Origin of the sequence: Actinosynnema sp. NPDC053489 (assembly GCF_044544865.1) — a bacterium.
GTDB lineage: Bacteria > Actinomycetota > Actinomycetes > Mycobacteriales > Pseudonocardiaceae > Actinosynnema.
In genome coordinates, this window is the sequence record NZ_JBITXT010000001.1 from 519,043 (window position 1) to 576,713 (window position 57,671).

A 57,671-nucleotide genomic window follows, 5' to 3' on the forward strand; every position below is an offset into this window, starting at 1 on the left:
GACCGGGCCCTGGTCGCCTACGCCGCCGGCGACCACCTGGACCCCGACGTACTGGCCACGTGGTGCCGCGACCGCCTGCCCGCCTACCTGGTGCCCTCGGCGTTCGTGGTGCTCGACGCCCTGCCGCTGACCGTGCAGGGCAAGGTCGACACCGCCGCGCTGCCCGACCCCGAGGTGCCCGCGACGGCGGAGTTCGTGCCGCCCACCTCGCCCACGGAGGTCGTGCTCGCCCAGATCTGGGCCGAGGTGCTGGGCGTGGAGCGGGTCGGCCTGCACGACGACTTCTTCGCCCTGGGCGGCCACTCCATGCGGGCCGTGGCCGCCGCCTCCCGGGTGCGCACCGCCTTCGACTGCCCGGTCGCGGTGCGCGAGCTGTTCGAGAACCCCACCGTCGCGCTGCTCGCGGTCGAGGTGGAACGCCTGCTGGTCGAGCAGATCTCCGCGATGAGCGAGGACGAGATCGACCTGTCCCTGTCGGTTGACGCCGCCCTCTGACGAAGACGAACTGGACGGAGCCCATCGTGACCACCTCGGAGATCCAACCCACCCGGTCCGGTCTGTCGCCCGCCGCCCGCGCGCTGCTGGAGCGCCGCCTGCGCGGCCGCGCCGCCGCCCCGACCGGCATCCCCCGCCAGGAGCCGCGACCGCCGCGAGCACCCCTGTCCGCGGCCCAGCAGCGGCTGTACTTCCTCGACCAGCTCGCGCCCGGCGGCACCGAGTACCTGATGCCCGCCGCGTGGCGGCTGACCGGCCCGCTCGACGCCGCCGCGCTGGCCGGCGCGGTGGACGACCTCGTGGCCCGCCACGAGCAGCTGCGCGTGGTCTTCCCCGCCGAGGACGGCGTGCCGTTCCAGCGGGTGCTGCCGCACGGCACGCCCCTGGCGGTGGTCGACGCCGACGCCGACGCCCTGGCCGACACCGTGCGGGCCGCCGCGGTGCGCCCGTTCGACCTGGCCGCCGAACCCGCCTTCCAGGCCACCCTGGTGCGCGTCACCGCCACCGACCACGTGCTCGTGCTGGCGATGCACCACATCGTCACCGACGGCTGGTCGCTCGACGTGCTGGTGCGCGACCTGCGCGAGCTGTACCGGGCCCGCCTCGCCGGCGAGGCGCCGCGCCTGGCGCCCAACCCCATCGAGTACACCGACTACGCCGTGTGGCAGCGCGCCGCCGACGAGACCGCCGACCTGGAGCACTGGCGCGCCGCGCTGGCCGGGCTGACCCCGCTGGAGCTGCCCACCGACCACCCGCGTCCGAAGGAGCGCTCGCACGAGGGCGCGGTGCACACCGTGGAGCTGCCCGCCGACCTCGCGGCGGCCGTCACCGCCGCCGACGCCACCCCGTTCACCACGATCATGGCCGCGTTCCAGGCCGCGCTGGGCTTCCACAGCGGGCAGGACGACGTGGCGATCGGCACCATCACCGCCAACCGCGACCGCGCCGAGACCGAGGGGCTCGTCGGGTTCTTCGTCAACACCCTGGTCATGCGCGCCGACCTGTCCGGCGACCCCACCTGCGCGCAGGTGCTCGACCGGGCCCGGGAACGGGTGCTGGGCGCGCTCAGCCACCAGTCGCTGCCCTTCGAACGCGTCGTGGACGAGCTGAGCCCCGAGCGCGACCTGTCGCGCAACCCGCTGTTCCAGGTGCTGTTCGCCTACTCCGAGGCGGGCGGCGGCGCGTTCCCGCTGGGCGGCGCGGTGGCCCGAGCGTTCCCGATCGCGCTGACCACGGCCAAGTTCGACCTGTCGCTGGAGGCCGTCGGCGGCGGTGACGGCTACCGGCTGGCGTTCGTCTACCGGCCCGACCTGTTCGAGCGCGACTCCGTGGCGCGGCTGGCCGACCACACCGTGGCCGTGCTGCGGGCGTTCTTCGAGCGCCCCGACGAGCCGCTGGGCTCGGTGCAGTTGCTGGGGGAGGCCGAGCGGGCGTTCCTGCTCGGTCCGGACGGCCCGGCGGCCTCGGGCGCGGCGGTCGGCCTGCCCCGGCTGGTGCTCGACCGGGTGGCCGACCACGTCGCGGCCACGCCCGACGCGGTGGCGGTCACCGGCGGCGGCCGGTCGCTGACCTACGCCGAGCTGGACGCCCGCGCCACCGCGCTCGCCTCCCGGCTGCGCGCCCTCGGCGCGGGGCGGGAGAGCCTGGTCGGGGTGTGCCTGGCGCGCACCGCCGACCTCGCGGTGGCCCTGCTGGGCGTGTGGCGCGCGGGCGCGGCCTACCTGCCGCTGGACCCGCGCCACCCGAGGCAGCGCGTGGAGTTCACGGTCGCCGACGCCGGGGTGTCGCTGGTGGTGGCCGACGACACCGGCCGCGCCGCGCTGGCCGGGCTGCCCGTGGAGCTGGTCGACCCCGACGGGCCCGCCGCGGCGGTCGACCCGGTGCCGGTGCGCGCCGACGACCTGGCCTACGTCATCTACACCTCCGGGTCCACGGGCAAGCCCAAGGGCGTGGAGGTCACCCACGCCAACGCCGCGTGGCTGTTCGACGCCGCCGACCGGATGTTCGACTTCGGGCCCGACGACGTGTGGTCCCTGATGCACTCCACCGCCTTCGACTTCTCCGTGTGGGAGCTGTGGGGGCCGCTGAGCACCGGTGGCCGCGTCGTGGTCCTCACCGGCGAGGAGACCCGCGACCCCGAGGCGGTGCACCGGGTGCTCCGCGACGAGCGCGTCACCGTGCTCAGCCAGACGCCGGCCGCGTTCAAGGGCCTGCGCGCGCACCTGGCGCAGCAGGGCCACTCCTTCGACGACCTGGCGCTGCGCACCGTGGTGTTCGGCGGCGACGCCTTCGACACCCGCGACTACCGCGACTGGTTCACCGCGCCGGGTCGCAAGCCCGCGCTGGTGAACATGTACGGCATCACCGAGACCACGGTGCACGTCACCTACCGGCTCATCACCGAGGCCGACGTCACCGCGCCCGACACCACCGCGCCCGACGAGCGCTCGCCCATCGGCCGCCCGCTGCCCGGCCAGCACGGCTACGTCCTGGACCGCCACGGCCGCCTGGTGCCGGTGGGCACGGTCGGCGAGCTGCACATCGCCGGCGGCGGCGTGGCCCGCGGCTACCGCAACCGGCCCGAGCTGACCGCGCAGCGCTTCCCGCGCGGACCCCTGGGCGGGCGCGTCTACCGCACCGGCGACCTGGTGCGGGTGCTGCCCGACGGGCAACTGGCCTACGTCGGGCGCGCCGACGACCAGGTCAAGATCCGCGGCTTCCGCATCGAGCCGGGCGAGGTGGAGAGCGCCCTGCGCAGCTGCCCGGAGATCGCCGACGCCGCCGTGGTGGCCCGTCCCGGCCCGCAGGGCGCACGCCTCGTCGGCCACGTCGTGCTCGCCGAGGGCGCGCGGCTGGACCCGTCCGCGCTGCGCGACCGGCTGCGCGCGAGCCTGCCCGACTACATGGTCCCCGCGCTGTTCGTCCGCCACGACCGGCTCCCGCTGACCTCCAACGGCAAGGTCGACCGCAAGGCACTGGCCGCGGTGGAGGACGGCGGCGTGCGCACCCAGCCCGAGCACGTGCCGCCGCGCACCCCGACCGAGCAGGCGCTCGCCGCGGTGTGGGCGCAGGTCGTCGGCGCCGAGCGGGTCGGCCTGGGCGACAACTTCTTCGACCTGGGCGGCGACTCGATCCTGGCGCTGCGGGTCGTCGGCCTGGCCCGCGCGGCGGGACTGGGCCTGGGCGTGGCCGACCTGTTCCGCGCCCGCACCCTGGGCGAGCTGGCCGCGCTGGCGGGCGCCGCGCAGGACGAGCCCGAGCCCGTCGAGCCGTTCTCGCTGCTCGACCCGGCCGACCGCGCCCGCCTGCCGGAGGGGCTGGCCGACGCCTACCCGCTGACCATGCTCCAGGCCGGGATGCTGCACGAGATGCTGGCCGACCCGCACCGCGCGGCCTACCACAACGTCACCGACCTGAAGATCACCGTCCCGGACTTCGACCTGGCCGCGTTCCAGGCCGCCGCCGACGAGGTGGTCCGCCGCCACGACATCCTGCGCAGCTCCATCGACCTGGTGGGCTTCCGCGAGCCGCTGCAACTGGTGCACCCCACCGCGCAGCTCCCGGTCGGCTACAGCGACCTGCGCGGCCTGCCCCGCGCCGAGCAGCGCGCCGCGCTGCGCCGGTTCGTCGACGCCGAGTTCGCCCGGCGCTTCGACCTCGCCGCACCGCCGCTGGTGCGCCTGCACCTGCACCGGCTCACCGACGACGAGCTGCGGATCACCATCACCGACTGCCACGTCGTCCTCGACGGCTGGAGCCTGACCTCCCTCATCGCCGACCTGCTCGACCTGCACCGCCAGGCCGTCGCCGGGCGGGAGCCGCGGCTGCCGGAGTCGCCGCGCTTCGCCGAGTACGTGGCGCTGGAGCTGGCCGCGCGCGAGTCGGCGGAGGGCCTGGAGTTCTGGCGGGAGCAGCTGGCCGAGTTCCGCCCGGTGCGCTTCGGCCACCGCGAGCCGCGCTCGGGCGAGGTGATCCACGAGGTGCGCCGCTCCTTCAGCGGCCTCACCGAGGCCATCGGGCGGCTCGCGCGGCGCGCGGGCGTGCCCCGCCGCACGGTCCTGCTGGCGGCGTTCCACCACACGATGAGCCTGTTCGCCGAGCCGGGTGACCCGGTGGGCGGCCACTCCCTCGGCCTGGCCACCAACGGCCGGCCCGAGCGCGAGGGCGCGGACCTGATGCGCGGGCTGTTCCTCAACACCGTGCCCTTCGGCGTGCGCCGCACCGGCACGACGTGGCTGGACCTGGTGCGCGACACCTTCACCGCCGAGCAGGACCTGCTGCCGCACCGCCGCGTGCCGCTCGCGCGCCTGGCGCGCCTGCGCCCCGGTGAGCCGAACCTGGTCGAGGTGATCTTCAACTACGTCAACTTCCACCGCCTCACCAGCGACACCTGGGACGAGTCGCTGGAGATCGCCCGCACCATGTTCCCGCTGCTGGTCAACACCAGCGTCGACGGCTTCACCCTGGACGCCGACCCCACCCGCGTCGACCCGGCCACCGCCGAGCAGCTCGCCGACGTCTTCCGCGACCTGCTGGAGGCGATGGTGACCGACCCGGAGGGCCCGATCACCCGGCCCACCACCACCGGCGCCGCGCGGGAGCAGGACCTGGAGTGGTCGCGCGGCCCCGTCGTGCCGCCCTCGGGCACCCCGTTCCACCACGCGGTCGCGGCCCAGGACCGCACCGCGGTCGCGATCACCCACCTGTCGCAGGCCGGACCGGTCGACCTGACCTACGGTGAGCTGAACGACCAGGCGCTCCTGCTGGCGGGTCACCTGCGCTCGCTGGGCGTCGGCCGCGAGTCGATCGTCGGCATCTGCGTCGACCGCGGCCCGGACCTGGTGCGCGCCGTCCTCGGCGTGCTGCACGCCGGCGGCGCCTACGTCCCGCTGGACCCGCAACTGCCCGCCGACCGGCTGGCGTTCATGGTGCGCGACAGCGGGATGCGCGTGCTGCTCACCCAGACCCCGCTGGCCGGCGTCGTCCCGTTCGACGGCCACACCACCCTGCTCGACCGACCGCTGCCCGACGACACCGCGCCACTGCCCACCCCGGACGAGGTGTTCGCCGAGTCCGCCGCCTACGTCATCTACACCTCCGGCTCGACCGGCACGCCCAAGGGCGTCGTCATCCCGCACCGCGGCCTGGCCAACATGGTCGAGGGCCAGCGCGACCTGGTGCGGCCGAGCCGCGCCGACCGGGTGCTCCAGTTCGCCTCCGCGAGCTTCGACGCCTCCATCCTGGAGATGACCTGGTCGCTGGCCAACGGGGGACGGCTGTGCACCGCGCCCCGCGAGGCGCTGCGCCCCGGCCCCGACCTGGCCCGCACCCTGCGGGAGCTGCGCGTCACCGCGGGGATGCTGCCGCCCAGCGCCCTGGCGGTCATGGCCGGCGAGGAGTTCCCGGACCTGGCCACCCTCCAGGTCGCGGGGGAGGCCTGCCCGGCGGAGATCGCCGACACCTGGTCGCGCGGACGCCGCTTCCACAACGTCTACGGCCTCACCGAGACCTCGGTGTGGTCCACCGCGCAGGTCTGCGAACCCGGCGGCGGGCGCCCGTCGATCGGCCGGCCCATGCGCAACACCACGATGTACGTGCTGGACCCGGACATGCAGCCGGTGCCCGTCGGCGTCCCGGGTGAGATCTACCTGGGCGGCCTGGCCACCGGCCGCGGCTACCTCGACCGGCCCGCCCTCACCGCCGCCACCTACGTGCCCGACCCGTTCGGCCCGCCCGGCTCGCGGCTGTGCCGCACCGGGGACCTCGGCAGGCGGCGCGCGGACGGCGCGGTGGAGTGGATCGGCCGGCGCGACTCGCAGGTCAAGCTGCGCGGCTTCCGCATCGAGCTGGGCGAGGTCGAGCACGCGCTGGGCGAGCTGCCCGGGGTGGCGCAGGCCGTCGTGCTGCTGCGCGAGCTGCCCGGCGGCCCGGCGCTGGTGGCCTACGTCGTCGGCGAGGTGCCCGACGTCGACGCGCTGCGGCAGGGGCTGCGCGCGAAGATGCCCGCCTACATGGTGCCCGCGCGGTTCGTCGTGCTCGACGCCATGCCCGTCAACCGCAGCGGCAAGGTCGACCGCGGCGCGCTGCCGCTGCCCTCCGCCGACCGCGACGACGCCGGCACCGCCTACGTCGCCCCGTCCACCCCGGCCGAGGTGGTGCTCGCCGAGGTGTGGCGGGAGGTGCTGGGCCTGGCCGAGATCGGCGTCCACGACGACTTCTTCCGCATCGGCGGCAGCTCCCTGTCCACGGTGAAGGCCGCCGCCGTGGCGCGGTCCCGGGGCGTGCCGATCTCGGTGCGCGACCTCGTGGAGCGCCCGACCATCGCCCAGCTCGCCGCCGGCGTGGACCGGGGGAGCGCGCCCGCCGAGGTGCGCTCGGAGGTCCGGTTGCGCGACGGGGACGGCAGCCCGCTGTACTGCGTGCACCCCACGGGCGGCAGCGCCGCGTGGTTCGTGCCGCTGGCCAGGGCGCTGCCGCGGGGGCCGGTGCTGGCGTTCCAGGCGCGCGGCCTGCTCGGTGGCGTGGACCCGACCACCGTGGCCGGCATCGCGGCGAACTACGTCGCGGAGATGGCCGGCGACGGTCCGCACGCCGTGCTGGGCTGGTCCATGGGCGCGAACCTCGCCCTGGAGATGGCCACCCAGCTCCACGAGCAGGGCCGTGCCGCCGAACCGCTGGTGCTGGTCGAGCCCTACCTGCCCAACGACACCGCCCGCACCCGCCTGCTCGACGTGGCGCGCGAGCTGTCCGGCGCGCTGGAGCTGCGCGACCGGGTGCGCGCGCTGCCGCCGTCCGACGAGCGCGACCGCACCATCGCCGAACTGAGGGAAACCCTGCTGGGCGCGGGCATGTCGCCGAGCGAGGCCGACATGGTGCAGGACGCGCCCATCGAGGTCTGGCACTCCCTGCTGGCCGCGCTGGCCGACTACGAACCCCGGCCCTACCCGGGCCACGTCCACCTCGTCGTCGGCTCCGAGGCCGCCGCCATCCCCGAGGGCGAGCCCATGCCCGGCCTGGACGTCGGGTTCGCGGAGTACGTCGAGCGCTGGCGCTCCCTCGCCCGGGGCGGCCTGACCGTGCACGTCTCACCGGGCGACCACATGACCATCCTCGCCGAGCCCAACGCCCGCGCCTTCGCGGACCTGCTCGGCACGATCAGGGCGGAGGCACGCCGATGACCGCGACCCTCGACCCCGTCCGGCCCGCGCCGGCGTTCACCGAGCGCTACCTGCTCGACCCGGCGGTGAACGCCGACCCCTACCCCTACCTCAACGCCCTGCGCGAGCACCGGCCCGTGCACTACAGCCCGCTGCACCGGGCGTGGCTGGTCACCGGGCACGCCCAGCTCACCCGCGCGCTGCGCGAACCGGCGGCCTCCGCCGACCGCGTCGGCCCGATGATGGACGCCGTACCCGAGGGTGCCCGCGGCGACGCCGAGCGCGCGTTCGACATCCTGTCGCGCTGGATGGTGTTCAACGACCCGCCCGCCCACCGGCGGCTGCGGCAGGCGTTCCAGGAGCAGTTCGCCGCCCGCGCCATCAACCGCTACCAGGCGCTCATCGAGCGGGTCACCCGCGCCCTGCTGGCCCGCCGCGCCGTCGCCGGCAGGGTGGGCGACCTGGTCGCCGACGTGGCCAAACCCCTGCCCGCGCTGGTGTTCGCCCGCTGGCTGGGCGTCCCGCAGCAGCACAGCGCCTCGTTCTGGTACTGGAACGCCCGCGTCGGCGACCTGGTGCTGGGCGCGGCCCAGGAGGAGCGCGAGTACCGCACCTCCCTGCAGTCGCTGGTGAACCTGGAGGACTACCTGGCCGACCTGGTCCGCCAACGGCGTGCCGAACCGCAGGACGACCTGATCAGCGCCGTGCTCGCGAGCGGCCGGATCGGCGACACCGTGAGCGAGGCCGAGTTCGTCGGGATGCTCACCCAGATGGCGTTCGCCGGCGGCGAGACCACCAGCAACCTCATCGCCAACGCCGTGCGCGCCCTGCTGCTGCACCCCGACCAGCTCGCGGCGGTGCGCGAGCGTCCGGAGCTGGCGGGGGCGGTGGTGGAGGAGGCCATGCGGTTCGACGGGCCGTCCAAGATGTCCATCCGCGTCGCCTCCCGGGACTTCGAGCTGGACGGCGCGATCGTGCGCGGCGGCGACCGGGTCTTCCTGGTCACCGCCGCCGCCAACCGCGACCCGGACCGCCACCCCGACCCGGACCGGTTCCTCGTCACCCGCGCGGACACCTCCCACCTGGGCTTCGGGCTGGGCGTGCACTTCTGCATCGGCGCGGCGCTGGCCCGCATGGTCGCCCGCGCGGCGCTGGAGGTCCTGATCGCCGAGCACCCGGGGCTGAGCCTGGCCGGCGACCGGCACACCTGGCAGCCGTCCCTGCTCAACCGCAGCCTCACCGCCCTGCCCGTCCGCTACTGACCGCCCACCGACCACCTCCGCCCGGACAAGGAAGAAGGTCTCCGCCATGACCACCACGCTGGCAGGTGCGGGCTCGCGGCTGTGGGCCCCGGCCCGGCTCCCGTCGTTCCGCCTGCTGTGGGCGGGGCAGGCCCTGTCGCTGCTCGGCGACGGGTTCAGCTACATCGCGTTCGCCTGGATCACCCTGGAGCTGACCGGCTCCACCCTCATGCTCGGCTACGTCCTGGCGTTCCAGGCCGTCCCGCGGGCCCTGCTGACCCTGGTGGGCGGCTCGCTGAGCGACCGGTGGTCGACCCGGCGGCTGATGGTGCTGTCGAGCTGGGCGCGGGCCGCCGTGATGCTCGCGGTGGGCGTGGCCGGGCTGTCCGGGGCGTTGGAGTTCTGGGCGCTGTGCGCGGCGGCGGCGGCGTTCGGCGCGGTGGACGCGTTCTTCCAACCCGCCCGCATGTCCATCCTGCCGTCGGTCGTGGCCAAGGACCTGCTGCCCGCCGCCAACGCCCTGCTCGGGGCGGGTGCCAAGGTCGCCGCGGTGCTCGGGCCCGCGGTCGGCGGCGCGGTGGTCGCGGTCTCCGACGCCAACTACGCCTTCCTGGTCGACGGGCTGTGCTTCGCGCTGTGCGCGCTGTGCGTGTCGGCGGTGCGCACCCTGCCCCGCGAGCCGGAGGAGGCGACCGCCGCCGCGGCCGCTTCCGGCGACTCGCTGTGGGCCCGGATCAAGGAGGGCCTGCGGTACGCGTGGGACGACCCGCGCATCCGGACCGTCCTCGTCGTCGACATGGCCGTGACGTTCTGCTACGCCGGGCCGTTCACCGTCGGGTTCGCCGACCTGGCCCGCAACGAGGTGCAGGGCGGCTCGACCACGATGGGTCTGCTCAACGGCGCGCTGGCGGCCGGCGCGATGCTCGGCACGCTGGTGGGCGGCGCGATCGGGGCGCGGCCCCGGGTCGGGCTGCTGGTCGCGGCGCTGGCCGGGTGGCTCGCGGTGGGCATGGCCGCGCTCGGCGTGGTCGACCAGGCCGTGGTGGCGGTGGGCACGGTGCTGGCGATGGGCTTCGGCATCGGCTTCCAGGGCGTGTTCGGGTTGAGCTGGATCCAGCGCAACATCAAGGGGTCGGTGCTCAGCCGGGTCATCTCGGTGGACATGGTCCTGGGCTACGCGGTGGCACCGCTGTCGCTGGTGCTGTGCGGCGCGCTGGCCGAGCGCAACACCGCCGTGATGTTCGGCGGCACGGCGGTGATCCTGGCCCTGACCGCCCTGGGGGTGCTCGCCTCCAAGCCGGTGCGCGAGATGCGCTGAACCACCCGCGGGCACGACCCGCCGCCACCGCGCCGGACCACCCGTCCCGGCGAACGCCGAGCACGTGGCGCTATCCCCGGCCCATCCCGCCGCTGTCCGCGCGACAACGGCAGGTGGATAGGTCGGGGATTCCGCCGTGATAGCACCGCTGCCGATCCTTGCGTCGACCCAGTCTCAACGCGATGTCATCCGTCGGATCGCTTGGGGGCGAACATGGAGCAGACGTGTGCAGTCGACAGCGCGGTGGTGCCCGTGGCCGTGGTGGCCGGGGACCCCGTGCTGGAGGCGGGGGCGGCCAGCGCGTTGCGCGGTCACCCCGACCTGGTGGTGGTGCCCGCGGCCGACGCCGAGTCCGCGCGCGTCGTGGTGGTGATGGCGGACGAGGTCGGCCGCGAGGTGCTCGACCTGGCCCGGTCCTGCCGCGGCGCGGTGGTGCTGGTGGTGGCCGACCTGACGCCGGCGCAGGCGCTGCACGCCGTGCTGGCCGGGGTGCGCGGCCTGCTGCGCCGCCGCGACGCGGGCCCGGAGCGGCTGGCCCGCGCCGTGCTGGCCGCCGCGGTCGGGGACTGCACGGTGCCGCCCGACCTGCTCGACCGGCTCCAGGGCGGCGGTGACGGCGCGTCGGCCGTGCCGGCGCTGGCCGGGGCGGGGCTCAGCGACCGGGAGCGCGCGGTGCTCACCCTCGTCGCCGAGGGCCACGAGACCGGGGAGATCGCCAGGAAGCTGTGCTACTCGCCGCGGACCGTCACCACGGTGGTGCACGACATCACCCACCGGTTCCGGTTGCGCAACCGCGCGCACGCGGTGGCCTACGCGTTGCGGGCGGGCCTGCTGTGAGCGGGGTGAAGGTGCACGTCACCGCGGTGGGCCCGGTGGCGCGCGACGTGGCCGACCGCCTGCGCGGCGCGGGGATGGTGCTGGTCGACGCACCCGGCCCGGACGTGGTCGTGGTGCTGGCGGCGAAGACGGTGGACCAGGCGCTGGACGCCTGCCCGCCCGCGTTCCGGCCCGGTCAGGACCGGCTGCTGGTGCTGGCCGACTCGTTCGACCCCGCCGGGGTGCTGCGGGCGGTGCGGATGGGCGCCAGCGCGGTGCTGTGCCCGGTGGCCTCGCCGCTGTCGCGCCTGGTCGCGGGCGTGCACTCGGCGCTGCACGGCGACGGCGTCGTGCCCTACCAGGCCCTCGTGCGGCTGCTGGGCTCCTCCGGCGGCGCGATGGTGGAGGTCGAGGCGCTCACCGCCAAGCAGACGGCCGTGCTGCAGTTGATGGCCGACGGCCTGGGCAATTCGGCGATAGCGCGGGCGCTGGCGTGCTCGGAGCACACGGTCAAGAACGTGATCTACGAGCTGACCGCCCGGCTGCGGGTGCGCAACCGGGCGCACGCGGTGGCCCACGCGGTCCGGCTGGGGCTGATCTGACCAGGTCGTCCCCGGTCGGCCGCGGGCGGCGGCGCCCGTGATAGGCGGGGGATAAATGGCGTGATAAGGCGGGGATTAAATGCCCTCATACATTTTTCTCAACGCCGGACAACAAGCCCGAACGGAGAGAGAAATGAACTTCACCGCCATTGCCAAGGGTGCCGTCCTCGCCGCCGCCGTCCTGGTCGCGACCCTCTTCGGGGCCCAGAGCGCCCTGGCCGAGGGCACCAACCCCTGGGACGGCGCGCCGACCGGCACCACCGCCGGCACGAACCCCTGGGACGGCGCGCCGGTCACGACCGACGGCACCAACCCCTGGGACTAGGAACCGCCACCGCTCCACCGGACGCAGCCCCGCGCGTGACGCGACCCGCCGGGCCCGCGAACCCCGCCGGACTACGCGGGGGCCGTTCCCTCCAACAGGGCCAGGTCCCGCCGCACCACCGCCGCCCCGCCGTGATCCATGATCCGCTCCCGCACCGCTATCGACCGGGCGAAGTAGTCCTTGGCCACCTCGTGCCGCCCCGCCGCCGCGTTGACCTCGCCCAGGTTGTGCAGCAGGTGCGCCTCGCCGATCACGTCCCGGTTGGCGCGCACCATCTCCAGCACCTCCGACAGGATCCGCTCCGCCTCCGCGTGCTCGCCCCGGTGCAGGCGCACCTGCCCGATGCGGCGCAACGTCGTGGCGACCCCGCCGGTGTAGCCGACCGCGCGGCAGGTGTCCATCGCCTCGGCCAGCTGCTCCAACGCCTCGTCACCGCGGCCGGTGCGCATCAGGACGTGGGCGCGCTGGGTCAGCACGATCGCCCGCCCCACCACGTCTCCCACCTGCCCGAAGCCGCGCAGCGCGCTGTCGTAGAGCGCCAGCGCGCCCTCGTCGTCACCGGCCTGCCGGGTCAGCAGCCCCAGGTCGCGCCGGCACAGCGCCTGCCCCAGCGGGTCGTCCAGCTCCACGAACAGCGCCAGCGCCTCGGTCAGCGCGGCCCGCGACCGCTCGGCGCGCCCCAGGTTGATGTGCAGGGTGCCCAGCGACGCCAGCAGCGCCGCGGTGCCGCGCGCGTTGCCCGCCGCCCTGGTGGCGCGCAGCGCCTCGTCGTGGGTGTGCCCCCAGTCGTCCAGGTGACCGCGCGCCTCGAACAGCGTCGTCGCGGTGACCGCGAGGTCCCAGCACAGCTCGTCCAGCCCGGCCGCGGCCGCCTGCGCCACCGCGGCGCGCAGGTTCGGCAGCTCGCCCTCCAGCCACTCCATCGGGCGCTCCAGCAACCGCGCCGCGTGCTCGGCGGGCGGGTGCCAGCGCGGCGCGGTGCCGTGCAGCGCGGTGAAGTCGCCGCCGAACACGCCGCGGTGCGCCTGCTCGGCCAGCGACAACCAGCCACCCAGCACGCGCTGCCGCACCGAAGCCTGCTCGGCGGCGTCCACGGTGGACAACTGCTCGCGGGCGAACAGGCGGATGATGTCCTGGAACCGGTAGCGGAAGCCGCCCGTGCCGTCGACCGACACCACGTCGAGCATCTGCACGTCCACCAGCGGCTCGACCAGGTCCGACGGGTAGGGGCGGTGGTCGTCCAGCACCGCGCCCGCCACCCAGCCCGGCAGCGACGGCCCCTCGGCCAGGCTCAGCAGCCCGAACAGCCGCCGGGTCGGCGCGTCGAGCCCGTCGTGGGTCAGCGACAGGCTCGCCCGGATCGTCATCTCGCCGTGCGCCAGCTCGTCCAGCCGGTGCCGCTCGCTGGCCAGCCGGTGCACCATCGACGCGAGCGACCAGTGCGGCCGGGCCGCCAACCGCGCCGCGACGATGCGCAGCGCCAGCGGCAGCCCGCCCACGGTGCGCACCAGCGCCTCGGCGGCCTCCCGCTCGCCCGCCACCCGGGCCTCGCCGACGACCTTGCCCAACAGCTCCAACGACTGGTCGCGGTCCAGCAGGTCCACCTCGAGCTGCCGGGCACCCGGCAACCCGGTCAGCCGCGTCCGGCTGGTGACCACGACCGCGCACCGGCCGCTGCCCGGCAGCAGCGGCAGCACCTGCCGCTCGCTGACAGCGTTGTCGAGCACCACGAGCACCCGCCGGTCCGCCAGCAGCGTCCGGTACATCTCGGTGCGCGCGGCCGGCTCCGCGGGGATCATCGCGCCCGGTATGCCCAGCGCCTGGAGGAACCGGCCGAGCACGTCGGCGGACTCGCCCGCGTCGCCGTAGGTGCCGCGCAGGTCGCAGTACAGCTGGCCGTCCGGGAAGTGCTCCTCGGCCAGCCGGTGCCCGATGTGCGCGGCCACCGTGGACTTGCCGACGCCCGGCCGGCCGATCACCACCACCACGCCGATCGCGCGCCGCCCGCGCCCGTCGGTCAGCACCTCCTCCGCGGTGCGGATCAGGTCCTCCCCGCCGACGAAGTCCGCCGTGTCCGCGGGCAGTTGCCGGGGTACCGCCTGCGGCGGCGGCACGTCGGCGGGCGGTGCGGGCGGCTGCTCCCGCTCGGCGGGCGGGTTGCGCAGCAGCGAGGTGTCACCGGCGTGGATCGCCCGCTCCAACCCCCGCAGCTCCTCGCCCGGCTCCAGGCCCAGCTCCTCCACGAGCAGGTCGCGCCCGGCGCGGTAGACCTCCAGCGCCTCGGCCTTGCGCCCCGACCGGTACAGCGCCAGCATCAGCAGCGCCCGCAGCCGTTCCCGCAGCGGGTGCTCGTGCACCAGCCTGCCGATCTCGCCGACCAGCTCGTGGTGCAGCCCCAGCTCCAGGTCCAGGCCGAGGTAGGTCTCCACGGCGTTGAGCCGCTCCTCCTCCAGCCGCAGCGCCCTGGTCCGCAGCGGTCGACCGGGCAGCCCGGCCAGGCACGGCCCGTGCCACAACCCCACCGCGGCCCGCAGCAGCTCCGACGCCTCGGCCGGGGCGCCGCGCTTGACCGCCGCCCGCGCCTCGGCGACCGCGCGCTCGAACACGTGGACGTCGATCGAGGTCGCCGGCACGCGCAGCTGGTAGCCGGGTGAGCGGGTCACGATGGACACCTCGACCCCGGCGTCGGAGAGCTGCTTGCGCAGCCGCGACACGCAGATCTGCACCTGGGTGCGCGCGGTGTCGGGCGGGTTGGTCTCCCACAGGGCGTCCACGAGGTGGTCGGTGCCGACCACCTTGTTCGCCTCCAGCAGCAGGGAGGCCAGGATGACCTGCTGCCGCCCGGGCGGGATGCGCACCGGACCGCGCGCCCCGATCACCTCGACCGGACCGAGGACCCGGAACACCAGGTGGTCGCCGTCGGGCGACACCCGCCTCACGACCTCGTCCACGCGACCTCCGCTCACCCACCCGGCGTGGAACCCGGCACCGGGCAACAGGCCAGAAGATACCCGGGCGAATCATCGGTGTATGTCCACCCGATGTCCCAAACCGGCCCGTGGCGGGTGATCGGGAAAGGCTATGAACGCCGAGATGCCGAGGGGATAGCGGCGTGATAAGGGGCGGTTGCCGGGGGCGGGGAAAGTGGGTCGCACGAGCCCCTCCCGCACCTCGGCGGGAGGCGGCCGAAAGGAGGGGGACATGGTTCTCGGCGAACGGCGGCTCCCGCCGCCCAGCGACGCGGTCACGGCGGTCGGCGTGGACCACGTCCGGCTTTCCTACCTCTACGCCGACGAGGGCGATTTGGAGGGCCTGGAGTCGCTGCTGCACGAGCAACCGCAGTTCAGGGCAGTGGGCCCGCTGTCGCCGCCGCCCCGCTCCGAGGTCCTGGAAGTCCTCGCGCCGACCCGCGGCCCGCGCGGCACGCACCGCCTGCTCCGCGTCATCGCCGACGGCGACTGCATCGCCGCGGTCGGCCGCTTCACCGCCGCCCCGGCGACCGAGGTGGAATTCGCCGACATCTTCACCATCGCCGACGACGGCCTCCTGCTGGGGTGCCGTCGTTTCTATTCCACGAACTCCCGGTGAAGCGCCGGGAACGCGTTCGGGGCAATCACCGCGGGACGGTGCTTCGGCGTCCCGAACGGCCATTCCACGCGGGCGGCGTCACGGGCGCCCGCGGCAGCGCCGGTGCGATCCGGTGGTGGGCCCCGCGCGCCCCGCCCGGGGGGCCCCCCCCCCCGGGGGGGGGGGGGGGGGGGGCCCGCGGCCCGGGGGGGGGGGGGCGGGGGGGGGGGGGGGGGCGGGGGGGGGCGGGGGCCCCCCCCCCCCCCCCCGCGCCGGGGGGGGGGGCCCCCCGGCCGCCGGGCGCGGGGGGGGGGGGGGGGGGGCCCCCCCCCGCGCCCCCCGGGCGCCCCCCCCCCCGCGGCAGGGAGGGGCTTGTCGGAGCGCCCACTGCCGGGTTCGGGCGGGCCGGGGTCAGGCGGCGGGCAGGGTGGGGCGGCCGGCGCGGGCGGCGTCGAAGCGGCGGGTGACGTCGGTCCAGTTCACCAGTGACCACAGCTTCTGCACGTAGTCCGGGCGCACGTTGCGGTACTGCAGGTAGTAGGCGTGCTCCCAGGCGTCGAAGACCAGCAGCGGGCTGGTGTTCATGCCGACGTTGCCGTGGTGGTCGTAGACCTGCTCCACGACCAGGCGGTGCGACAGCGGCTCCCACGCCAGCACGCCCCAGCCCGAGCCCTGCACGGTGGAGGTGGCGGCGGAGAGCTGCTTGGCGAAGGCGTCGAAGGAGCCGAAGTGCTCGTCGATCGCGGCGGACAGCTCGCCCTCGGGGCGGTCGCCGCCGTCGGGGGAGAGGTTCTCCCAGAAGATCGTGTGCAGCACGTGGCCGGACAGGTTGAACGCGAACGTCTTCTCCAGCCCGACGATGCCGGAGAAGTCGTCCTTCTCGCGGACCTCGGCGATGCGCTCCAGGGTGTCGTTCGCGCCCTTGACGTAGGCGGCGTGGTGCTTGGAGTGGTGCAGCTCCAGGATCTCGCCCGTGATCGCCGGTTCGAGCGCGGCGTAGTCGTAAGGCAGGTCGGGCAGCCGGTACTGGCCCACGGGGTCCCCCTCGGTCGGTGGTCTGTTGCCAGTAGATCGCAACTGCCAGTTATTTGCAACAAGCGACGCCGCGGAGCCGGCCGCGGTTCGCGGGGCTGGGGGCGACGTCGAGGGGGCGACAACGGGTGGTCCACACGAGACGGTCGGTGAGCCGGGGCCGCTTCCTCGGCGTCCACGGCCAAACGTCGGGTAATCCAGATCACCGGAGGTGTGAAACCCGTGTGGGTTGGGCATCCCGGGCTCAGCAACGACCACGTCGCGTCGCAGGAGTCGGCGTGGCACGAGGACAAGGAACCACCGTGGGCATCCTGGGTTGGATCGTTCTGGGTCTCATCGCCGGCGCCATCGCCAAGGCCATCATGCCCGGCAAGGACCCGGGCGGCATCGTCATCACCATGCTGCTCGGCATCGTCGGCGCCATCCTCGGCGGGTTCATCGGCCGCGCCATCTTCGGCACCGACATCGGCAGCTTCTTCGACCTGAGCACCTGGCTGCTGGCCATCCTCGGCTCGGTCGTCGTGCTGGCCATCTACCACCTGGTCACCGGCCGTCGCCACCGCGCCCACGGCTGACACCCCCACCACCACCGACTCGGGCCCGCCGGACACCACCGGCGGGCCCGAGTCGCGTGCGCGGGAGGGGGCGCCGAACGCCGCGACCGCGCTGCCCGGTACGGCGCACGCCGCTCGTGCGTTCGGCCCACCGGGGTAACGGTCCGCAGTCGGGTTTTCGCGTACCGGTCGGTAGCGGGTATACCGGCGAGGACACCGCAGGAACGGCCGCCGGCGGCCGTCCGGCACGAGGAGGCACGGTGGTGGAGCGGTTCCCGCGTCCCCGACCAGCGGCACCCGACCCCGAGGTGTTCGGGGAAGCGGAGGTGCGGGAGTTCCTCGACCCGTGGCACCCGCGGGCCAGCGTGGAGACCGGCGGCTCCGGGCAGGTGATCGTCAACCCCGAACGCGTGCTGGACAACATCACCCTCGCCCTGCACCGGTTGGACGTCGACATCGACGCGCCGCCCGCGTTCGAGCCGGACACGGTGACGGTGAACGAGCTGGCCGTCATGATCGACGACCTCGACCGGGCGGCGACGCTCGTGACGCGCCTGGTCAACATCGCCGTGCAGCTGATGGCGACCCGCTACCCCGAAGCCCTGGTCCGGTTCCCGCTGCCCGAGACCTACGACCTGCGCGACGTCGACCGGCTGGCCATCGGCGACCGGGAGCACGCCCTGGCCCGGCAGATCCTCAACCACCGCCTGGCGAGCGACGTCGACCTGGAACCGGACGACGTCGTGGAACTGCTGCGCCCGCTGGGTCCCGGCGAGCAGGTCCACCTGCTGGTCGCCCTGTGCCGCATGTACCGCCACAAGCTGCTGGCCCTCAAGCACCACACCGGCACCTCCTGACCGCCGAACCGCACCACCGGTGCGGACCTCGGGCGAACCCCGGTAGCGTTGGGTGGCGGGCCATCACCCCGCGTGTTCAGTGGCGAATCGTCTGCCGCGCTGCTCTCAGCCCCGGTGCGCCGCAGTGGTCGTCCGTCCCAGCCACACCACGTGCACCTGTCGCACTCCTGCCGACCGCGAGCTGATCTCGAACAGGGTTCGGGCGCTCTCCGCGCTCTCGGAGTGCAGTGAGAAGTCGCCTTCCACGGAGTTGACGTCAGCCCGGTCGGCGTAGGCAAGGCCGTAGCCCGCCACGCGGGTGCCTTCGACCTCGCCGTACTCCTCCACGAGCGCGAACAGCCGTGGTGCCTCGGCCTCCGCCAGTTCACGCATGAGCCCGGTGCACCGCTCCGCGCTCCACGGCAGTCCCGCGGTGGTCGATGCCTTCCGTTCGACCGGCTCGTTCACGCGCTCTTCCTTTCCTCGAAGCCCTGGATCAGGCGGGCCAGGGCGTCACCGTGCATCAGGACGTTGCCCGCCTGCTCGGGCGTGTCGACCCGCAGGCGGACGGGGTGCGGCATGATCACTGCTTCCTCGTAGTGCGGCCGGGCTTGCCTGGTGCCGGCCGTGATCAAGGGTGGGACCCCGGAGCAGCGGTGCCCAGCGCCGCCCTGTGGCCCGGATATCGCCCGAACGGGGCCGGTCAGCTGCACCGCTAGGCTTGACCAGGCACAACCCGCACCGCGCGATGCGGCAGCCCGCGCCAGGAGGTCACTCGATGGCAGTACGGCGGACCGGCTTCGTCCGTGCCAGGAAGGCCGCCGGCTTCACCCAGGAGGCGTTCGCGGAGGTCATGCGCGTCGACCGCTCCACGGTGGCCCGCTGGGAGCGGGGAACGCGTGAGCCGCTGCCGTACCAGCGGTCGAAGCTTGCTCGGCTGCTGAAGGTCACGATGAACGAGCTGGACGAACTGCTGCACCCCGAGGGGGAAAGCGTTGCGGCTGAGCAACATGGCGCACCTCTTGGGGATGTGGTCCTCGACCACGACGGCTCCGTGGTGGCCGAGACTCCGCGCACGCCTGCTCAGCCGGTGGCCCTGCGCGAGGTGATCGGCTTCCGCGCCGTGTCCGAGGCGTTTCAAGCCGCCGACCGGAAGATCGGTGGCGGCGTTCTCTACGGGCAGGTCATGCGTTTCCTGCGAGACGAGGTCGCGCCGAAGCTCCTCGCGCCGCCGTCCGGGATGACGCATCACGAGGTGTTCTCCGCGGCGGCGTCCTTCTCCGAGTTCGCGGGGTGGATGGCCCATGACAGTGGCCACGATCGGCAAGCCAAAGTGCATCTGACGCAGGCTTACCACCTGGCTGCGACCGCCCAGAACCTCCCGCTCAGCTCCAACGTCCTCGCGTCGCTGTCACACCTTGCCGTGCAGCTGGGGGATGCCCGGACTGCCGAGCGGTTGGCCGGCAAGGGAATTTCCCGGATTAAGGGTGGCCGGGCTCGTGTTCCCCACCTGGTTGCACGGCTCCACGCCCTGCGTGCTCGGGCGCTCGCCCTACAAGGAAAAGAGTTGGACGCTCGTCTGGCGCTCGACGCCGGAGAGAGCGCCCTGGACGTCGTGACGCGAGATGCTCGGGAAAATTGGCTTTCCGGTTTCGATCAGGCATCCTTCGCTGCTGAAGCAGCGCTGTGCATGTATGACTTGCGGAGGTATCAAGATGCGGTGCGCAACGCAACGGAGGTCATTGGCCTGCGAGGTGGGAGCGACCGCCTCCGAAGTCGGACACTCGCCGGTCTGACGTTGGCGAGCGCACTGGCGGCACTGGAAGATCACGCGGGTGCGGCGCGAGTCGGTCTGGAGATCGTCGAGGCTGCTCCGGGACTCGGATCCGCGCGTGTGCACTCCGGCGTCGCGCAGTTGCGGCAGCGGCTCTCGGGTCAGGCGCACCTGCCGGAGGTCAGGGAGATGAACGACCGCTTGGCGGCGTCCGCGAGTGCACAGATGTCGGCAGCACAAGCGGAGTGGCCGGTATGAGCGCGCAAGAAGACGACGACCCGGAGCGCTTCAGGTGGCTGGCTGAGGGCAACGCACGGCAAGCACGCAAGCGCGTTTCCGCGAAGGTCGTCATCTGCGATGAGGATGGTCGGGTTCTGCTGGTCAACCCAACGTACAAGCAGTACTGGGACCTGCCGGGCGGCATGGCCGAGGCGAACGAGTCGCCGATCGCCGCGGCGCTCCGCGAGGTCGCGGAGGAGTTGGGCTTCACCGCGCGGATCGGCGGTCTGCTGCTTGTGGACTGGGTAGCCGCGCACGGTCCGTGGGATGACCTTCTCGTGTTCGTCTTCGATGGCGGGACGGTTGGCGGGGACGATTTGCTCCGCATGTCGGTCACGGACGAGGAGTTGTCTGATTTCGCATTCTTCTCACTGGAAGCAGCGAAAGCGCGGTTGAGGCCGGACATGTGGTCCAAGCTGCGCCGTGCTGTAGCGGCGAAGCGAGTAGGCGCTGTGTTGTACGAGGAGTTCCATCACAGTCGGCCGGGGTGATCGGCAGCTCTGGTACCACCCGGCGCCCACCGGATGTGGCCGCACGTGCTGACGACGGAGGTCGCGCGCAGCGAGGAGCATCCCGGCGGGCGCACGACACAGCGACGCGGTGGAACTCATGGTCGGCGTGCTGTACGACAGCGGTGTCGTGCCGACCGGCGGTGGGACGTGCGTGGGGATGGTACGGCCGACCGCTTCAGCGGCCCGTGGCCGACGGTTCCCGCCGTGCAGGGCGCGCGGCTGGAGCAGCGGCCCCACGACGGCGGGTCCCGTCGGGCGTCCACGATCACGTGGCGCAGGGGGTCAGCCGACGGTGATCGTGCCGTCGGCCGACCGGACGCAGCTCACCGCGCGGGCCGTCGTGGCGGCGGCGCCCGCGAGGCACCGGCCCAGCACGCCGTGGCCGGTGGCGTTCGGGTGCCACGACTCCTGGCAGGTCTGGAAGTAGGTCACGCAGGTGTTGGCGATGCGCTGCACGTCGAGCTTGTCCTTGCCCGCCAGGCTGGTCACGAACGTGCCGGACGGGCCGTCCTGGAGCCGGATCGGCGTGGCCAGGGCGTTGTCCGGGCTGCCGTCCCGCTCGCACAGCCGCGCGCCGTCGAACGCCCGCTGCACGTTGAGGTACACCAGGTCGGCGCCGGGGAACTCGGCGGACAGCGCGGCGTGCGCCCCCTGCACCACGCTGCCCAGCCGGGACGAGAACACGTGCCCCGGGGCCAGGCTGGCGCGATGCACCGGGCAGCCGGCGGCGTAGCGCTCCGCGCCGAGGTCGCGGAACTTGTCGCGGGTGTCGGTGCGCCCGTCCTCCTCGTGGTACCGGGTGGCGAGGTCGAGCGGCAGCGGGTTGGTGTAGTCCTGGAAGACGACCCGGTGCCTGCCGTCCGCGTCGACCTGCGCCAGGGTGGTGAGCAGCGACCGCAGGGCCGCGGTGGTCTCGGCGGTCGCCGCCGCGACCTCGGCCTCCGTGGCCAGGTCGGACACCGCGCACGGCTCCTGCGGCACCGGGCCGCCCAGGTAGGCCCAGAACTCCCACCACCCGGTCCAGGCGTCGGCGATGAAGCGGTTGGCGCACAGCGTGGCCACGTCGCCGAAGGTGAACGAGCTGTTGTTCGAGCCGAGGCCGACCAGGACCAGGTCGATGTCGTGCGTGGCGGCGACGGCGCGGAGCTGGTCGAGCTGCGCGGCGACGGCGCGCCCCTTGGCCCGGCCGCCCGAGGGGTTGAGCACGTCGTGCGGCTGGCCGCCCGAGCAGGCGAGGTTGAACCGGGCCTGGATGCCCGGCAGGTCGGCCCGGTGCAGGGAGGCGTTGGCCGACCGGTGGCAGAAGAACGCGTTGTCGTTCGGCGCGGACCAGCCCGGGAACCCCTGGGTCACGCCGTTGACGTCGGTCACCGGCTGGTAGGAGCCGGCGCCCTCGCCGCTGACGAAGCTGTCGCCGATCGCGACGGCGGCGGTGGGCAGCGCCGCGGCGGCCGGGGCGGCGGTCGCCGGGGTGGGCGCGGCGGTGGCAGGGGTACCGGACCAGGCGAGGGCGACGGCGAGTGCCGCCGCCACCGCCGGGCGTCGAAGCAGGGACATGGCGACCTCCTCGGTGACGGCCGAACTGACGCGAAATTGGTTCACGTAGCCCGGCGGCGGTCAACACCGAAGGCGTCTCCCGGGAGGCCGTTGACGCCACGACGTGCGCGCCCACCGGAACCGGGACTTTGCCTGTTCACGCTCACATCCGAAGCCTGGATCGAAGGTTTTCCCAACGCCAGCGGGTGATCTGCTCAAGTGAGCGCTCACAACTTTAGCTTTGACCGGTCACCGTGCGCGGTAGTTACATGGCCGCTGGGGCGATTCCGCCACCCGGGACGACCCGACCGCCGCAGGGGCCGCGCCCACCCGACCTAGGGAGAACCACCCATGCCTCAACACAGCCGCACACCGCGTCGGCTGCGCGGACTGGCGGCCGTCCTGGCCCTGGCCGCGAGCGGTGTCGTGGGAGTGGCCGCCGCGCCCGCGCAGGCGGCCACCGCGATCACCATCAACGGAACGTCCGCCGGCCGCACGTTCGACGGCGTGGGCGCGGTCAGCGGCGGTGGCGGCAACAGCCGCCTGCTGATCGACTACCCCGAGCCGCAGCGCGGGCAGATCCTCGACTACCTGTTCAAGCCCGGGTACGGGGCCGCGCTGCAGATCCTCAAGGTGGAGATCGGCGGTGACACCAACTCCACCAGCGGCGCGGAGCCGAGCCACTCCCACTTCCGCGGCGACCTGAACTGCGACCGCGGCTACGAGTGGTGGATCGCCGAGCAGGCCAAGGCGCGCAACCCGAACCTCAAGCTGGTGGCGCTGCCGTGGGGGGCGCCGGGCTACCTCGGCAACGGCACGTTCCTGTCCCGCGACACGATCGACTACCTGCTGAGCTGGCTGGGCTGCGCCAAGCAGCACAACCTGACCATCGACTACCTCACGGCCGCGCAGAACGAGAAGGCGTGGAGCCCGAGCTGGACCGTCGACCTCCGCAACGCCCTCAACGCCAACGGGTACAGCTCGATGAAGCTCATCGTGGGCGACTCGTGGCCCGGCGACTGGGGCCCGGCCGGCCCGATCGCCACCGACACGGCCTACCGCAACGCCACCGACATCCTCAGCGCGCACTACACGTGCGGCTACCTCAGCGCGCAGACCTCGTGCACCGTCCCGGCGAACGTGGCCAACTCCGGCAAGGTGCTGTGGTCCAGCGAGAACGGCTCGCAGGACTACAACGACGGCGCGAAGCCGCTGGCCCGCGGCATCAACCGGGTCTACCTCGACGGGAAGATGACCGCCTACCTCAACTGGGACCTGATCGCCGCGACGACGCCGAACGTGCCGTGGCCGACGGTGGGCCTGGTGCTGGCCAACCAGCCGTGGTCGGGCTACTACTCGGTCGGCAAGGACACGTGGGCGCTCGCGCACACCGCCCAGTTCACCGCGCCGGGCTGGAAGTACCTCGACTCCTCCAGCGGCTACCTCGGCGGCAACCGGAACAACGGCAGCTACGTCTCGCTGAAGTCGCCGAACAACTCCGACTACAGCACGATCATCGAGACCATGGACGCCACGGCGGCCCAGACGCTGGACTTCACCGTCACCGGCGGCCTGTCCACCGCGCCGGTCCACGTGTGGTCGACCAACCTGAACTCGAACAACACCGCCGACCACTTCCGCCGGGCCGCCGACATCACGCCCTCCGGCGGCAGGTTCTCGCTGACCGTCCAGCCGGGTCACCTCTACAGCTTCACCACGACGTCCGGCCAGGGCAGGGGCACCGCCACCAGCCCGCCGCAGGGCGCGTTGAACCTGCCCTACAGCGACGACTTCGACTCCTACCCGGTCGGCAAGGAGGCGAAGTACCTGATGGACATGGAGGGCGCCTTCGAGACGGCCGCGTGCGGCGGCGGGCGCGCGGGCACGTGCGTGCGCCAGGCGTCCCCGCAGAAGGCGATCCCGTGGAAGACCGAGACCGCGCCGTACGCGTTGCTGGGCAACGTGAACTGGAGCAACTACACCGTGTCGGCCGACGTGCTGCTGGAGAAGTCCGGCCAGGTCGAGCTGCTCGGTCGGGTGGGGTCGCAGAAGGTGACCGACCAGGGCGCGGTGAACGCCTACTACTTCCGGGTCGGTGACAACGGAGCCTGGTCGGTCCTGCGCAACAACACCAACCGGCAGGTCACCACGTTGCGCAGCGGCACGACGGCGGCGCTGGGCACCGGTCGCTGGCACACCATGACCCTCGGCTTCTCCGGCAGCACCATCACCGTCGGCGTCGACGGCACCGTGCTCGCGACGCTGACCGACTCGACCTTCGGCACGGGCCAGCCGGGCATCGGCACGAGCCAGGGCGAGACCGCCCAGTTCGACAACCTCGCCATCACCGGCTCGGGTGGCGGCGGCACGACGTCGGCCCTGCGCAACACCGCCGCCGGCCGCTGCCTCGACGTGCCGAACCAGTCGCAGACCAACGGCACGCAGACCACGCTGTGGGACTGCAACGCCGGCCCGAACCAGCAGTGGACCCTCACCGGGGGCAAGCAGCTCCAGGTCTACGGGACCAAGTGCCTCGACGCCGAGGGCGCGGGCACCGGCTCCGGCACCAGGGCGATCATCTGGGACTGCAACGGCGGTGCGAACCAGCAGTGGAACCTCAACCAGGACGGCACGATCACCGGCGTGCAGTCCGGGCTGTGCCTGAGCCCGAACGCCGGCGGCACCGCGAACGGCACGCAGGTGGTCCTGTCCACCTGCACCGGCGCGGCCGGCCAGAAGTGGGCCGGCAGCTGATCGACGGGTGAGCCCGCGCGGACGCCGGCCGTGCCCCTCGGGGTGCGGCCGGCGTTCCGCGTGGTCGGGCGGTGCGCCGCCGGCGAGTGCTCTCCGTCACCAGGACGGCCGACGGCCCTGCGCCGCCGCGTCGCCGGGGCGATCATCACCTGGGGTCACGACCGGGTGCGCCCCACACGGTGAGGAGTCCGTCCTGAACGCGTCGACCGCGGAGGCGCTGGCCGCCGTCCTGCTGGTGCTCGTGCTGGCGGCCGCGGTCGTGCGGCCGTGGGGGTGGCCCGAGGCGGTCGTGGCGGTGCCCGCCGCCGCGCTGGTGCTCCTGACGGGGGTGATCACCCCGGAGCACGCCGCGGCGGAGGTGGCGCGGCTCGGGCCGGTCGTCGTGTTCCTGGCCGCGATCCTGGTGCTGGCCCAGCTGTGCGACGACGAAGGCCTGTTCCACGCCTGCGGCACCTGGCTGGCCCGGGCGGCGGCGGGCCGGCCGCGTCGACTGCTGGGCGGGGTGTTCGTGATCGCCTCGCTGGTCACGGCGGTGCTGAGCCTGGACGCGACGGTGGTGCTGCTGACCCCGGTGGTGTTCGCGACGGCCTCGCGGCTGGGCGCACGGCCGAAACCGCACGTCTACGCCTGCGCGCACCTGTCGAACAGCGCGTCGCTGCTGCTGCCGGTGTCGAACCTGACCAACCTGCTGGCGCTGGCCGCGAGCGGGCTGAGCTTCACCCGGTTCGCCGCGCTGATGGCCGCGCCCTGGCTGGTGGCCGTCGCCGCCGAGTACCTGGTGTTCCGGCGGTTCTTCGCCGCCGACCTGAACGCCGCGGCGGAGGTCCCGGCCACCCCCGAGCCGCGCGAGGTGCCGGTGTTCGCCCTGGTCACGCTCGCGGCCACGTTGGCCGGGTTCGTGCTCACCGCCGCGGTGGGCCTCAGCCCCGCCTGGGCGGCCGCGGCCGGCGTGCTGGTGCTGGTCGTGCGCCGGGTGGGTCGCACGGGTGTCGGCGGCGCGGTGTCGCGGGTCGTGCGCGCGGCGGACCTGCCGTTCCTCGCGTTCGTCCTGGCGCTGGGCGTGGTCGTGCGCGCGGTGGTCGACAACGGGCTGGCGGACGCGTTGTCGCACGTGGTCCCCGAGGGCACCGGCCTGGTCGCGCTGCTCGGCCTGGCCGCGCTGGCCGCGGTGCTGGCGAACGTGATCAACAACCTGCCCGCGGTGCTCGTGCTGCTGCCGCTCGCCGCACCGGCCGGCGCGGGGGCGGTGCTCGCGGTGCTGCTCGGGGTGAACCTCGGCCCCAACCTCACCTACGCCGGGTCGTTGGCCACGCTGCTGTGGCGGCGGGTCGTCCGCGCCCACGACCCGACCGCGGTGCGCCTGGGGGAGTTCACCCGGCTCGGCCTGCTCGCCGTGCCCACCAGCCTGCTGCTCGCGGTGGTGGCGCTGTGGGCGTCGTTGAGCGTGATCGGGGTGTGACGGGCGGGTCCGGTCCGGGTCAGCGCGCCAGCGGGAGGGTGGCGGTGAAGCGGGCTCCGCCGGTCGGGTGGTCGGTGGCGTGCAGGGTGCCGTGGTGCGTGGTGGCGATGCGGCGGGCGATCGGCAGGCCCAGGCCGGTGCCGCCCGTGTCGCGGGTGCGGGCGTCGTCCAGGCGGGTGAAGCGGTCGAAGGCGCGTTCCCGGTCCTGCGGCGGGATGCCCGGTCCGTCGTCCAGGACGTCGAGGACCGCGTGCGCGCGCTTGACGGTCAGCCGCACGGTGACGGCCGAGGTCGCGTGGCGCTCGGCGTTGTCCAGCAGGTTGCCCAGCAGGCGGTGCAGCAGCGCCCGGCTGCCGCGCACCGGCGCGGGGTGGCCGGTCAGGTCGACGGTGACGGCGTGCCGGGTGCGGCGGTGCACGACCTCGTCCTGGACCAGGGCGGTGAGGTCGACGACGTCGCGGTCCGCCGCGCTGTGGTCGAGCCGGGACAGCAGCAGCAGGTCGGTGGCGAGCTGTTGCAGGCGCCGGGTGTCCAGCAGCGCGCCGTCGACCACGGCCGGCCAGTCGGCGAGGTCGGGGTGGGCGGTGGCGATCTCCAGCTCCGCCCGCAGCGCGGCGATCGGGCTGCGCAGCTCGTGCGAGGCGTCGGCGATGAACCGCCGGTTCTCCTCCACGGCGGTCTGGAGCCGGTTCAGCGTGGCGTTGACCGTGGTCGCCAGGTCGGCCAGCTCGCGGTAGGTCCGCGGCACGACGACCCGCCGGGTCAGGTCGTGCTCGGTGATGTCCGCGACCTCCCGCCGGATCGCCTCCACCGGCCGCAGCACCCGTCCCGTGGCCACCCACGCGATCCCCGCGAACAGCGCGATCAGCAGCACCGCGCCGTACCCCAGCAGCACGACCTGCTCGTTCAGCGACCGCTGGGCGGCCACCAGCCGGGCGCGCTGCCCGGGCGACACCACGCGAACGGGGTCGAACCGGCTGAGCGGCCGGCCGTCGTCCGAGGTGAACCGGAAGGTGACCTGCTCGGGGTCGGTCCACGGCAGCAGGGACAGCTGCGGGATGAGCGTGATGTCCGCGAGCGGTGCGGGGGAGGAGGCGACGCGGCCCATCAGCTCCTCGGCCGACAGCGGGACATCGGTGCTCGCCACCCGCTCGACGCAGCCCGACATGCCGGAGCCGGCCGTCGCCACGTGCTCGTGCGCGACGTCCCCGGGCGTCACCTCGGGCGCCGGAACGCACAGGAAAAGGGAATTCAGCGACACGGTGTCCGGTCGCGTGGCGTCGTCGCGCAGGAATACCGCGCCGAATGCGGTGGCGGCGAGGACCGGTACGGCAATCGCCGCGGTGATCGCGACCGAGACGGAAAAGCGCAACGAGTGGCGAAACCGTCGGCGGCGCATCAGTCCACATTCCCGTCTTCGTCGACCAATCGGTAGCCGATGCCGCGGACGGTGGTGATGGTGCGGCGGTCGAACGGCGCGTCGATCTTGCGCCGCAGCGAGCTGACGTAGACCTCGACCAGGTTGTGGTCCACGTCCCGGGCCTCGTCCCACACGCCCGCGATGATCTCCGCCTTCGACACCACCTGGTCGCGGCGGCGCAGCAGGAACTCCAGCACCGCGAACTCCCGCGCGGTCAGCGCGACGGGCGCGCCGGAGCGGCGGCACGCCCGCGTCGCGGGGTCCAGCTCCAGGTCACCGGCCCGCAGCACGGTCGGCCGGGCCGGCGCCGCTCGCCGGGCGAGCGCCCGCAGCCGGGCCACCAGCACCAGGTAGGAGAACGGCTTGGTCAGGTAGTCGTCCGCGCCCGTGTCCAGCCCCTCGGCCTCGTCCAGCTCGCCGTCCTTGGCGGTGAGCATGAGGATGGGCGTCCAGACCTCGGCGGCCCGCAGCCGCGCGCACACCCTGTACCCGTTCATCCCGGGGAGCATCACGTCGAGCACGATCACGTCGTACCGGTGCTCGGTCGCCCGCCACAGGCCGTCGTTCCCGTCGTATTCCACGTCGACGACGAAACCGTCCGCGGTGAGGCCGCGGGTCAGCAAGCCGACTAATCGGCGATCGTCGTCCACCACCAATACCCGCACGTCGGTCACTATGCCGCATCGATATCGGTCCTGTCCCGCATTTCCACCCGTCGCCGTGTGCATGGCCCGGTGTCGCACCGGGTGCGCCGCGCGGGCCATGCACACGAGCCGCCGTCGGCCTTTTCGGTTCCCCCCTCCGACGGCGTGCCGCGGACGCACCCCCGTGTCCCTCCCGCGGACTCGACCCACTCTGCCCGCGGGAGGCTGAAGGATCCCTGAAAGCGCCTGAAGCGGGTTTCAGGTGCGCCGCCGCGCCCGGTCAGCCGTCCTCGGCGGGGATCTCCTCGACCAGGCCGGCCGCCAGGGCGGAGGCGGTGTCGCGGTAGCGGGCGTCGAGGGTGTGGAAGAGGGTCTCGGCGTGGATCGCGGGCCAGTCCTCGGCCAGGTGCTCGGCGGGCAGGTGCGGGTCCTGGCGCACGAGGTCCAGCCAGTCGGTGTGCAGGAGCAGCAGGCGGGCCAGGTCGTCGGTCGCCTCGGGCAGCGGGGTGCCCCGGCCCCAGCGGTCGGCGAAGGAGCGGTAGCGCGAGGCGATCGCCGCGGTGTCGAACACGCGGTGCACCAGGTCGGTCGGGTCGGTGGGCTCGGCCGGGCGGGCGGTGAAGACGCTGACGTGCCCGGTCAGGCCGAGGCGTTCGGCGATGTCGGCCGCGTCCCGGGTGCCCGGCGCGATCCACAGGCCGTTCTGGAGCATCCCGAACCCGGCCCACTGCAGGTGCGAGCGCAGGTCGTGCCGGTCGGACCGGCGCGTGTCGGGCAGGGAGAAGCCGACCAGCGTCCACGTGCCGTCCCAGTCGCGGTTCACCGCGCCGGTCTCCCAGATGCGCCGCTTGCCGTCGCGCAGCACCGCGGTGGCGTGCTCCGTCAGTCCGAAGTAGACGCGACGGCCGCGGCGCTGCCGGGTGAGCAGGCCGCGGCCCGCCATGCGGGTGAGCGTGGAGCGGACCGCCTCCTCCGACACGCCCACCCGCTCGAACACGTCGATCACGCTGCCGGAGTAGACCGCCGTGCCGCGGTCGAGCACGTACAGGCCGAGGAAGGCCAGCATCAACGACTGGGGGCGGTGCTGGGGCGGTGCGTGGTCGGGCTGGTCGGTCACGCGGGTCAGGGTAGCCGGCGACAGCGTTATTGGGCAGAGTCTGGACGACCGTCATGAAACTGCCGTATGTTCGGCCGTGCGGCACCGAGCGCGAGGAGGCGCGTCATGGACCTGCGGATTCCCACCCCCGACGGGAAGGTCGCCGTGGTCACCGGCGGCGGCCGGGGGCTCGGGCGGGCGTACGCGGAGGCGTTGGCGCGGGCCGGCGCGGCGGTCGTGGTCAACGACGTCGACGCCGACGCGGCGCACGCGGTCGTCAAGGGCATCACCGGGGAGGGCGGGCGCGCGGTCGCCGTCGTCGCCCCGGTCGGCCCGACCTCCACCGCCGACCGGCTCGTGGCCACCGCCGTCGCGGAGTTCGGCCGGCTGGACGTGCTGGTCGCCAACGCCGGCGTCCTGCGCGACCGCGTGCTGTGGAAGATGACCGACGACGACTTCGACGCCGTGGTGGACGTCCACCTGCGCGGGACCTTCACCTGCGCCCGCGCCGCCGCCGCGCGGATGCGCGAGCAGGGCGGGGGAGGAAGCCTGGTCCTGGTCTCCTCGCCCGCGGGGCAGCGCGGCAACTTCGGCCAGGCCAACTACGCCGCCGCGAAGGCGGGCATCGTCGCGATGGCCCGCACCTGGGCGCTGGAACTGGCCCGGTCGGGCATCGCGGTCAACGCCGTGGTCCCGGTCGCCGCCACCGACATGACCCGCACGATCCCGGCCTTCGCGCCCGCGATCGACGAGGCCGAGCGCACCGGCGCGCCGCTGCCCGGCTGGCTGCGCCGCGGCCACGGCCTGGGCACCGCCGAGGACGCCGCCGCGCTCGTCGTGTTCCTGGCCTCCGACGCCGCCCGCGGCATCACCGGCCAGGCCATCGGCATCGGCGGCGACCGGCTGGCCCTGTGGGCGCACCCGAAGGAGAAGGCCGTGGCCTTCGCCGAGGGCGGCTGGACCGCCGCCGCCATCGCCGAGGCCTGGGCGACCGGCGTCGGCGCGGAGCCGGAGACCTACGGCATCCCCGCCCCGACCCCGCCGGAGGCGTGACGTGGCCATCGACCTCGACGCCCTCACGGCCATCGACGTGCACACCCACGCCGAGGTGTCCCGCACGGGCCACCCCTCCCTGCCGCCGGCGCTGTTGGAGGCTTCCACCCGCCACTTCAAGGCGCACGGCCACCGGCCCACCGTCCCCGAGATCGCCGCCCACTACCGCGAGCGCCGCATGGCGGCCGTGGTGTTCACCGTGGACGCCGAGCACGCCACCGGCCACCCCCGCATCCCGAACGAGGAGGTGGCCGAGAGCTGCGCCGAGCACGACGACGTGCTGATCCCGTTCGCGAGCGTCGACCCGTGGAAGGGCCGGGCGGGCGCGCGGGAGGCCCGCCGCCTGGTCACCGGGCACGGCGTGCGCGGCTTCAAGTTCCACCCCAGCCTCCAGGGCTTCTCGCCCGACGACCGGATGGCCTACCCGCTCTACGAGGTGATCGAGGAGCTCGGCGTGCCCGCCCTGTTCCACTCCGGCCAGACCGGCATCGGCGCGGGCGTGCCCGGCGGTGGCGGCATCCGGCTGCGGCACTCCGACCCGATGCTGGTCGACGCGGTGGCCGCGGACTTCCCGGACCTGCGGATCGTGCTGGCCCACCCGTCGTTCCCGTGGCAGGACGAGGCGCTGGCCGTGGCCACGCACAAGCCGAACGTCCACATCGACCTGTCCGGCTGGTCGCCGAAGTACTTCCCGCCGCAGCTCGTCCGCTACGCAGGCTCCCTGCTCCAGGACAAGGTGCTGTTCGGCTCCGACTACCCGCTGATCACCCCCGACCGCTGGCTGGCCGACTTCGCCGCGCTCGACCTCGAGCCCGAGGTCCGCCCCAAGATCCTCAAGCACAACGCGGCCAGGCTCCTCGGCCTGACCGCCGACGACCCGGAGCGCCCATGACCACGACCGCCCGCGGACTCGCCGACCTCCTCGCCCTCGCCGGCCGCGACCTCGGCCGCACGCCGTGGCGCGAGATCACCCAGGACCGCGTCGACACCTTCGCCGACGCCACCGACGACCACCAGTGGATCCACACCGACCCCGCGCGCGCCGCGTCCGGGCCGTTCGGCGGGACCATCGCCCACGGCTACCTCACCCTGTCGCTGGTCATCCCGATGTTCGGCGAGCTGCTCGCCGTCGACGGCGTCCGGATGAGCGTCAACTACGGGCTGGACAAGGTGCGCTTCCCCAGCCCGGTGCCCGTCGGGGCCAAGGTCCGGCTCGCGGGCCGCGTCGCCGAGGTCACGCCCACCGCCGACGACGGCGTGCAGATGGTCCTCGACTTCACCGTCGAGCTGGCCGGCTCGGACAAGCCGGCGTGCGTCGCGCGCGCCGTGTACCGGCATTACGCCTGAGACCCCGGAGGTCCGCCGTGCCGAACCCGCAACTGCGTCGCGCCGTCGCGTCCAGCTTCCTCGGCAGCATGATCGAGTACTACGACTTCCTCCTCTACGCCACCGCGTCCGCCGTGGTGTTCAACAAGGTCTTCTTCCCCGCCCTCGACCCGCTCGTCGGCACCGTCGCGAGCCTGGGCACGTTCGCCACCGGCTACCTCGCCCGACCGCTGGGCGGGGTGCTGTTCGGGCACTTCGGCGACCTGCTGGGCCGCAAGCGCGTCCTGGTGGCGACGATGACCCTGATGGGCGTCTCCAGCGCCCTCATCGGCCTGCTGCCCACCTACCGGCAGGTGGGCGCGCTGGCGCCGATCGGCCTGGTGCTCCTGCGCCTGCTCCAGGGCGTCGCGGTCGGCGGCGAGTGGGGTGGCGCGGTGCTGATGTCCACCGAGCACGCCACCGGCAGGCGCGGCCTGTGGGCCGGGTTCACCAACGCGGGCGCGCCGTGCGGCCTGCTGCTGTCCACCGCGGCGCTGGCGGGCACCGGCGCGTTGCTCGGCGAACGGGCGTTCCTCGACTGGGGGTGGCGGTTGCCCTTCCTGGTCAGCGTCGTGCTGCTCGGCGTCGGGCTGTTCGTGCGGCACCGGGTGGAGGAGACGCCGGTGTTCCGCGCCCTCGACCGCACCGGGCCGCGCCGGCTGCCCGTGCGGGACGTGCTGCGCCACCAGCCGCGCGTGCTGGCGCTGGGCGTCGGGGTGGGGCTGTCCTCGTTCGTCGTGCAGTCGACGTTGACGACGTTCGTGGTGGCGCACGGCGTCCAGGTCGGCCACGCGCGGCAGACCGTGCTCAACGCGCTCACGCTGTCCTCGGCGTGCGCGGTCGTCGGCATCCTCGGCTGGGCGGCGGCCTCGGACCGGTTCGGCAGGCGGCCGGTCGTGCTGGCCGGGGCGGTGGTGGCGGGCGCGTACGGCTTCGTGCTGTTCCCCCTGGTGGACAGCGGGAGCACCGCGTTGCTCGTCGTCGCGCTCGTCCTGGGACAAGGCGTGGTGCACCCGATGCTGTACGGGCCGCTGGCCGCCCTCTACAGCGAGCTGTTCCGCGCCGAGCACCGCTACACGGGCGCGTCGCTGGGCTACCAGCTCGCCGGGCTCGGGGCCGGGTTCGCGCCCCTGCTGTTCGCCGAGGTGCAGCGCGCCACCGGCGGGCGCGGGCTCACCCTCGTCTCGCTCGTCATCGCGGGCACGTGCCTGCTCACCGCGCTGTGCGTGCTCGCCCTGCGCGAGACCCGCGACCCGCTGCCCCTGCCGTGAGGAGGACCGACGTGGACAACGCGGGACTGGGCGGGTGGCCCGCCCGGCGGGCGCTCATGTCCCCCGACCGCACGGCGATCGTCCACTCCGGACGGTCGATCACCTACGCCGAACTGGCCGCGCGCGTCGACCGGGCCGCGCACCGGCTGCGCGCGGAGGGCGTGCGCGCCGGGGACCGGGTCGCCTACCTGGGGCCCAACCACCCGTCGTTCGTCGAGACGATGTTCGCCACCCACGCCCTCGGCGCGGTGTTCGTGCCCGTCAACACCCGCCTGGCCGCACCCGAGCTCGACCACGTGCTGACCGACTCGGGCGCGTCGGTGCTGGTCCACGCGTCGGCGCTGCCGGAGCCGATCCGCCGTCCGGGCACGGTGGTCGCCCTGGCGGACTACGAGGACTGGCTCGGGCCCTCGCCCGCCGAGCCGGTCGACGTGCCGGTGAGCCGCGACGCCCCCGCGTTCATCCTCTACACCTCGGGCACGACCGGGCGCCCGAAGGGCGCCGTGCTGACGCACGACAACCTCGTCTGGAACACCTACAACCTCCTGGTGGGCATGGACATCGCGGGCAGCGAGCGCACCCTGGTCTCCGCGCCGCTGTTCCACGTCGGCGCGCTGGCCCAGACCCTGCTGCCCACGTTGCTCAAGGGCGGCACGGCGGTGCTCACCCCCGGCTGGGACGTCGACCGGGTGTACGACCTGGTCGAGGGGGAGCGGATCACCTGGATGTTCGGCGTCACCACGATGTTCGCCGACCTGGCCGCCTCCCCGCGGTGGCGCACGGCCGACCTGTCGTCGTTGCGGCACCTGCTGTGCGGCGGCGCGGCCGTGCCCGAGACCCTGATCCGCACCTACCAGGAGCGGGGCCTCACGTTCTGCCAGGGCTACGGCCTGACCGAGACCGCGCCCGGCGTGACGCTGCTGGAGGCGCGGGAGAGCGTCCGCAAGGCGGGTTCGGCGGGCCCTCCGGTGTTCTTCGGCGACGTCCGGGTGGCGGCCACCGGCGAGGTGCTCGTGCGCGGGCCGAACGTCACCCCCGGCTACTGGAACGACCCGACCGCGACCGCCGCCGCGTTCCTGCCGGGCGGCTGGTTCCGCACCGGCGACGTGGGCCGCTTCGACGCCGACGGCCACCTGCACGTGGTGGACCGGCTGAAGGACATGTTCATCTCGGGCGGCGAGAACGTCTACCCGGCCGAGGTGGAGAGCGCCCTGGTCGAGCACCCGGCGGTCGTGGAGGCCGCCGTGGTCGGCGTCCCGCACCCGCGGTGGGGCGAGGTCGGCCGGGCGTTCGTGCGGTACGCGGAGGGCGGTGGGCCGACGGAGGAGGAGCTGCGCGCCTTCCTGGCCACGCGGCTGGCGAGGTACAAGATCCCGGCGCACGTGGACGTGGTGCCCGCCCTGCCCCGCACGGCCTCCGGCAAGGTCCGGAAGTCCGAGCTGCGGCACCTGCCGATCCGGTGACCGGTGCGGCGGGTCAGGCCCGCGGCGCCACCGGGTCGCGCGGCCGCACCGAGGTCAGCGCCGCGACACCCAGGACGGGAGCGGGCAGCGCAAAGCAGAAGCCGGGGCCGAGCCCGAGCAGCAGCCCCCAGGCCGCCAACCCCAGCGCCGCGACCACCGTGACGAACCCGACGGCCCGACCGGTCACGTCCGCGACGCCGACCGCCGCCGCGGCGGCCGGCGGAACCCCGACCAGGGCGGCGACGGCGCTCCCGCCGTCGGACGACATCGCGGGGAACACCGCGACCGCGATCCCGACCGTCGCCGCGATCGCGCTCCACCGCAGGACCCGGCCGACCACCCCGGGCGCCGCCCGCCGGCCGCGCACCCGGATGAGCACGGCGACCAGCAGGAGCAGCGCGAGCCCCGCGCCCGCGGCGGTGGCGACCATCCCGACCCCCTGTGACGAGCCCGTCGAGTGCTGCCACCCGACGGTACGGCACCTCAGCCCCGCGTGTGGTCGTGCGGGCGGGGCCGGTGGTCGTCGGGAACGGCGTTCGCCCGGTACTCCAGCCTGCGCGCGTAGTCCTCGGCCCGCAGCCGCCTGGCGATCTCGATCAGGGCCCGGCGTGCGTCGAGCGGGTTGCCGTTCTCCAGCAGCGCGTGTTCCAGGACGTCGATCGGCCAGGTGACGAGGACCCCGTGCCGCGCGGCGTAGATGGCCGCGGAACGGATGCGGAACGCGTCGTCCGCGTCCAGCCACGCACTGGCCAGCAGCTTCCAGAGCCGGGTGCGGACGTGGTCGCCGTCGAACGCCTCGACCGTGCTCACGTCCAGCAGCGTCGACCCGTCCCGCCCGGTGAGCACGGCGGTGGTGTCGTCCCAGTGGTCGAAGATCACCGGCGCGACCACGCCCCACGGGGTGCCCAGGGGCGGGTTCCCGGCCAGCGCGCGCAACTCGTCGAACGACCCCGAGTCCTGCAACAGCCGCACGAGCGCGAGCGGGTCGGCGATCGCCTCGTCGGTGGCGGCGGCGTGCAGCTCGCGCACGGTCGGCGGTCGGTCGCGGAACAGGCGGAACAGCGGGTGGCCGGCGCTCTCGTTGCGGTAGGCGTAGCCGAACGCGGCCAGCAGCCAGCACAGGCGCACCAGGCCCTTCTCCGGCCCTTCCGCGCCGAGCCGCCCCACCGGCGCGTGCTCCCAGAAGTAGGCGCGCATGCGGTCGAACAGCTCCGCCAGCACCGGCTCGTCCGGGAACCCGGGTCGCTGGACCCGCCGCTCGGCCTCCTCGACCGACGTCGCGGGCATGATGGCCGCCCCGCGCTCGACAGCGGCCCTCAAGTCCTGCCAACCGCGCGGGGTCGGCCGCAGGTCGAGCGCGCGTTCCCGCTCCGGGGACGCCAGCCGGGCGTGCGTCGGGTAGCGGGTGGCCTGGTCGTCGGCCCAGGCCCGGGTCACCAGGCCGACGCGCACGAGCCCGAGCAGGGCGGAGTACGGGGGAGCGGCCTGCACCGCGCCGGCTAATCGCGCGACGACCGTCTTGCCCGCCCGGTCCCAGTGCCGGCGCTCGACCTTGCCCTCCGGGCGCACCTTCGGCTGCGTCCGGACGCGGGCCAGCACGTCGTTCGCGACCTCCTTCGTGCCGGTGAGCCGTTCCGCGCACCAGTCACCCAGCTCACCGCGGTAGAGGTACCCGACGAACGACATGGATCAAGGATGCCACGGTCGGTCCGGGCCGCCGGCACCCCGCGTGCCCGACCAGGACGGTGCCGCGCGGTACCGACCCGCGGGGTCGCGCCGTCGCTGCGCGTGGTACCGACCCGCGGGTCCCGCCGTCGCTGTAACGAGCCGTGCGCGGTGAGCGATGCCCGGGTGACACGACCGACGCGAGGGGCGGTTGGCGGGGCTGGTGCCGTACTTCTTCTTCAGCTACTCGCGGGTGGACGCGCTCGACAGGTTCGTGCACCGGTTCTACCGGGACCTCGAACGCGAGCTGTCGGTCCGCGGTGGCCTGGTGGACGGTGACGTCGGCTACCTGGACGTCGACCAGGCACCGGGGGTGGAGTGGTCCAAGAACGCGGGCGCGGCGCTGAGCACCTGCGACGTCTTCGTCCCGCTGTTCTCGCCGACCTACTTCACCAGGCCGTACTGCGGTCGGGAGTGGCACGCCATCACCGCGCGGTTGGCCGCCCACCGCGCGGCCACCGGCACCTCGCCCGCGGTCATCGTGCCGGTCTGGTGGTTGCCGCTCCCCGGGGACCCGCCCGCCGACATCGGCCGGTTCCAGGACACGCGGGACCTGTTCGGGCCGGAGTACCGGCGTGACGGGCTGCGGTACCTGATGCAGCTGAAGGGGAACCGGGACGCGTACCTCGACTTCGTCGTGGGGTTCACCAGGCTGGTCCTGCACGCCGGCCGGACACCGGCGGCGGCGGTGGAACCGGTCGACCTGGCCACCCTGCCGGACGCCTTCGCCGCCGGGTCCGCGTCGAGCGCGCCGCCCGCGTCACCGCCGCCGGCCGGCGGCAGCCGCAGGCGCGTGACGTTCGTCGTGGTCGCCGCCGGCCACGACCGGATGCGGGCGGTCCGCACGGCCGGCCTGGACGTCTACGGCGACGACTGGGACGACTGGCGGCCCTACCACCCCGAGTGCCCCGACCCGATCGCGCTGCGGGCGCAGGGCGTGGCGATGTCGCAGCGGCTGCTGTCGTGGTTCCAGCCGGCCGACGAGAACCTGTTCGAACTGCTGGACGCGGCACAGCGACGTCGCGAGCTGGCGGTGCTCATCGTCGACCCGTGGGCGGTCGGGCTGCCCGGGTACAACGCGCTGCTGGAACAGCTGAACACCAGGCGGTACGGCACCACGTCCATCATCGTGCCGTGGGAGGACCCCGAGCCCGACAGCGCGGTCCGGGACGTGCTGCACGTGGTGCTGGAGAACTGGACCGACGGCGGCGACAGCGTGTTCCGCGACGACATCGGGTCCATGCGGGAGTTCGAGGAGCGGCTGGCCCAGGTGCTGGTCGACATCCGGGCGAGCGTCCTGCGCAAGGCCGAGGTGGCGCGCCGGGTGCGGGAGGCGGGCCCGACCTCGCGACCGCTGCTGACCGGCCCGGGGAGCTGACCGGTGGCCGGGCGGATCATCACGTTCTACTCCTACAAGGGCGGCACCGGGCGGTCGATGGCGGTGGCGAACACGGCCTGGATCCTGGCCGCCAACGGCCTGAGGGTGCTGGTGGTCGACTGGGACCTGGAAGCTCCCGGCCTGCACCGCTACTTCCAGCCGTTCCTGCCCGACCCCGACCTGGCGGTCTCGGCGGGCGTGGTCGACCTGGTCTGGAAGTTCGCCGAGGCCACCCTGGACGCCGACGCCCCGGACCAGGAGGGCTGGTACGACGAGCTGGCGCGGATCTCGCCGTACGCGATGTCCGTCGAGCACGACTTCCCGGGGAAGGGCACGGTGGACTTCGTGCCGGCCGGTCGCCAGGACGCGACGTACTCGGCCCTGGTCAACCGGTTCGACTGGAACAACTTCTACGAGCGGCTGGGTGGCGGGGGGTTCATCGAGGCGCTGAAGCGCGACATGCGGGCGGCCTACGACTACGTGCTCGTGGACAGCCGCACCGGTCTGAGCGACACTGCGGGCATCTGCACGGTGCAACTGCCCGACGTGCTGGTCAACTGCTTCTCGCTCGGCAACCAGGCGATCGACGGCGCGGCGGCCGTCACCGCCTCCGTGCACCGGCAGCGGCGCGGCGGCGACCTGCGCGTGTTCCCGGTGCCGATGCGCGTCGAGGACGGCGAGCAGGACAAGCTCGACGCGAGCCGCGACCACGCCAGGGCCCGGCTGGGCAAGTACCTCGGCCACGTCGCCGACCCGGAGCGCTACTGGGGTCGGGTGGAGATCCCCTACAAGAGCTTCTACGCCTACGAGGAGATCCTGGCGACCATCGGCGACCGCCCGCGGCAGGAGGGCACCGTGCTGGCCGCGACCGAGCGCCTCGTGGGCTACCTGACCGACGGCCGCGTGGTGGAGCTGGGCACGGCCTTGCCGGAACGGGAACGCCGGGCGCTGCTGAGCCGCGTCCAGCGCGCCGGTCGGGACGACCGGTCACCCGACGGCGGTGCGGTGGCGATCGGCGGTCCCCGGGTCTTCGTGTCCCACGCGCACGAGTCGGCCGACCACGCCGACGCCGTCCGCGAGCTGTGGCACCTGCTGCGCGCGCGGGGTGTCGACGCCCGGTTGGACGTCCAGCCGGCACTCCGCCCGCCCGACCCGGGCCGGTGGGTGGCCGAAGAGGTGGCCGTGGCCGACGTGGTCCTGGTCGTCGCCCCGCCCCGGGGCGTGACGCCGCCCGACGCCGGGGCCCTGCGCGGTGCGCTGCGGTTGCTCGGCGTCGTGCTGCCCGATGGGTCGGAGGGGGACCTGCCCGGGATCGTCGGCCCCGCCGACCGCGTCACCGTCGCGGAGCTGACCGTCGCGGGGGTGGAGCCGCTCGTCCGGTTCGTGCGCGAGCGGGTGGCGCGGCACGAGCCGCGGCCCGCCGACGCGGTCGTCCCGGCTAGCGGCGACCACGACCGCACCGCGAGCGCCCGCCGGATCGCGGACGACCTGGCGGTGGACGTCCGCCGGGACCTGCGCGGCGAGGCGACCCGGCAACGCCTGTTCGACCCCTTCCCGATACCGGTCCGGTGGTCGCCGACCGAGCGGTCGGTGGTCTCGCGCAGCTCCCCGCTGCTCGCCCCGGACGCGCCGTTGACGCGATCGTCCGGTTCCGCCGAGGACCTGGCGGACCTGCTCTTCGCGTTGCGCCGGCCGGCGGTGGTCGTGCTGGGCGCACCCGGTTCCGGCAAGAGCACCGCGATGGTCCGGCTCGCGCTCCGCCTCGCCGATTCCCGCCCGGCGGGTGGAGCGGTGCCGGTGCTGCTGCCCGCCGCCTCCTGGCGGCCCGACGTGGAGGACCTCGACGGCTGGATCGCCCGGCACCTGGAGGAGACCTGGTCCTTCGACCGCCACCGGGCCCGCGAGCTGCTCGACGCCCGCCTCGTCGTCGCCGTCGTGGACGGTCTGGACGAGCTGCCGGAAGGGCCGCGGTACGCGGCGATGTCGCGGTTGGCCGCCGCGGACGGCGAACTGCCCGTCGTGGTGACCTGCCGCAGCGCCGAGTACCAAGAGCTCGTGGACGGCGGCTTCGTGCTCCACGGCTTCGCGGTGGTGGAGTTGCGGCCGGTGGCGCTGGAGGACGCGATCGACTACCTCGCCGCCACCCAACTCGTGGACGACGAGCGGTGGAACGCGCTGTTCGGTCGACTCCGGCTGCACCCCCGCCTCCCCGTGGCCCACGCGCTGACGACGCCCCTGGTGATCGACCTGGTCCGCGAGGTGTACTCCACGCCGCACTCGAACCCGCTCGAACTGGTGGACCGAGGCAGGTTCCCCACGGACCGCGCCGTCAGGTCGCACCTGGTCGAGTCGCTCCTGGCGGTCGCGTACGACCGGAGGGGACGCCTCGACGCGCCGCCCGTCCCGGCGACGACGGCACACCGCTGGCTGTCCCACCTGGCCGACCACCTCCGGGCCTCGCGCTCCGACGACCTGGCGTGGTGGCGGCTGCACGAGGCGATGCCCGCGATCGTCGGCCGACTGGTGCTCGGGTTGATCGGCGCCTGGTGGAGCGCCCTGATGGTGCTGGAAGCGTTCCTGCTGGACCGACCGTTGCGCGACCAGCCGTGGGTCGGGTTCGCGGCGGGCGTCGGCTGCGCCCTCGTCGGCCTCCTGGTCGCGGTCGCGGCCCGGCCGCCGGATGGGCCGAGCCGGGTGGTGCCGAGGCTCCGGGTGCGCGCACCCGTCACTACGGGAACCGCGTCCGGCCCGCTGCGAACGCTGCGCGAGGACCGCCGCGCCACGGTGGCCGTCGCCGGGCTCGCCCTGATCCTGCCGGTCGCCGCGCTGGTGCTGGGACCGGTGACCGGCCTGTTCAGCGCACCCGTCGGCGTTGCGCTGGTCGCCCTCGCCTCGCTGCCGACGCCCCTCCTGCTCGGTCGCGGCGCGTGGACCTGGTTCACGGTGTTCCGGATCTGGTCGGCCCTACGAGGTCTGCTGCCGCGGCGGCTGATGGGGTTCCTGGACGACGCCCACCGGCGGGGCGTGCTGCGCGAGGTCGGACCGGTCTACCGGTTCCGCCACGCCGCGCTCCGGGACATCCTCACCCGTCCGCCGGACCGCTGACCGCGGCGGTTCACGTGCCCGACTGGGACGCCGCCGCACGGGCCCCGAGCTGGTCCAGCGTGAGCGGGTGGCGCGGCGGGGCGTCGAGGACGGTGTGGAGGGTCGCGGTCAGGTCGTCGGCGACGTGCAGCAGTTCGCCGGGTCGCAACGCCCGCCAGCCCGGGTCCTCGTCCATCCGCTCGCTCGCCACCACGACGGCGGGCCGGTCGGACAGCCCGCCGGAACGGGCGCGGATGCGGCCCGCGGTGCTCGCGTGGTCCAGGTGCCGACCGCCGTGCGGACCACCGGCGGCGCGTTCGAGCACGAACAGCTCGTGCGTGTCCGGGTAGCGCAGCGCCCACAGCTCGGTCGGCGTGGTCAGGACCAGGTTGATCGCGTAGACCGGCAGGTTGTCCGCCACCCAGCGGGCCGCGGCCGTGATCGCCGCCCCCACGTCGCCGTCGTGCGCCTCGGCGTGCTTGGTGATCAGGGCGAAGAACCGCTCCGAGTCCGTGTCACCCGCCACCAGGTCGCGGTACCGGCCCAGCTCGCCCTCCAGCCGCTCCAGGTCGCCGATCACGCCGTTGTGCGCGAACAGGCGGCCGTGCTGCTCGAACGGGTGGGTGTTGCGCGGTTCGAGGCCACCGGTGGAGGCGTAGCGGATGTGCGCGAGGAACGTGGTCGACTCCTGTTCCTTGGCCTCCCGGGCGAACCGCTCGTCCTCGTAGGCGGCCAGCGGTCGCTTGTCCACGACCGGCCGACCGTCCTCGGTGAACACGCCCAGCCCGGTGCCGTCCGGCTCGCGCCTGCTCTGCTGCGCGAGGCTGTCGGGCGCTTCCAGCAGCCAGAACGTGGCCCGCACGCGGCTCGGCGCGGCCGACAACCCGAACAACCGGCACATTCCGGACCTCCTCGCGGCGACGTGGGGCTCCAGCGTCACCGAAGCGACCGCGACCCGCCACGCGAGCGTGGCCCGCGCGGGGTTTCGAGATCATCGGCACCGGGTAGGCGGCTCCTCGTGAATCGCCGTCGTTGGTTGGTGTTGTGGCTGGTCGGGGTGGTCCTGGCCGCCGTGGTGGTGCCCGGGTTGTGGCCGACGACCGCGGACGGCTACCGCGAGACGGCCGTCACCGGGGCGCGTGACGCGGCGTCGGCGGTGTCGACCGCGGCACTGGTCGGCGAGGCGGCCTCCCGCGACCGGGCGTTCGGCGGGTACACCTCGGCGGCGTTGTCCGACGCCCGGGAAGGGGTGGGCACCGCGCTGGGCGACGTGGCCGACCTGGAGGTGCCCGACGAGGCGTCCGGCGACCTGCGCGACCGGGTGGTGCCGCTGCTGGTGGAGGCCGTCGCCGCGGTCGGCGACGTCTCACGGGCCGCCGACCGGTCGGACGCGGCGGCGACCTCAACCGCCGCCCGCAGGGCGCGGGCGGCCGGGGAGCGGTTGCGGGACTTCGTGGGGAGCGCCGGGTGAAACGACTGCTGGGCATCACGCTGGGCGTGCTCACCGCGATCGGCGGGTTCGTCGACATCGGCGACCTGGTCGCCAACTCCGAGACCGGCGCGCGGTTCGGCATGCGGCTGGCGTGGGTCGTCGTGGTCGGCGTGATCGGCATCTGCGTGTACGCCGAGATGTGCGGGCGGGTCGCCGCGGTCAGCCGACGGCCGGTGTTCGACCTGGTGCGCGAACGGCTCGGCCCGCGGGTCGGGCTGGCGAACCTCGCCGGGTCCTACCTGGTCACGCTGCTCACCCTGACCGCCGAGGTCGGCGGTGTCGCGCTGGCCGTGGAGCTGGCCACGAGCGTGAACTACCTGCTGTGGGTGCCGGTCGCGGCCTTCGTGATCTGGGTGGTCCTGTGGCGGACGAAGTTCGAGACGATGGAACGCGTCTTCGGCCTGGCCGGGCTCGCGCTGGTCGTGTTCGTCGTGGCGTTCGTCCGGCTCGGACCGCCGTGGGCGGAGCTGGGCGCGCAGGCCACCACGTTCGGGCCGCCGGCGACCGAGGACTGGGGCACGTACGCGTTCTTCGCCGTGGCGCTGTTCGCCGCCGCCCTCACCCCGTACGAGGTGTTCTTCTTCTCCTCCGGCGCGGTCGAGGAGAAGTGGACCGTCAAGGACCTGGCGACCGAGAAGGCCAACGTCTTCATCGGCTTCCCGCTGGGCGGCCTGCTGTCGCTGGCGATCATGGGCTGCGCGGCCGTGGTGTTCCAGCCCGGCGGCATCCGCGTGGACGACCTGAGCCAGGCCGGACTGCCGGTGGCGCTCGCCCTGGGCAAGATCGGCCTCGTCGTGGTGATCCTCGGCTTCTTCGCGGCGACCTTCGGCGCGGCCCTGGAGACCGGGCTGTCGGCCGGCTACACCGTCGCCCAGTACTTCGGGTGGCAGTGGGGCAAGCTGGTCCGGCCCCGCGAGGCCACCCGGTTCCACACCGTGGTGCTGGTCGGGTTCCTGCTCGCGGTCGCCGGGCTGCTCACCGCCGCCGACCCGATCGCGATCACCGAGTACTCGCTGGTGTTCAGCGCGGTGGCGCTCCCGCTGACCTACCTGCCGATCCTGGTGGTGGCCAACGACCGGGAGTACCTGGGCGACCACGTCAACGGCAGGCTGGCCAACACCCTCGGCGTGGTCTACCTGGTGGTGATCCTGATCGCCGCGGTCGCCGCGATCCCCCTGATGCTGCTGACGGGAATGGGCTCATGAGCACGCACCCCGAACCGCTGCGGGTGGACTTCCACCTGCTCGACCGGCAGGTCGTGGACCTGCACGGCCGCCTGGTGGGCAAGGTCGACGACGTGGAGCTGGACGTGGGCGAGGACGGCGTGCCGGTCGTGGCCGCGCTGCTGGTCGGCCAGCGGGCGCTCGGCGAGCGCCTCGGCGGCGCGCTGGGCCGGTGGCTGGCCGGCGTCGCCACCCGGTTGCAGGGCGGCTCGCCACGACCGGTGCTGAGCATCGCGTTCGACCACGTCGCCGCCGTGGGCAGCGCCGTGGAGCTGAGCGTGCCGGTCGAGCTGTTCGACACCCCGCCGCTGGAGCGGTGGCTGGGCGAGCACGTCATCGGACGGCTGCCGGGAGCCCGCGATGCGCGCCAGTGACCTGATCGGGCGAACCGCCCACGACCTCGACGGCCGGCCGCTCGGCCGGGTGGCGGACCTGATCACCCGCCGCGACGACCAGGGGCGGTTCCGGGTGGTCGCCGTGCTGGTGACCCCGCGCCACCGCGGCCGGCTGCTCGGCTTCGAACGGCCGGGCGTCCAACCACCGCTGGTGCTGGCGTGGCTGTCGCACCTGCTGCACCGCGGCACCCGCGAGGTCCCCTGGGACCGGGTGCGGCTCTGACCGCACCCGGTCCGCCGGGGGTCACTCGAAGAACTTCAGGCTCCACCCGGTGTCGGCGGTCGGGCCCGGGACGTTCGCGCGGCGGTAGGTCGTGTTGCCCCACCACACGAACGTGCCGGTGTACCAGTAACGGTTCGCCCAGCTGTAGGGCGTGCCCTTGGGCACCCCGTGGTACATCATCGGGAACTTGGGCCCCGCCGGCGGGCTCGTCGCGATGTCCCCGTCGAGCAGCACGAACGTGTGGTGCCCCGGGCCGTTGATGTACAGGGTGGGGTCCCAGCCGGTCATCATGGTGGACCGGTCGGAGCTGAACAGGCAGCCGTTGGACTTGTACCAGTCCCACACGTAGGTGGGGTCGCCGCCGGCGCGCAGCCGCAGGTCGGCGATGCAGTACTGCTCGCTCCAACTGCCGTTGGCCGAGTAGGCGACGTGCAACTGGCCGTTGGGGTCGCGGATGACCTCGGGTGCCTCGTTGATGAACGGGTTGCCGACCACCCGCTCCCACGGCTCGCGCGGCTGCGAGATGACGTACCGGCCGCCCACCGGCGTGACCGGGTCGGACATGCGGGCGATGTAGAGGCCCTGCTCGACGTTCTCGGTGCACTCCCAGCCGGACCAGATGAAGTACCGCTGCCCGTTGAACGTCACCGGCACGCCGTCGATGGCCCACCGGTCCTCGGGCAGGGCCAGCTTCACCTCGCCGGTGTAGCCGGAGTCCGGGAGGGAGGAGCTGATCACGTACATCCGGTGCGCCGCGTCGTTGCCCGCGGTGAAGTAGATGTAGTACCGACCGCCGTCGCGGACGATCTCCGGGGCCCAGACCGAACCGAGGTTGCGCGAGTCCTGCCAGACCACGCGGGCGGTGGCGGCGGCCAGGCCGTCCGGTGACGACGCCTGGCGGATTTGGATGCCGCCACCGCCGACCTGGGCCGCGACGTAGGTGCCACCGACGCGGATGACGCTCGGGTCGGCGGCGCGCAGGCTGGTCCGGCCCAGGGCGGACACCCCGCAGGCGTCCGACTCGGCGGAGCCGGCGGCCGGTCCGGTGCTGGGGGTTCGGGCGGTGCCCCGTTCGGAACCGGCCGGTTCGGCGGTGGCGGGGTGGCCGGAGAGCAGGAGGGCGGCGACGGCGGCGGACGCGGCGAGCCGCCTGAGCCGGCGCGCGGTGGGGCGTCGGGTGCCGGAGGGGACGGTCATGGGACTCCTCAGCGGTGGCAGGGAACCACTCGCGCGGCCGCACGCCCTCCGGCGGATGGGGATCGGTGGACGGCTCGCGCACCGGCGAACGTAACACGCCCCGACCTGCGGTGACCCCGATCCGCCCCGAGGTTCACCCGCTCGCGTGTCCACTGTGGACCAAAGATCGCTGCTGCGGCGTCACGGCGGATCAGCCTGGCGGCGCGGGCGTCGGGCCGCCGGCGCGCGAGGGCACCGCCGCCGGCTCGCGGTCCGCGCCGTCGGGCAGGGACGCCCGGTAGATCGGCATCGCCGCGGCCGTGGTCACGATCGCCACCGCGACCAGGATCGCGAACAGCTCCGGCGTCACCAGGCCGTGCGCCAGGCCGATGTTGATGAAGATCAGGATCATCAGGCCGCGCGCGTTCATCAACCCGCCGACCGCCGACGCGTACCGCCACGGGAAGCCCTGCGCCCGCACCACCACCGCGCAGCCCAGGTACTTGCCGGCGAACGCGACCGCCATGATCGCCACCAGCGGCCACCAGAGGCCGCCGCCCGAGCCGAAGCCGGACACCTCCGTGTTCAGGCCGCTGAACGCGAAGAACACCGGCAGCAGCAGGATGGAGTTGAGGTCGCTCAGCCGCGTCTCCAACTCCCGCCGCACGACCGCCGACTGCGGCATCGCCAGGCCGGTGACGAACCCGCCGAACACCGAGAACACGCCGATGTAGTCGGTGAACCACCCGGCCAGCAGCACGACGAGCAGGACCAGCGCCACCACGTCGCGCCCCATCCGGCCCTCGCGCTCGACCTTCGCGCCCACCCTGGCGAACAGGGCGCGCCCCACCGTGAGCATCAGCACGGCGAACACCGCCGCGCCCGCCACCGTGCCCACCGCGTCGAACGGGCTGCCCGCCGCCGCGACCGCGATGATCACCGCGAGGATGACCCACGCCACCGCGTCGTCGATCGCCGCCGCGACCAGGGTGAGGCCCCCGATCGGCGTGTTCGCGATGCCCCGCTCCTGGAGGATGCGCGCCAGCATGGGGAACGCGGTGATCGACAGCGCGCCGCCGACGAACAGCATGAACTCCCACCGGGTCGAGCCGCCCGGGCTCAACGAGCCGAAGAACAGCGCCGCCGCGCCCGCGCCCAGCGCGAACGTCGGGACGATGCCCGACACCGCCAGCGCCGACGCGCGGCGCATGTTCCGCCCGGCGGCGCGGCTGTGGTCGAGCGAGGAGCCGACCAGGAACATGTAGAACGTCAGCCCGATCGTGCTCAGCACGTACAGGGTGGCCTTGACGTCCGCGGGGAACAGCTGCGCCTGCACGCCCGGCGCGACCGCGCCCAGCAGGGCCGGGCCGAGCAGGACGCCGGCCACCATCTCCCCGACGACCCGGGGCTGCCTGACCGCCGAGGCGAGGCGGCCGCACATTGTCGTGGCCGCGAGCACGACCGCCAGGGCGGCGAACACCCGCAGCGCGAACTGGATCTGGTTCACTCGGTGACCTCCTGGGGTGGTGGCGGCTGCCGCCGCACGGGACGACCCTGGGTGTCGTGCGCGTCGAAGTACCGGCCGGCCAGGCGCAGCCTGCGGGCGTGCAGGACCATGACCGTGCCCAGCACGAGCTGGACCACGCTGCGCCACACGTCCTCCCACCGGTCCCGCACGCGCAGCAGCGCGCCCAGCGCGGCCAGGCGGCGCGGCGGCAGCGGCTCACCCACCCGCACCAGCAGGCACGGGCCGCGGTTCGGCATCGACCGGGTGTGCGCGGCGGTGGAGTGGAGCGTGACGCGGCGCAGCACCTCGCCGGTCGCCGCGCGCAGCGCCAGCGGGGACAGCCGCCACGCCGGGCACGGCCGGTTGGTCGCCACGCCGAACGGGATGTGGTGCGCCCCGCGCGTGCCGCCGCGCGCCCAGCGGTCCGGGTCGAACACCTCCGGCCTGGAGTGGCCGGTGGCGTGGTAGGCGGGGTAGTCGAAGCACAGCACCGACCCGGCGGGCAGCGTGGTGCGCTCGTCCAGCTCGATGTCGGCGGTGGTGATGCGGTGCGCGATGCCGAACAGCGGGTACATCCGCATCGTCTCGTCCAGCACGTGCGGGAAGTAGCCGTCGTCGCGGGCGAGCCGGGCGGCCACGTCCGGGTGCTGCGCCAGCGCGAGCAGCAGGTGCGCCATCGCCTCCGACATCTGCACCACGGCGGTGTTGAAGAACGTGCCCTGCAGGTAGTGCACCCGCTCGGTCGGCGACAGGCTCGACGGCAACGGGCGCCGCACGTCCCCCGCCGCCACGCGCCGGGCCAGGTAGCGGGTCAGCGCCGCCCGTCGGGCGGGGTGGCGCAGGCCGGTGCACTTCAGCGACGTCACCACGTCGTCGGCGTGCCCCACGATCAGGTCGCGCGCGCCGGGCGGGCACGGCTCGCCGAACACCAGCTCGTGGAAGTACTCCGCCCACACCGGCATCATCAGGTCGCGCAGCCGGACCAGCTCGACCCGGCGGGTGACCAGCTCGTCCAGCACCCGCCCGGCGCAGCGCGCCGCCGCCGCCGACAGCGCCTCGCCCGGCCCGGCGAGCAGCGCCCGGGTCGTGCGGGCCACGTCGTCGTAGCGCGGCCCGGCCTCCAGGTGCTCCTGGTGCACCTCCGGGCCGGGCGCGAGCCAGTACCAGAACAGGTCCGACAGCGCCGCGCCCCGGCTGCGGCCGTCCGCCGCGGGGTGGCCGTAGACCTCCAGGAACCGCTCCGGGCCCACCAGGGCGTTCGGGAACGTGGTCGCGCGGTCCCCGTTGAGCTTCTCGAACACCTTGGCGCGCAGGGCGACGACCCGCGCCGGCAGCCAGCGGGGAGCGGTCGCGACCACGGCGGCGGCGAGCACCCCGGTCACCCGCCTCACGCCGGCACCACCCTCCCGCGGGCGACGACCATGTCCCGGTTCAGGTCGGCCGGCCACCGCCCGCCGCACAGCGCCAGGACGTGGTCGAACTCGTCGCGCAGCACGTCGAGGACCCGCGCCACCCCCGCCTCGCCGTCGGCCGCCAGCCCCCACAGCACCGGACGGCCCACCCCCACGGCCGCCGCGCCCAGGGCGAGCGCCACGGCGACGTCGCCGCCGGACCGGACACCGCCGTCGAGCACCACCGGCACCCGGCCGGCCACCGCGTCGACCACCGCGGGCAGCGCCTCCACCGCCGCCGGCGCCAGGTCGGACTGGCGTCCGCCGTGGTTGGACACCACCACCCCGGTGGCACCGTGCTCGACCGCCAGCACCGCGTCGGCCGGGTGCAGCACCCCCTTGAGCCACAGCGGCAATGACGTCAGCTCCCGCAACCGCGCCACGTGCGCCCACGACACCTCCGGCGACATGACGATGTCCCGCACCCCTCCGGGCAGGCTTCGCATGTTCTCGGTCGTGAGCCCCGCGGGCAGGTCGTGGAAGCCGTGCTCGGCGTCGCGGCGGTGCCTGCCGAACACCGGCGAGTCGACCGTCACCACCAGCGCCGCGCAGCCCGCGCGCTCCGCCCGCCGCACCAGGTGCTCGGCCACGGCCTCGTCGGGCTGCGGGTAGAGCTGGAACCACACCGCCGCGTCCGCGCGCACCGACCGGGCCGCGGCCACCACCTCGCCGATCGCCACGGTCGACGCGACCCCGGACACCAGCACCGTCCCCGCCGCCGCGGCCGCACGGGCCGTGGCCACCTCGCCCTCGGGGTGGGCGAGCCGGTGGAACGCCGTCGGCGCGACCAGCACCGGCAGGTCGAGGCGACCGCCGGGCAGCTCCACGGCGAGGTCGCGCCGCGCCCGGCCGCGCAGCACCCTCGGCAGCAGGGCCAGGCGGCGGAACGCGGCCTCGTTCTCCGCCAGCACGACCTCGTCGCCGACCCCGCCCGCGTAGTAGTCGTAGTGCACCGGGTCGAGCACCGCGCGGGCCTTCTCGTGCAGCTCGGCGAGCACGGTCCTCACGCCGTGCCCACCGCGGCCGGCGCCAGGCGTGCCCGCAGGAACGACCGCAGCGGCGCGCGGTGCACGTCCTCGCTGTCCCACTCGTTCTCCAGGTTCTCGGTGAGGTGGTGCTCGCCGAGCAGCGCGCCGGCGCGGAAGTGCCGGACGACCGGGTGCAGGTAGCGGCCGTCGAGCCCGCTGGTGTCGTCCTGCGCCGTGCGGCCCGCGGTGATGTCGAACGGGTTGACCTTGTCGTGGTCCGCGCCGTACTCCAGCGTCACCGCGAAGTAGGACTCGACGTCGCCGAAGTCGCCCCGCCCGACCGCCTCGTGCAGGTGCGCCAGCGGCACCTCCTCGGCGTAGCGGAGCGCGCCGTCGGACCCGACCAGCACGACGTCGGCCAGGAAGCCGAACATCTGCCACAGCGCCGAGGTGCGGTTCACCCGTTCGACCACCGCGTCCGCCACGGCCTCGGGCGCCAGGTCGCGGCTGGGCCACGGCACGCCGTGGTAGCGGTGCTCCAGGATGCGGTGCAGTGCCACGACCCCGTACCGGAAGCCGTGGATGAACCCGCTGGTCGACTTCTTGAAGTCCCTGGCCTGGGTGATCGTGCCGGCGAAGAACAGGTCGGGCACGTTCACCGACTCCCAGGCCGCGGTCTGCTCGGGGAAGCGGTCGTTGATCGTCAGCCGGGGCCGGCAGCCGGGCGCGAAGATCGACGCGTCGAACCGGAACCCGGTCGCGACGATCACCCGGTCGTAGCGGATCTCCTTCACCCGCTCGGCGACCCGGGCGAAGGCCACCCGCGCCAGGAAGCCGTCGCCGTCGCGCCGGAGGTCCAGCACGCGACCGTCCAGCAGCGCGTTCTGCGACTTGAGCTGGTAGGTGTCGAGGAAGTTGTTGTTGACCGCGCGCAGGTGGCCGACGAAGTGGGTCTGCCACGCGAGCTTCAGCGAGCCCGGACCGGCGACGTGGATGACGGCCGCGGTCTCGACCAGGTTGTCCGCGGTCTCGAACGCGGAGTTGCCGCGCCCGATGATCAGCACCCGCTGCCCGGTGAAGTCGGCCGGGTCCACCGACACGTCGTAGTACCGCTCGGCCAGCTCCACGCCGTCGATCGGCGGCAGGTACGGCCGCGACACCCCGGTGGCCACGATGAGCCGGCGTGCCCGGTACGTGCCGCCGCGCTGGTCGCGCACGACGAAGTCGTCCGGCCGGGTCACCTCGACCACCGACGTGCCGTAGCGGACGGGCAGGTCGTGCTTCGCGGCGAAGTCGCCCAGGTAGCGCAGCATGACGTCGGCGTCCGGGAAGTACCGGGGCGTGTAGCGGGTGAACAGCAGGTCGGGGTCGTCGGACAGCAGCGAGTTCCAGTCGGTGCGCAGGTTCAGCTCCGGGTCGTCCCACCCGGTGTTCGGCTTGTTGATCGAGATCAGGGTGCGGTGGCGGGGGAAGCGGGTGAAGAACGCGCCCGGCGCGTCACCGGCCTCCAGCACGAGGTGGTCCCGCCCGGCGCGGGACAGCAGGTACGACGCCTGGAGCCCGGCCGGGCCGGCGCCGATCACGAGACACTCCGTCGAAACCTCGCTGGGCACGGGGCTTTCTCCTCACGTCAGGGAGCGTGGTGGCAAGAGGGGGTGGGTCGCGGGCAGCAGCCGCTTGTCCGGCTTGCCGCTCGGCGCGAGCGGCGGTTCCGCGATCGCGGTGACGCGGACCGGCGCGCACGCCGGACCCAACCGGGCGGTCACGAGCGCGCGCAGGTCCGCCAGGTCGGGTGTGCGGTCCCCGTGCGGCACCACGAACGCGTGCACCGCTTCGCCGGTGTCCTCGTCGGGCACCGCGACCACGTACGCCTCGGCGACGTCCGGGTGCTCGGCGATGACCCGCTCGATCGGGCCCGCGTGGTGCAGGGTGGCGTTGACGATGACCACGTCCCGGGTCCGGCCGGTCAGCCGCAGGCGACCGCCGGCGTCGAGGTGGCCCAGGTCGCGGGTGCGCACCCAGCCGCCGACGAACACCTCCGCCGACCCGGCCAGGTCGCCCCAGTACGCGCCGGCCTGCGCCGGGGTGCGGACGAACAGCTCGCCGTCGACCCCCGGCGGCAGCGGCGCGCCGTCCGGGCCGCGGACCTCGACGCGCACCGCGGGCGGCGGCACGCCCACCGTGCCGGGCGGGTCGTCGGGGGTCGCCAGCGAGATCGTGCCCGTCTCCGACTGGCCGTAGCCGTGGAACACGACCGGCCCGAGCACGTCGAGCGCCTCGCGGTGGCGGTCGGGCGACAGCGGCGACCCGGACACCAGCAGCGCCCGCAGCGTCGACAGGTCGGCCGGGTCGCGGCGCTGGGCGGCGACGAGCTTCGCCAGCTTCGGCACGGTGACCACGCTCGCCGTGGCCCGGTGGCGGGTGATCGCGTCGGGCAGCGCGGGCCGCCCGGTGACCACGGCGACACCGCCCGCGGCGATGGCGAGCACGGTGTACTCGAACATCACCTGGCTCGTCAGCGACCCGAACAGCAGGTAGCGCCCCAGCCGGGTCGCCAGCTCGCGGACCGCGGGCGGCCAGGCGTGCGGTCGCGCGGTCCAGGCGGCCGTCATCGCGGCGTAGGTCTGCGCGCACCCCTTGGGCGTGCCGGTGCTGCCGCTGGTGCGGATCAGGCGGGCGACGTCACCCGGCCTGCCCTCGCAGCGCAGGTCCTCGGCGGGCGACCCGAGCAGCGAGGCGACGGTCAGCGCGCCGGGGTCGTCCGAGTCGGTGACCGCGACGGCGCGGTCGAGCCCGAGCAGGTGGCGCGCCCGGTCGTCGACGGGCCCGGGCGGCACGCCCACCACCCGCGTCCCCACCGCGTGCGCGGCCAGGACCACCGCGAACGCCTCGGGGGTGACGCCGAGCCGGAGCGCGACGCCGGCACCGGGGCCGAGGCCCGCGCGCCGCAACCCGGTCGCGGCCCGGGCCACCAGGTCGAGCAGCTCCGCGCCGGTCACCTCGCGCGGGCCGTGTTCGAGCACCGGCCGGTCCGCGGCGGCGTCGAGCACGTCGAGCACCGGGCGCGGGAACGGCTCGGGGTCACGCGTCGGCAAGGCGCTCCTTCACGAACGCCGCCAACGGCTGCTGGTGCACCGCGGGCAGGTCCCAGTGGTTCTCCAGGTTCTCGGCCAGGTGGTGCGTCGCGGTGAGCGCGCCGTCGCGGTAGTGCCGCACCACCGGGTGCAGGTAGCTCGCGTCGTGCGCGTTGGCCGCGTCGTTCTCCGCCACGCGCGGCACGGTGATGTCGAACGGGTCGACGGTGTCGTGGTCGGGCCCGTACTCCAGCGTCACGACGAACCGGTGCGCGGCCGGGCCGAGGCCGCCGGCGGCCAGGTAGGCCACCGGCACCTCCTCCTGGTACCGGGCCGCGTCGTCGGTGACCGTGACCACGTCGCCCAGCACCGCGAACTGCTGCCACAGCGCCGAGGACCGGTTCACCCGGGCCACGATCGCGTCGCTGATCGCCTCCGGCGACGGCTCCAGCGCGGTCGAGGGCCACGGGACGCCGTGGTGGCGCGCGGCGAGGATGCGGTGCAGGGCGCGCACGCCGTAGCGGAAGCCGTGGATGAACCCGTTGGTGGACTTCTTGAAGTCCCGCTGCTGGGTGAGCGTGCCCGCGAAGTACAGGCCGGGCACGGTGGTGGACTCGAACGCGGGCGTCTGCTCGGGGAACCGGTCGTCGATCACCAGCGCCGGGCGGCACGTGTCGTCGAACACCGAGGCGTCGAACCGGAACCCGGTGCACGCGATGATCCGGTCGTACTCCAGCTCCCGCAGCGCCTCGACCGTGCGGGCGTAGCGGAACACGACGCGGAACCCGCCGCCGGGCCGGGGCTCGATCAGCTCCACCGTGCCGTCGAGGACGGAGTTCTCGGACTTGAGCTGGTAGGTGTCGAGGAAGTTGTTGTTCACCGCGCGCAGGTGCCCGACGTAGTGCGTCTGCCACGCCAGCCGCACCGAGTGCGGCCCGGCCACGTGGATGACCGCCGCGTGCTCCACCAGGGCGTCGGCGGTCTCGAAGCCGGAGTTGCCCTTGCCGATCACCAGCACCCGCTGGTCGGTGAACGACTCCGGGTCGGTGTCGAAGGTGTCGTAGCGCTCGGCGTGCTCGATGCCGGGGATCGGCGGCACGTGCAGCCGCGACACGCCCGTGGCCACGACGACCCGGGCGGCCCGCCACGTGCGCCCCGTGCCGTCGAGCACCGCGAACCCGTCGTCGTCGCGGGACACGCGGGTGACCTCGGTGCCGTAGTGCACCCGCACGCCGGTGGCCGCCGCGAAGTCGGCCAGGTAGCGGACCAGGTCGTCGGCGGCCGGGAAGTACCGGCCGCTGTAGCGGGTGAACAGCAGGTCGGGGTCGTCGGACAGCAGCGAGTTCCAGTCCATCCGCAGCCGCTGCTCCGGGTCGGCGTACCCGCTGTGCACCTTGTTGATGGAGATCAACGTCCGGTGCCGCGGGTACCGGGTGAAGAAGGTGCCCGGACCGCTGCCCCGCTCCAGGACGGCGTAGTCGCGGCCGTCGCGCTCCAGCAGGGCGGCGAGCTGCAGGCCGGCCGGTCCCGCCCCGATGATCAGGTAGTCGTGCGCCATGAGCCAGGAAGCTACGCAGCCGATCTCAGAACTCTCTGAGATCGACCGCTTACGTTCGGTGGCGTGATCACCGATGCCACCGTGGACCTCGACGCGCCGCTGACCGGCGACCACCTCGCCCGCGCGGCCGCGCCGCTGGCCGTGCTCGTCGGCCCGCCCGTGCGGGAACGGGTCGAGCGCGGACGCGAGCACCTGCGGACCGTGCTCGCCGACGACGAACGACCCGTCTACGGCGCGAAGACCGGCTTCGGCGCGCTCATCGGCTACGCGGGCCGCGAGACCGAGGCCGACCAGGCGGACAACACGCTCGCGCACCTGGGCGCGGGCCAGGGGCCGGACCTGCCCGCCGACGTCGCCCGCGCCGCGCTGCTGGTGCGGACGTGGTCGCTGGCCCGGGGCGTCTCGGGCGTCTCCGCGCACGTGGTGGACGGGCTCGCCGCGATGTTCGCGACCACGTTCGTGCCGGCGATCCCGCGGTACGGCTCGGTCGGCGCGAGCGGCGACCTCATCCCGCTGGCCCACGCGACCCAGGCGCTGCGCGGCCGCGGGCACGCCTACGTCGACGGCGAGCGGATGCCCGCGGCCGACGCCCTGCGCCGGGCCGGGCTGACCCCGCTCACCCTCGACGGGCGCGACGCGCTGGCGCTGGTCAACGGCACGTCGGTCACGACGGCCGCCACCGCCCTCGCGCTGGGCCGGGTGCGCGCCTGCCACCGGGCCGTCCAGGACCTGACGTGCCTGCTCGTGGACGTGCTCGGTGCCGACCCGGCGTTCCTCGGCACCCGGCTGATCACCGCGTTCGGCCACCCCGGGGTGGTCGACGTGGCCGAGCGGATGCGGGCGACGCTGTCCGGCACCGTCCCCAGCGGCGGGCGCGCCCTCCAGGAGCCGTACAGCATCCGGTGCTCGCCGCAGTTGCTCGGCGCGGCGGAGGACGCGCTGCGCTACGTGGACGGCGTCGTCCGGGCCGACCTGGGAGGCGTCAGCGACAACCCGCTGTTCTTCCCGGACGACGACCTGGTGGCCCACGGCGGCAACTTCTTCGGGCAGCCGGCGGCGTTCGCGGCGGACGTGCTCGCCCTGGTGACGGCGTCGGTGGGGAACCTGGCGGAGCGGCAGCTCGACCTGCTGGTCGACCCGGCGCGCAACACGGGCCTGCCGCCGATGCTGGCGGCGGGGCCGGGCGCGCAGCACGGGTTGCAGGGCGTGCAGCTCGCCACGACGGCGTTCGTCGCGGAGATCCGCCGCGCGGCGGCGCCCGCCAGCACGCAGAGCCTGCCCACCAACCTGCACAACCAGGACGTCGTGCCGTTCGGGACGCAGGCGGCGCTGCGCGCCCACGACGCGGCGGGGTTGCTCGAGCTGCTGTGCGGGTCGTTGGCGCTGGGCCTGCGCCAGGCGGTCCACGTGGGCGGGCGGCGGCCCACCGCGCCCCGCTGCGCGGCCCTGGTGGACGCGCTGGCGGCCGCGATCGACCCGGTGGACCCGGACCGGCCGCTGGACGGCGACGTCCGCGTGGCGGCGGAGGTGGTGCTCGGCCTCACCGCCGACCGGTGGTGACCTCGTCGCCCACCGCTCCGGCCGCCGGCAGGCGGAGGGTGAACGTGGCACCCAGACCCGGGTGCCCCACGGCCTCCACCGTGCCGCCGTGGCCGGTCACGACCTCGCGCAGCAGGGCCAGGCCCAGGCCGAAGCGCCGCTCCGGGTTGCCGGGCCCGTGGTGGAAGCGGTCGAACAGCCGGGCCGCCTCCACCTGGTCGAAGCCCTCGCCGTTGTCCGTGACCGCCAGCTCCACCTGCCCGCCGCGACGCGCGAGGCGGACCTCGACCCGGCCGCCCTCCGGGGTGTGGCGCACGGCGTTGGCCAGCAACTCGTCCACCGCCCGGCGCAGGGCGGTCGCCACGCCGATCACGACCAGCGGGCCGGGCGGGCGGTCGACGGCGCGGACGAGCCTCGGGTCGTCGTGCTCGGCCACCGCGGCCTCCGCGACCGCGGCGAGGTCCACCGGCACGCCCTCGGCCTGCCTGCTCAGCCGCGCCGACAGCAGCAGGTCGTCCACCACCTCCCCGAGCCTGCGGATCGTGCCGGTGAGCTTGTCCAGGCCGTCGCGGTGGTCGTCGGGCAGGTCCGCGGCCTTGGCCAGCCGGGCGAGCAGCTGCGCCCTGGTGTAGGCCCGCGCGATCGGCGTGCGCAGCTCGTGGCTCGCGTCCGTGACGAAGCGCCGCTGCCGGGCCAGCGCCTCGGCCAGCGGTGCGACGGTGCGGCGGCCCACGCCCAGCCCCAGCGCGGTGGCGGCGAGCAGGCCGCCGAGCTCGGCGACGCCCAGCGCCAGCAGGAGGTGCCTGCGGTCGGCGAGCTGGTAGCGCAGGTCGAACACCGCCTGCGCGACCCGGCCGTCCTCGCCGCGCCGGGTCAGCACCAGGTACTCGGTGCCGTTCAGCTCGAGCGCGCGTTCGACGGACCGCCCCGAGTCCCGCACGGCGAAGAGGTCGTCGTGCAGCGGGAACCCGGGCGGGACCCGCAGCGGGCCGTCGTCCACCACGCCGTCCTCCAGCGTGAACAGCCAGGTGCAGCCGGGTGGCGTCGACGGCGTGCCGAACCGGGCGTTGAAGTGCAGGTCGCGCGTCACCTGGGCGTCCTGCGCCCGCACCATCACCACGTAGGCGATCCCGCCGACGAACGCGACCAGCACCGTGACCGCGAGCCCCACCAGCACGCTGATCCGCAGCCGCGCCCGGCGGACCACCGCGCGTTCCGCCTCGGCCCACGAACGGCTCACAACGCCCCCAAGCGATATCCGAGTCCCTGCACCGTGTGCACCACCGAACGGTCGATCTTGGCCCGCAGGTAGTAGACGTAGGTGTCCACAATGGACGTGGCGGAGGCGTCCGGGAACACCACGCGCCGCAACGACGCGCGCGTGTGCACCGTGTCCGGGTAGGCGGCCAGCACGCGCAGCAGGCCGAACTCCCGCGTGGTGAGCGGCACGCGGGCGCCGTCGGGCAGCACCGCCTCCCGCTGCCCGAGGTCGAGGTGGCCCGCGCCGATCCGCAGCACGGAGGCCAGTTCCACCGCGCGCCGGCACAGCGCCCGCAGCCGCGCGCTCAGCTCGTCCAGGTCGAACGGCTTGACCAGGTAGTCGTCCGCGCCGGCGTCGAGCCCGTCGATCCGGTCGTGCACCGAGCCCCTCGCGGTGAGGATCAACGCGCCCGCCCGCACCGAGTTCGCGCGCAGCCGCACCAGCAGGTCCAACCCGTCGAGGGCGGGCAGCCCGCGGTCGATGACCACCACGTCGTAGGGCCGGGTGAGGCCCAGGTGCAGGCCGCGCTGCCCGTCCGCCGCCACGTCCAGCGCGTACCCCTCGGCGCGCAGCGCGGCGGCCAGCAACTCCGCCAGCTCGCGGTCGTCCTCCACCAGCAGCAACCGGAAGCGGTCGGCCGGCCAGGATCCGGAATTGCCCCGCATCGATCCAGAATCCCACTTCCGGGTGTGCGGTCAACGGGTTGCGGGCCCCGACCGCCGGAGTTCCGCCGCCCGGCGTCCCGAATGGTCCGTTCCGCCGCCCTTGCTCCGACTCGATACCTAGAACTACTATGCCTTGAACATCTAGGGTGAGGGAGTGCGGGTGAAGGTCGCCAAAGACCTCGTGGCCGCCTCGGCGACGCCGATGGTGCTGGGGATCCTCGCGGAGGAGGAGAGCTACGGGTACGCGATCCTCCGGCGCATCAACGAGCTGTCCGCCGGTGAGCTGGACTGGACCGAAGGGCTGCTCTACCCGTTGCTGCACCGGCTGGAACGCCTCGGGCACGTCGAGTCGAGCTGGCAGTCGGTCGCGGGGGAGCGGCGGC

Annotated in this window: 46 protein-coding genes (2 of these 46 only partly in view); 27 read left to right on the forward strand and 19 right to left on the reverse strand. The window is 74.1% G+C overall.

The genetic code is table 11. The features are described 5' to 3' along the window. The 7 genes from ACIGNX_RS01905 to ACIGNX_RS01935 form a co-directional block, all read left to right on the forward strand. A protein-coding gene (locus ACIGNX_RS01905; protein WP_396535258.1) for an amino acid adenylation domain-containing protein crosses the window boundary here: on the forward strand, positions 1–495 show its 3' portion. It extends 5,712 nt beyond the left edge of the window; 495 of the gene's 6,207 nt are visible here — the last part of the coding sequence; its start codon lies beyond the left edge, outside the window; the stop codon is at positions 493–495. Positions 496–521: 26 nt separating this feature from the next. Then, entirely contained in the window at positions 522–7,673 is a 7,152-nt protein-coding gene (locus ACIGNX_RS01910; RefSeq protein ID WP_396535260.1) for an amino acid adenylation domain-containing protein, read from the forward strand. Next, positions 7,670–8,914 carry a cytochrome P450 gene (locus tag ACIGNX_RS01915; protein ID WP_396535262.1) on the forward strand — a complete coding sequence of 415 codons (1,245 nt, stop codon included), beginning with the start codon at positions 7,670–7,672 and terminating at the stop codon, positions 8,912–8,914. The genes ACIGNX_RS01910 and ACIGNX_RS01915 overlap by 4 nt, the downstream gene beginning before the upstream one ends. Before the next feature lie 46 nt (positions 8,915–8,960). Next, positions 8,961–10,211 carry an MFS transporter gene (locus ACIGNX_RS01920; RefSeq protein WP_396535264.1) on the forward strand — a complete coding sequence of 417 codons (1,251 nt, stop codon included), beginning with the start codon at positions 8,961–8,963 and terminating at the stop codon, positions 10,209–10,211. A 213-nt stretch (positions 10,212–10,424) separates the two neighbouring features. Next, positions 10,425–11,048: a response regulator transcription factor gene (locus ACIGNX_RS01925; RefSeq protein WP_396535266.1), complete on the forward strand. Its 624-nt coding sequence runs from the start codon at positions 10,425–10,427 to the stop codon at positions 11,046–11,048. Beyond that, positions 11,045–11,629, forward strand: coding sequence for a response regulator transcription factor (locus tag ACIGNX_RS01930; RefSeq protein ID WP_396535268.1), 585 nt, complete (start codon positions 11,045–11,047; stop codon positions 11,627–11,629). Before ACIGNX_RS01925 ends, ACIGNX_RS01930 begins: the two co-directional genes overlap by 4 nt. A gap of 133 nt (positions 11,630–11,762) precedes the next feature. Further along, entirely contained in the window at positions 11,763–11,954 is a 192-nt protein-coding gene (locus tag ACIGNX_RS01935) for a hypothetical protein (RefSeq protein WP_396535270.1), read from the forward strand. Between the two features lie 71 nt (positions 11,955–12,025). On the opposite strand, the gene ACIGNX_RS01940 is transcribed toward ACIGNX_RS01935, so the two are convergent. Next, positions 12,026–14,905 carry an AfsR/SARP family transcriptional regulator gene (locus ACIGNX_RS01940; protein WP_396535272.1) on the reverse strand — a complete coding sequence of 960 codons (2,880 nt, stop codon included), beginning with the start codon at positions 14,903–14,905 and terminating at the stop codon, positions 12,026–12,028. Positions 14,906–15,155: 250 nt separating this feature from the next. Between ACIGNX_RS01940 and ACIGNX_RS01945 the strand changes: the two genes are divergently transcribed. Continuing rightward, positions 15,156–15,542 (forward strand): nuclear transport factor 2 family protein, encoded by a 387-nt coding sequence (locus ACIGNX_RS01945; RefSeq protein ID WP_396535274.1) that lies wholly within the window; start codon positions 15,156–15,158, stop codon positions 15,540–15,542. A 390-nt stretch (positions 15,543–15,932) separates the two neighbouring features. Here ACIGNX_RS01945 and ACIGNX_RS01950 read toward each other — a convergent pair whose 3' ends face one another. Beyond that, positions 15,933–16,556 (reverse strand): superoxide dismutase, encoded by a 624-nt coding sequence (locus tag ACIGNX_RS01950; RefSeq protein ID WP_396535276.1) that lies wholly within the window; start codon positions 16,554–16,556, stop codon positions 15,933–15,935. 299 nt (positions 16,557–16,855) lie between these two features. Between ACIGNX_RS01950 and ACIGNX_RS01955 the strand changes: the two genes are divergently transcribed. Both ACIGNX_RS01955 and ACIGNX_RS01960 read left to right on the forward strand, forming a co-directional pair. Further along, positions 16,856–17,128 (forward strand): GlsB/YeaQ/YmgE family stress response membrane protein, encoded by a 273-nt coding sequence (locus tag ACIGNX_RS01955; protein WP_396535278.1) that lies wholly within the window; start codon positions 16,856–16,858, stop codon positions 17,126–17,128. A gap of 239 nt (positions 17,129–17,367) precedes the next feature. Further along, positions 17,368–17,964, forward strand: a complete 597-nt coding sequence (locus ACIGNX_RS01960; RefSeq protein WP_396535280.1) for a hypothetical protein — start codon at positions 17,368–17,370, stop codon at positions 17,962–17,964. A gap of 105 nt (positions 17,965–18,069) precedes the next feature. Here the strand turns inward: ACIGNX_RS01960 and ACIGNX_RS01965 are convergent, their stop codons facing one another. Next, positions 18,070–18,411, reverse strand: a complete 342-nt coding sequence (locus tag ACIGNX_RS01965; protein WP_396535282.1) for a hypothetical protein — start codon at positions 18,409–18,411, stop codon at positions 18,070–18,072. 310 nt (positions 18,412–18,721) lie between these two features. Between ACIGNX_RS01965 and ACIGNX_RS01970 the strand changes: the two genes are divergently transcribed. After that, a complete protein-coding gene (locus ACIGNX_RS01970; RefSeq protein WP_396535284.1) occupies positions 18,722–19,975 on the forward strand; it encodes a helix-turn-helix transcriptional regulator in 1,254 nt (417 codons plus the stop codon). Next, positions 19,972–20,487 (forward strand): NUDIX domain-containing protein, encoded by a 516-nt coding sequence (locus tag ACIGNX_RS01975; protein WP_396535286.1) that lies wholly within the window; start codon positions 19,972–19,974, stop codon positions 20,485–20,487. Before ACIGNX_RS01970 ends, ACIGNX_RS01975 begins: the two co-directional genes overlap by 4 nt. 303 nt (positions 20,488–20,790) lie before the next feature. Here the strand turns inward: ACIGNX_RS01975 and ACIGNX_RS01980 are convergent, their stop codons facing one another. Then, a complete protein-coding gene (locus tag ACIGNX_RS01980; RefSeq protein WP_396535288.1) occupies positions 20,791–22,065 on the reverse strand; it encodes a hypothetical protein in 1,275 nt (424 codons plus the stop codon). Positions 22,066–22,395: 330 nt separating this feature from the next. Between ACIGNX_RS01980 and ACIGNX_RS01985 the strand changes: the two genes are divergently transcribed. Then, the gene (locus tag ACIGNX_RS01985; protein ID WP_396535290.1) at positions 22,396–24,798 is read left to right on the forward strand and encodes a ricin-type beta-trefoil lectin domain protein; all 2,403 of its coding nucleotides are present in this window, start codon (positions 22,396–22,398) and stop codon (positions 24,796–24,798) included. A gap of 235 nt (positions 24,799–25,033) precedes the next feature. Then, the gene (locus tag ACIGNX_RS01990; RefSeq protein WP_396535292.1) at positions 25,034–26,257 is read left to right on the forward strand and encodes an SLC13 family permease; all 1,224 of its coding nucleotides are present in this window, start codon (positions 25,034–25,036) and stop codon (positions 26,255–26,257) included. Between the two features lie 19 nt (positions 26,258–26,276). On the opposite strand, the gene ACIGNX_RS01995 is transcribed toward ACIGNX_RS01990, so the two are convergent. From ACIGNX_RS01995 to ACIGNX_RS02005, 3 genes are all read right to left on the reverse strand, one after another. After that, positions 26,277–27,476 (reverse strand): sensor histidine kinase, encoded by a 1,200-nt coding sequence (locus ACIGNX_RS01995; RefSeq protein ID WP_396535293.1) that lies wholly within the window; start codon positions 27,474–27,476, stop codon positions 26,277–26,279. 179 nt (positions 27,477–27,655) lie between these two features. Then, positions 27,656–28,342 carry a response regulator transcription factor gene (locus ACIGNX_RS02000; protein ID WP_396535295.1) on the reverse strand — a complete coding sequence of 229 codons (687 nt, stop codon included), beginning with the start codon at positions 28,340–28,342 and terminating at the stop codon, positions 27,656–27,658. A gap of 259 nt (positions 28,343–28,601) precedes the next feature. Next, on the reverse strand, positions 28,602–29,438 hold the full coding sequence (locus ACIGNX_RS02005) for a PaaX family transcriptional regulator C-terminal domain-containing protein (protein WP_396535297.1): 837 nt from the start codon (positions 29,436–29,438) through the stop codon (positions 28,602–28,604). Positions 29,439–29,543: 105 nt separating this feature from the next. On the opposite strand from ACIGNX_RS02005, the gene ACIGNX_RS02010 reads away from it, so the two are divergent. The 5 genes from ACIGNX_RS02010 to ACIGNX_RS02030 all read left to right on the forward strand — a co-directional run bounded on the left by ACIGNX_RS02010 (position 29,544) and on the right by ACIGNX_RS02030 (position 34,569). Continuing rightward, on the forward strand, positions 29,544–30,470 hold the full coding sequence (locus ACIGNX_RS02010) for an SDR family NAD(P)-dependent oxidoreductase (RefSeq protein ID WP_396535299.1): 927 nt from the start codon (positions 29,544–29,546) through the stop codon (positions 30,468–30,470). A 7-nt stretch (positions 30,471–30,477) separates the two neighbouring features. Then, entirely contained in the window at positions 30,478–31,362 is an 885-nt protein-coding gene (locus ACIGNX_RS02015; protein ID WP_396535648.1) for an amidohydrolase family protein, read from the forward strand. Next, complete coding sequence (locus ACIGNX_RS02020) at positions 31,359–31,817, forward strand: MaoC family dehydratase (protein ID WP_396535301.1); 459 nt, start codon at positions 31,359–31,361, stop codon at positions 31,815–31,817. Before ACIGNX_RS02015 ends, ACIGNX_RS02020 begins: the two co-directional genes overlap by 4 nt. 68 nt (positions 31,818–31,885) lie before the next feature. Next, positions 31,886–33,106, forward strand: a complete 1,221-nt coding sequence (locus tag ACIGNX_RS02025) for an MFS transporter (protein WP_396535650.1) — start codon at positions 31,886–31,888, stop codon at positions 33,104–33,106. Between the two features lie 11 nt (positions 33,107–33,117). Beyond that, entirely contained in the window at positions 33,118–34,569 is a 1,452-nt protein-coding gene (locus ACIGNX_RS02030) for a long-chain fatty acid--CoA ligase (RefSeq protein WP_396535303.1), read from the forward strand. Positions 34,570–34,582: 13 nt separating this feature from the next. On the opposite strand, the gene ACIGNX_RS02035 is transcribed toward ACIGNX_RS02030, so the two are convergent. Further along, on the reverse strand, positions 34,583–34,999 hold the full coding sequence (locus ACIGNX_RS02035) for a hypothetical protein (RefSeq protein WP_396535305.1): 417 nt from the start codon (positions 34,997–34,999) through the stop codon (positions 34,583–34,585). A 53-nt stretch (positions 35,000–35,052) separates the two neighbouring features. Beyond that, entirely contained in the window at positions 35,053–36,255 is a 1,203-nt protein-coding gene (locus ACIGNX_RS02040; RefSeq protein WP_396535307.1) for a hypothetical protein, read from the reverse strand. A gap of 190 nt (positions 36,256–36,445) precedes the next feature. Here ACIGNX_RS02040 and ACIGNX_RS02045 point away from each other — a divergent pair, with 190 nt between their 5' ends. Together ACIGNX_RS02045 and ACIGNX_RS02050 are read left to right on the forward strand one after the other, a co-directional pair. Then, positions 36,446–37,672 carry a TIR-like protein FxsC gene (locus ACIGNX_RS02045; RefSeq protein ID WP_396535309.1) on the forward strand — a complete coding sequence of 409 codons (1,227 nt, stop codon included), beginning with the start codon at positions 36,446–36,448 and terminating at the stop codon, positions 37,670–37,672. 3 nt (positions 37,673–37,675) lie between these two features. Continuing rightward, complete coding sequence (locus ACIGNX_RS02050; RefSeq protein ID WP_396535311.1) at positions 37,676–40,777, forward strand: KGGVGR-motif variant AAA ATPase; 3,102 nt, start codon at positions 37,676–37,678, stop codon at positions 40,775–40,777. Positions 40,778–40,787: 10 nt separating this feature from the next. Here the strand turns inward: ACIGNX_RS02050 and ACIGNX_RS02055 are convergent, their stop codons facing one another. After that, the gene (locus tag ACIGNX_RS02055) at positions 40,788–41,657 is read right to left on the reverse strand and encodes a class II glutamine amidotransferase (protein ID WP_396535313.1); all 870 of its coding nucleotides are present in this window, start codon (positions 41,655–41,657) and stop codon (positions 40,788–40,790) included. Positions 41,658–41,795: 138 nt separating this feature from the next. Here ACIGNX_RS02055 and ACIGNX_RS02060 point away from each other — a divergent pair, with 138 nt between their 5' ends. From ACIGNX_RS02060 to ACIGNX_RS02075, 4 genes are read left to right on the forward strand one after another with little or no spacing between them, the layout of a single operon-like run. Continuing rightward, on the forward strand, positions 41,796–42,227 hold the full coding sequence (locus ACIGNX_RS02060; RefSeq protein ID WP_396535315.1) for a hypothetical protein: 432 nt from the start codon (positions 41,796–41,798) through the stop codon (positions 42,225–42,227). Beyond that, positions 42,224–43,453 carry an NRAMP family divalent metal transporter gene (locus ACIGNX_RS02065; RefSeq protein ID WP_396535317.1) on the forward strand — a complete coding sequence of 410 codons (1,230 nt, stop codon included), beginning with the start codon at positions 42,224–42,226 and terminating at the stop codon, positions 43,451–43,453. The genes ACIGNX_RS02060 and ACIGNX_RS02065 overlap by 4 nt, the downstream gene beginning before the upstream one ends. Beyond that, on the forward strand, positions 43,450–43,845 hold the full coding sequence (locus tag ACIGNX_RS02070; RefSeq protein WP_396535319.1) for a hypothetical protein: 396 nt from the start codon (positions 43,450–43,452) through the stop codon (positions 43,843–43,845). Before ACIGNX_RS02065 ends, ACIGNX_RS02070 begins: the two co-directional genes overlap by 4 nt. Then, a complete protein-coding gene (locus ACIGNX_RS02075) occupies positions 43,832–44,089 on the forward strand; it encodes a PRC-barrel domain-containing protein (RefSeq protein ID WP_396535321.1) in 258 nt (85 codons plus the stop codon). Before ACIGNX_RS02070 ends, ACIGNX_RS02075 begins: the two co-directional genes overlap by 14 nt. Before the next feature lie 21 nt (positions 44,090–44,110). Here the strand turns inward: ACIGNX_RS02075 and ACIGNX_RS02080 are convergent, their stop codons facing one another. The 7 genes from ACIGNX_RS02080 to ACIGNX_RS02110 form a co-directional block, all read right to left on the reverse strand. Next, positions 44,111–45,286, reverse strand: a complete 1,176-nt coding sequence (locus ACIGNX_RS02080) for a glycoside hydrolase family 43 protein (RefSeq protein ID WP_396535323.1) — start codon at positions 45,284–45,286, stop codon at positions 44,111–44,113. 190 nt (positions 45,287–45,476) lie between these two features. Beyond that, positions 45,477–46,772, reverse strand: coding sequence for a cation:proton antiporter (locus ACIGNX_RS02085; protein WP_396535325.1), 1,296 nt, complete (start codon positions 46,770–46,772; stop codon positions 45,477–45,479). Then, positions 46,769–48,163 carry a cytochrome P450 gene (locus ACIGNX_RS02090; RefSeq protein WP_396535327.1) on the reverse strand — a complete coding sequence of 465 codons (1,395 nt, stop codon included), beginning with the start codon at positions 48,161–48,163 and terminating at the stop codon, positions 46,769–46,771. Before ACIGNX_RS02090 ends, ACIGNX_RS02085 begins: the two co-directional genes overlap by 4 nt. Further along, entirely contained in the window at positions 48,160–49,230 is a 1,071-nt protein-coding gene (locus ACIGNX_RS02095) for an alpha-hydroxy acid oxidase (RefSeq protein WP_396535329.1), read from the reverse strand. The genes ACIGNX_RS02090 and ACIGNX_RS02095 overlap by 4 nt, the downstream gene beginning before the upstream one ends. After that, the gene (locus ACIGNX_RS02100; protein WP_396535331.1) at positions 49,227–50,774 is read right to left on the reverse strand and encodes an NAD(P)-binding domain-containing protein; all 1,548 of its coding nucleotides are present in this window, start codon (positions 50,772–50,774) and stop codon (positions 49,227–49,229) included. Before ACIGNX_RS02100 ends, ACIGNX_RS02095 begins: the two co-directional genes overlap by 4 nt. 42 nt (positions 50,775–50,816) lie before the next feature. Then, entirely contained in the window at positions 50,817–52,286 is a 1,470-nt protein-coding gene (locus ACIGNX_RS02105; protein WP_396535333.1) for a class I adenylate-forming enzyme family protein, read from the reverse strand. After that, positions 52,273–53,823: an FAD-dependent oxidoreductase gene (locus ACIGNX_RS02110; RefSeq protein ID WP_396535335.1), complete on the reverse strand. Its 1,551-nt coding sequence runs from the start codon at positions 53,821–53,823 to the stop codon at positions 52,273–52,275. Before ACIGNX_RS02110 ends, ACIGNX_RS02105 begins: the two co-directional genes overlap by 14 nt. 63 nt (positions 53,824–53,886) lie before the next feature. Here ACIGNX_RS02110 and ACIGNX_RS02115 point away from each other — a divergent pair, with 63 nt between their 5' ends. Next, complete coding sequence (locus ACIGNX_RS02115) at positions 53,887–55,383, forward strand: aromatic amino acid ammonia-lyase (protein ID WP_396535337.1); 1,497 nt, start codon at positions 53,887–53,889, stop codon at positions 55,381–55,383. Here the strand turns inward: ACIGNX_RS02115 and ACIGNX_RS02120 are convergent. After that, positions 55,364–56,602, reverse strand: a complete 1,239-nt coding sequence (locus ACIGNX_RS02120) for a sensor histidine kinase (RefSeq protein WP_396535339.1) — start codon at positions 56,600–56,602, stop codon at positions 55,364–55,366. The two genes, ACIGNX_RS02115 and ACIGNX_RS02120, sit on opposite strands and share 20 nt — an antisense overlap. Then, positions 56,599–57,288, reverse strand: a complete 690-nt coding sequence (locus ACIGNX_RS02125) for a response regulator transcription factor (protein WP_396535341.1) — start codon at positions 57,286–57,288, stop codon at positions 56,599–56,601. Before ACIGNX_RS02125 ends, ACIGNX_RS02120 begins: the two co-directional genes overlap by 4 nt. A 160-nt stretch (positions 57,289–57,448) precedes the next feature. Between ACIGNX_RS02125 and ACIGNX_RS02130 the strand changes: the two genes are divergently transcribed. Then, positions 57,449–57,671 carry the 5' portion of a PadR family transcriptional regulator gene (locus ACIGNX_RS02130; RefSeq protein WP_396535343.1) on the forward strand. Its footprint extends 140 nt past the window's final position, so 223 of the gene's 363 nt are visible here — the first part of the coding sequence; the start codon lies at positions 57,449–57,451; the stop codon falls past the right edge of the window.

What these genes read in the sequence shown, in the direction of transcription:
- ACIGNX_RS02075 (WP_396535321.1), top strand. Translation starts at nt 43,832, where the DNA reads ATGCGCGCCAGTGACCTGATCGGGCGAACCGCCCACGACCTCGACGGC.
- ACIGNX_RS02125 (WP_396535341.1), bottom strand. Translation starts at nt 57,288, where the DNA reads ATGCGGGGCAATTCCGGATCCTGGCCGGCCGACCGCTTCCGGTTGCTG.
- ACIGNX_RS01970 (WP_396535284.1), top strand. Translation starts at nt 18,722, where the DNA reads ATGGCAGTACGGCGGACCGGCTTCGTCCGTGCCAGGAAGGCCGCCGGC.
- ACIGNX_RS01985 (WP_396535290.1), top strand. Translation starts at nt 22,396, where the DNA reads ATGCCTCAACACAGCCGCACACCGCGTCGGCTGCGCGGACTGGCGGCC.
- ACIGNX_RS02070 (WP_396535319.1), top strand. Translation starts at nt 43,450, where the DNA reads ATGAGCACGCACCCCGAACCGCTGCGGGTGGACTTCCACCTGCTCGAC.
- ACIGNX_RS02010 (WP_396535299.1), top strand. Translation starts at nt 29,544, where the DNA reads ATGGACCTGCGGATTCCCACCCCCGACGGGAAGGTCGCCGTGGTCACC.
- ACIGNX_RS01975 (WP_396535286.1), top strand. Translation starts at nt 19,972, where the DNA reads ATGAGCGCGCAAGAAGACGACGACCCGGAGCGCTTCAGGTGGCTGGCT.
- ACIGNX_RS02020 (WP_396535301.1), top strand. Translation starts at nt 31,359, where the DNA reads ATGACCACGACCGCCCGCGGACTCGCCGACCTCCTCGCCCTCGCCGGC.
- ACIGNX_RS02025 (WP_396535650.1), top strand. Translation starts at nt 31,886, where the DNA reads ATGATCGAGTACTACGACTTCCTCCTCTACGCCACCGCGTCCGCCGTG.
- ACIGNX_RS01915 (WP_396535262.1), top strand. Translation starts at nt 7,670, where the DNA reads ATGACCGCGACCCTCGACCCCGTCCGGCCCGCGCCGGCGTTCACCGAG.
- ACIGNX_RS02080 (WP_396535323.1), bottom strand. Translation starts at nt 45,286, where the DNA reads ATGACCGTCCCCTCCGGCACCCGACGCCCCACCGCGCGCCGGCTCAGG.
- ACIGNX_RS01920 (WP_396535264.1), top strand. Translation starts at nt 8,961, where the DNA reads ATGACCACCACGCTGGCAGGTGCGGGCTCGCGGCTGTGGGCCCCGGCC.
- ACIGNX_RS01980 (WP_396535288.1), bottom strand. Translation starts at nt 22,065, where the DNA reads ATGTCCCTGCTTCGACGCCCGGCGGTGGCGGCGGCACTCGCCGTCGCC.
- ACIGNX_RS01945 (WP_396535274.1), top strand. Translation starts at nt 15,156, where the DNA reads ATGGTTCTCGGCGAACGGCGGCTCCCGCCGCCCAGCGACGCGGTCACG.
- ACIGNX_RS01925 (WP_396535266.1), top strand. Translation starts at nt 10,425, where the DNA reads ATGGAGCAGACGTGTGCAGTCGACAGCGCGGTGGTGCCCGTGGCCGTG.
- ACIGNX_RS02035 (WP_396535305.1), bottom strand. Translation starts at nt 34,999, where the DNA reads ATGGTCGCCACCGCCGCGGGCGCGGGGCTCGCGCTGCTCCTGCTGGTC.
- ACIGNX_RS01935 (WP_396535270.1), top strand. Translation starts at nt 11,763, where the DNA reads ATGAACTTCACCGCCATTGCCAAGGGTGCCGTCCTCGCCGCCGCCGTC.
- ACIGNX_RS02040 (WP_396535307.1), bottom strand. Translation starts at nt 36,255, where the DNA reads ATGTCGTTCGTCGGGTACCTCTACCGCGGTGAGCTGGGTGACTGGTGC.
- ACIGNX_RS02110 (WP_396535335.1), bottom strand. Translation starts at nt 53,823, where the DNA reads ATGGCGCACGACTACCTGATCATCGGGGCGGGACCGGCCGGCCTGCAG.
- ACIGNX_RS02055 (WP_396535313.1), bottom strand. Translation starts at nt 41,657, where the DNA reads ATGTGCCGGTTGTTCGGGTTGTCGGCCGCGCCGAGCCGCGTGCGGGCC.